Annotated in this window: 57 protein-coding genes and 1 riboswitch (2 of these 58 only partly in view); of the genes, 28 read left to right on the top strand and 29 right to left on the bottom strand. The window is 63.9% G+C overall.

Annotated features, from left to right (window positions below):
- Positions 1–347: the 5' portion of an IMPACT family protein gene (locus AC1DDS_RS05360; protein ID WP_477477937.1), read on the bottom strand. 241 nt of this gene lie to the left of the window's left edge; the window shows 347 of its 588 coding nt (coding positions 1–347); the start codon lies at positions 345–347; the stop codon falls past the left edge of the window.
- 286 nt (positions 348–633) lie between these two features.
- Between AC1DDS_RS05360 and purU the strand changes: the two genes are divergently transcribed.
- Entirely contained in the window at positions 634–1,518 is an 885-nt protein-coding gene (gene purU, locus AC1DDS_RS05365; RefSeq protein ID WP_310413300.1) for a formyltetrahydrofolate deformylase, read from the top strand.
- Between the two features lie 81 nt (positions 1,519–1,599).
- Here the strand turns inward: purU and AC1DDS_RS05370 are convergent, their stop codons facing one another.
- Positions 1,600–2,907 carry an NAD(P)/FAD-dependent oxidoreductase gene (locus AC1DDS_RS05370; protein ID WP_477477938.1) on the bottom strand — a complete coding sequence of 436 codons (1,308 nt, stop codon included), beginning with the start codon at positions 2,905–2,907 and terminating at the stop codon, positions 1,600–1,602.
- Positions 2,907–4,256, bottom strand: coding sequence for a glutamine synthetase family protein (locus tag AC1DDS_RS05375; RefSeq protein WP_477477939.1), 1,350 nt, complete (start codon positions 4,254–4,256; stop codon positions 2,907–2,909). The genes AC1DDS_RS05370 and AC1DDS_RS05375 overlap by 1 nt, the downstream gene beginning before the upstream one ends.
- Positions 4,257–4,399: 143 nt before the next feature.
- Between AC1DDS_RS05375 and AC1DDS_RS05380 the strand changes: the two genes are divergently transcribed.
- The 3 genes from AC1DDS_RS05380 to AC1DDS_RS05390 all read left to right on the top strand — a co-directional run bounded on the left by AC1DDS_RS05380 (position 4,400) and on the right by AC1DDS_RS05390 (position 7,334).
- Positions 4,400–5,098: a GntR family transcriptional regulator gene (locus AC1DDS_RS05380; RefSeq protein WP_477477940.1), complete on the top strand. Its 699-nt coding sequence runs from the start codon at positions 4,400–4,402 to the stop codon at positions 5,096–5,098.
- A gap of 124 nt (positions 5,099–5,222) precedes the next feature.
- Entirely contained in the window at positions 5,223–5,990 is a 768-nt protein-coding gene (locus tag AC1DDS_RS05385) for an SDR family oxidoreductase (protein ID WP_477477941.1), read from the top strand.
- Positions 5,991–6,080: 90 nt separating this feature from the next.
- On the top strand, positions 6,081–7,334 hold the full coding sequence (locus tag AC1DDS_RS05390) for an NAD(P)/FAD-dependent oxidoreductase (protein WP_477477942.1): 1,254 nt from the start codon (positions 6,081–6,083) through the stop codon (positions 7,332–7,334).
- A 57-nt stretch (positions 7,335–7,391) separates the two neighbouring features.
- Here the strand turns inward: AC1DDS_RS05390 and AC1DDS_RS05395 are convergent, their stop codons facing one another.
- On the bottom strand, positions 7,392–7,832 hold the full coding sequence (locus tag AC1DDS_RS05395; RefSeq protein ID WP_477477943.1) for an Lrp/AsnC family transcriptional regulator: 441 nt from the start codon (positions 7,830–7,832) through the stop codon (positions 7,392–7,394).
- Between the two features lie 25 nt (positions 7,833–7,857).
- On the opposite strand from AC1DDS_RS05395, the gene AC1DDS_RS05400 reads away from it, so the two are divergent.
- From AC1DDS_RS05400 to AC1DDS_RS05415, 4 genes are all read left to right on the top strand, one after another.
- Positions 7,858–9,054 carry a saccharopine dehydrogenase family protein gene (locus tag AC1DDS_RS05400; protein WP_477477944.1) on the top strand — a complete coding sequence of 399 codons (1,197 nt, stop codon included), beginning with the start codon at positions 7,858–7,860 and terminating at the stop codon, positions 9,052–9,054.
- Positions 9,055–9,410: 356 nt separating this feature from the next.
- Positions 9,411–9,620 carry a cold-shock protein gene (locus tag AC1DDS_RS05405; protein WP_477477945.1) on the top strand — a complete coding sequence of 70 codons (210 nt, stop codon included), beginning with the start codon at positions 9,411–9,413 and terminating at the stop codon, positions 9,618–9,620.
- Positions 9,621–9,753: 133 nt separating this feature from the next.
- Positions 9,754–9,978 (top strand): hypothetical protein, encoded by a 225-nt coding sequence (locus AC1DDS_RS05410; protein ID WP_477478248.1) that lies wholly within the window; start codon positions 9,754–9,756, stop codon positions 9,976–9,978.
- A gap of 34 nt (positions 9,979–10,012) precedes the next feature.
- Complete coding sequence (locus tag AC1DDS_RS05415) at positions 10,013–10,393, top strand: DUF6481 family protein (RefSeq protein WP_477477946.1); 381 nt, start codon at positions 10,013–10,015, stop codon at positions 10,391–10,393.
- Between the two features lie 199 nt (positions 10,394–10,592).
- Here AC1DDS_RS05415 and AC1DDS_RS05420 read toward each other — a convergent pair whose 3' ends face one another.
- On the bottom strand, positions 10,593–11,816 hold the full coding sequence (locus tag AC1DDS_RS05420; RefSeq protein WP_477477947.1) for an argininosuccinate synthase: 1,224 nt from the start codon (positions 11,814–11,816) through the stop codon (positions 10,593–10,595).
- A gap of 179 nt (positions 11,817–11,995) precedes the next feature.
- Between AC1DDS_RS05420 and AC1DDS_RS05425 the strand changes: the two genes are divergently transcribed.
- Positions 11,996–12,637, top strand: a complete 642-nt coding sequence (locus AC1DDS_RS05425; RefSeq protein ID WP_477477948.1) for a LysE family translocator — start codon at positions 11,996–11,998, stop codon at positions 12,635–12,637.
- Positions 12,638–12,686: 49 nt separating this feature from the next.
- Here the strand turns inward: AC1DDS_RS05425 and AC1DDS_RS05430 are convergent, their stop codons facing one another.
- From AC1DDS_RS05430 to AC1DDS_RS05460, 7 genes are all read right to left on the bottom strand, one after another.
- Positions 12,687–13,481 carry an ABC transporter ATP-binding protein gene (locus tag AC1DDS_RS05430; RefSeq protein WP_310413326.1) on the bottom strand — a complete coding sequence of 265 codons (795 nt, stop codon included), beginning with the start codon at positions 13,479–13,481 and terminating at the stop codon, positions 12,687–12,689.
- Positions 13,481–14,359: an ABC transporter permease gene (locus tag AC1DDS_RS05435; RefSeq protein ID WP_310414301.1), complete on the bottom strand. Its 879-nt coding sequence runs from the start codon at positions 14,357–14,359 to the stop codon at positions 13,481–13,483. Before AC1DDS_RS05435 ends, AC1DDS_RS05430 begins: the two co-directional genes overlap by 1 nt.
- 125 nt (positions 14,360–14,484) lie before the next feature.
- A complete protein-coding gene (locus AC1DDS_RS05440) occupies positions 14,485–15,438 on the bottom strand; it encodes an ABC transporter substrate-binding protein (protein WP_477477949.1) in 954 nt (317 codons plus the stop codon).
- 143 nt (positions 15,439–15,581) lie between these two features.
- Positions 15,582–16,820: a dual-specificity RNA methyltransferase RlmN gene (gene rlmN / locus AC1DDS_RS05445; protein ID WP_477477950.1), complete on the bottom strand. Its 1,239-nt coding sequence runs from the start codon at positions 16,818–16,820 to the stop codon at positions 15,582–15,584.
- 255 nt (positions 16,821–17,075) lie between these two features.
- A complete protein-coding gene (locus AC1DDS_RS05450) occupies positions 17,076–17,579 on the bottom strand; it encodes an invasion associated locus B family protein (RefSeq protein WP_477477951.1) in 504 nt (167 codons plus the stop codon).
- Between the two features lie 322 nt (positions 17,580–17,901).
- On the bottom strand, positions 17,902–18,285 hold the full coding sequence (locus AC1DDS_RS05455) for a YkvA family protein (protein WP_477477952.1): 384 nt from the start codon (positions 18,283–18,285) through the stop codon (positions 17,902–17,904).
- 79 nt (positions 18,286–18,364) lie between these two features.
- On the bottom strand, positions 18,365–18,664 hold the full coding sequence (locus AC1DDS_RS05460; RefSeq protein WP_477477953.1) for a 4a-hydroxytetrahydrobiopterin dehydratase: 300 nt from the start codon (positions 18,662–18,664) through the stop codon (positions 18,365–18,367).
- A 71-nt stretch (positions 18,665–18,735) separates the two neighbouring features.
- Between AC1DDS_RS05460 and AC1DDS_RS05465 the strand changes: the two genes are divergently transcribed.
- Positions 18,736–19,242, top strand: a complete 507-nt coding sequence (locus AC1DDS_RS05465; RefSeq protein ID WP_477477954.1) for a low molecular weight protein-tyrosine-phosphatase — start codon at positions 18,736–18,738, stop codon at positions 19,240–19,242.
- Here the strand turns inward: AC1DDS_RS05465 and thpR are convergent.
- Together thpR and AC1DDS_RS05475 are read right to left on the bottom strand one after the other, a co-directional pair.
- Positions 19,161–19,742, bottom strand: coding sequence for an RNA 2',3'-cyclic phosphodiesterase (gene thpR / locus AC1DDS_RS05470; RefSeq protein ID WP_310413349.1), 582 nt, complete (start codon positions 19,740–19,742; stop codon positions 19,161–19,163). The two genes, AC1DDS_RS05465 and thpR, sit on opposite strands and share 82 nt — an antisense overlap.
- 87 nt (positions 19,743–19,829) lie before the next feature.
- Complete coding sequence (locus AC1DDS_RS05475; protein ID WP_477477955.1) at positions 19,830–20,474, bottom strand: arylesterase; 645 nt, start codon at positions 20,472–20,474, stop codon at positions 19,830–19,832.
- 146 nt (positions 20,475–20,620) lie between these two features.
- Here AC1DDS_RS05475 and AC1DDS_RS05480 point away from each other — a divergent pair, with 146 nt between their 5' ends.
- The 5 genes from AC1DDS_RS05480 to AC1DDS_RS05500 all read left to right on the top strand — a co-directional run bounded on the left by AC1DDS_RS05480 (position 20,621) and on the right by AC1DDS_RS05500 (position 27,124).
- A complete protein-coding gene (locus tag AC1DDS_RS05480; protein WP_477477956.1) occupies positions 20,621–21,337 on the top strand; it encodes an ABC transporter ATP-binding protein in 717 nt (238 codons plus the stop codon).
- Positions 21,334–23,892: an ABC transporter permease gene (locus AC1DDS_RS05485; RefSeq protein WP_477477957.1), complete on the top strand. Its 2,559-nt coding sequence runs from the start codon at positions 21,334–21,336 to the stop codon at positions 23,890–23,892. Before AC1DDS_RS05480 ends, AC1DDS_RS05485 begins: the two co-directional genes overlap by 4 nt.
- 260 nt (positions 23,893–24,152) lie before the next feature.
- The gene (locus AC1DDS_RS05490) at positions 24,153–24,896 is read left to right on the top strand and encodes a Bax inhibitor-1/YccA family protein (RefSeq protein ID WP_477477958.1); all 744 of its coding nucleotides are present in this window, start codon (positions 24,153–24,155) and stop codon (positions 24,894–24,896) included.
- Positions 24,897–25,042: 146 nt separating this feature from the next.
- Positions 25,043–25,861, top strand: a complete 819-nt coding sequence (locus AC1DDS_RS05495; RefSeq protein WP_477477959.1) for a DeoR/GlpR family DNA-binding transcription regulator — start codon at positions 25,043–25,045, stop codon at positions 25,859–25,861.
- 66 nt (positions 25,862–25,927) lie between these two features.
- Positions 25,928–27,124, top strand: a complete 1,197-nt coding sequence (locus AC1DDS_RS05500) for an MFS transporter (RefSeq protein WP_477477960.1) — start codon at positions 25,928–25,930, stop codon at positions 27,122–27,124.
- 29 nt (positions 27,125–27,153) lie between these two features.
- On the opposite strand, the gene AC1DDS_RS05505 is transcribed toward AC1DDS_RS05500, so the two are convergent.
- A complete protein-coding gene (locus AC1DDS_RS05505; protein WP_477477961.1) occupies positions 27,154–29,430 on the bottom strand; it encodes a xanthine dehydrogenase family protein molybdopterin-binding subunit in 2,277 nt (758 codons plus the stop codon).
- A gap of 2 nt (positions 29,431–29,432) precedes the next feature.
- Positions 29,433–29,891 (bottom strand): (2Fe-2S)-binding protein, encoded by a 459-nt coding sequence (locus AC1DDS_RS05510; protein ID WP_310413373.1) that lies wholly within the window; start codon positions 29,889–29,891, stop codon positions 29,433–29,435.
- A 319-nt stretch (positions 29,892–30,210) separates the two neighbouring features.
- Here AC1DDS_RS05510 and ispG point away from each other — a divergent pair, with 319 nt between their 5' ends.
- Entirely contained in the window at positions 30,211–31,464 is a 1,254-nt protein-coding gene (gene ispG / locus AC1DDS_RS05515) for a flavodoxin-dependent (E)-4-hydroxy-3-methylbut-2-enyl-diphosphate synthase (protein ID WP_477477962.1), read from the top strand.
- Here ispG and AC1DDS_RS05520 read toward each other — a convergent pair whose 3' ends face one another.
- The 3 genes from AC1DDS_RS05520 to AC1DDS_RS05530 all read right to left on the bottom strand — a co-directional run bounded on the left by AC1DDS_RS05520 (position 31,465) and on the right by AC1DDS_RS05530 (position 34,217).
- A complete protein-coding gene (locus tag AC1DDS_RS05520) occupies positions 31,465–32,109 on the bottom strand; it encodes a LysE family translocator (protein WP_477477963.1) in 645 nt (214 codons plus the stop codon).
- A 131-nt stretch (positions 32,110–32,240) separates the two neighbouring features.
- The gene (gene hisC, locus AC1DDS_RS05525) at positions 32,241–33,296 is read right to left on the bottom strand and encodes a histidinol-phosphate transaminase (RefSeq protein WP_477477964.1); all 1,056 of its coding nucleotides are present in this window, start codon (positions 33,294–33,296) and stop codon (positions 32,241–32,243) included.
- 3 nt (positions 33,297–33,299) lie between these two features.
- The gene (locus AC1DDS_RS05530; RefSeq protein WP_477477965.1) at positions 33,300–34,217 is read right to left on the bottom strand and encodes a polyprenyl synthetase family protein; all 918 of its coding nucleotides are present in this window, start codon (positions 34,215–34,217) and stop codon (positions 33,300–33,302) included.
- 240 nt (positions 34,218–34,457) lie between these two features.
- Here AC1DDS_RS05530 and mtgA point away from each other — a divergent pair, with 240 nt between their 5' ends.
- From mtgA to rpmF, 3 genes are all read left to right on the top strand, one after another.
- The gene (gene mtgA, locus AC1DDS_RS05535) at positions 34,458–35,144 is read left to right on the top strand and encodes a monofunctional biosynthetic peptidoglycan transglycosylase (RefSeq protein ID WP_477477966.1); all 687 of its coding nucleotides are present in this window, start codon (positions 34,458–34,460) and stop codon (positions 35,142–35,144) included.
- Between the two features lie 93 nt (positions 35,145–35,237).
- Complete coding sequence (locus AC1DDS_RS05540; RefSeq protein WP_477477967.1) at positions 35,238–35,885, top strand: glutathione S-transferase family protein; 648 nt, start codon at positions 35,238–35,240, stop codon at positions 35,883–35,885.
- 200 nt (positions 35,886–36,085) lie between these two features.
- Positions 36,086–36,271 carry a 50S ribosomal protein L32 gene (gene rpmF / locus AC1DDS_RS05545; protein WP_097137963.1) on the top strand — a complete coding sequence of 62 codons (186 nt, stop codon included), beginning with the start codon at positions 36,086–36,088 and terminating at the stop codon, positions 36,269–36,271.
- Positions 36,272–36,391: 120 nt separating this feature from the next.
- Here rpmF and phaR read toward each other — a convergent pair whose 3' ends face one another.
- Positions 36,392–36,970 carry a polyhydroxyalkanoate synthesis repressor PhaR gene (gene phaR, locus AC1DDS_RS05550; protein WP_477477968.1) on the bottom strand — a complete coding sequence of 193 codons (579 nt, stop codon included), beginning with the start codon at positions 36,968–36,970 and terminating at the stop codon, positions 36,392–36,394.
- A gap of 339 nt (positions 36,971–37,309) precedes the next feature.
- On the opposite strand from phaR, the gene AC1DDS_RS05555 reads away from it, so the two are divergent.
- The 7 genes from AC1DDS_RS05555 to AC1DDS_RS05585 all read left to right on the top strand — a co-directional run bounded on the left by AC1DDS_RS05555 (position 37,310) and on the right by AC1DDS_RS05585 (position 44,074).
- Complete coding sequence (locus tag AC1DDS_RS05555; RefSeq protein ID WP_477477969.1) at positions 37,310–38,491, top strand: acetyl-CoA C-acetyltransferase; 1,182 nt, start codon at positions 37,310–37,312, stop codon at positions 38,489–38,491.
- Between the two features lie 104 nt (positions 38,492–38,595).
- Positions 38,596–39,321: an acetoacetyl-CoA reductase gene (phbB, locus tag AC1DDS_RS05560; protein ID WP_477477970.1), complete on the top strand. Its 726-nt coding sequence runs from the start codon at positions 38,596–38,598 to the stop codon at positions 39,319–39,321.
- A 126-nt stretch (positions 39,322–39,447) separates the two neighbouring features.
- The gene (locus AC1DDS_RS05565) at positions 39,448–40,287 is read left to right on the top strand and encodes an AAA family ATPase (protein ID WP_477477971.1); all 840 of its coding nucleotides are present in this window, start codon (positions 39,448–39,450) and stop codon (positions 40,285–40,287) included.
- Between the two features lie 48 nt (positions 40,288–40,335).
- Positions 40,336–40,413, top strand: a riboswitch (SAM riboswitch).
- A gap of 57 nt (positions 40,414–40,470) precedes the next feature.
- Positions 40,471–41,394, top strand: coding sequence for a homoserine O-acetyltransferase MetA (metA, locus tag AC1DDS_RS05570; RefSeq protein ID WP_477477972.1), 924 nt, complete (start codon positions 40,471–40,473; stop codon positions 41,392–41,394).
- A gap of 4 nt (positions 41,395–41,398) precedes the next feature.
- Positions 41,399–41,848 (top strand): GNAT family N-acetyltransferase, encoded by a 450-nt coding sequence (locus tag AC1DDS_RS05575; RefSeq protein ID WP_310413411.1) that lies wholly within the window; start codon positions 41,399–41,401, stop codon positions 41,846–41,848.
- Positions 41,849–41,853: 5 nt separating this feature from the next.
- Entirely contained in the window at positions 41,854–43,041 is a 1,188-nt protein-coding gene (locus AC1DDS_RS05580; protein ID WP_477477973.1) for a vWA domain-containing protein, read from the top strand.
- A gap of 148 nt (positions 43,042–43,189) precedes the next feature.
- On the top strand, positions 43,190–44,074 hold the full coding sequence (locus tag AC1DDS_RS05585; RefSeq protein WP_477477974.1) for an NAD(P)-dependent oxidoreductase: 885 nt from the start codon (positions 43,190–43,192) through the stop codon (positions 44,072–44,074).
- A gap of 29 nt (positions 44,075–44,103) precedes the next feature.
- Here AC1DDS_RS05585 and AC1DDS_RS05590 read toward each other — a convergent pair whose 3' ends face one another.
- On the bottom strand, positions 44,104–44,826 hold the full coding sequence (locus AC1DDS_RS05590; protein WP_477477975.1) for a GntR family transcriptional regulator: 723 nt from the start codon (positions 44,824–44,826) through the stop codon (positions 44,104–44,106).
- A gap of 209 nt (positions 44,827–45,035) precedes the next feature.
- On the opposite strand from AC1DDS_RS05590, the gene AC1DDS_RS05595 reads away from it, so the two are divergent.
- Positions 45,036–46,067 (top strand): trans-3-hydroxy-L-proline dehydratase, encoded by a 1,032-nt coding sequence (locus AC1DDS_RS05595; protein WP_477477976.1) that lies wholly within the window; start codon positions 45,036–45,038, stop codon positions 46,065–46,067.
- 176 nt (positions 46,068–46,243) lie between these two features.
- On the opposite strand, the gene lhpI is transcribed toward AC1DDS_RS05595, so the two are convergent.
- The 7 genes from lhpI to AC1DDS_RS05630 all read right to left on the bottom strand — a co-directional run bounded on the left by lhpI (position 46,244) and on the right by AC1DDS_RS05630 (position 53,887).
- Positions 46,244–47,935 carry a cis-3-hydroxy-L-proline dehydratase gene (lhpI, locus tag AC1DDS_RS05600; RefSeq protein WP_477477977.1) on the bottom strand — a complete coding sequence of 564 codons (1,692 nt, stop codon included), beginning with the start codon at positions 47,933–47,935 and terminating at the stop codon, positions 46,244–46,246.
- 15 nt (positions 47,936–47,950) lie between these two features.
- Positions 47,951–49,201: an NAD(P)/FAD-dependent oxidoreductase gene (locus tag AC1DDS_RS05605; protein WP_477477978.1), complete on the bottom strand. Its 1,251-nt coding sequence runs from the start codon at positions 49,199–49,201 to the stop codon at positions 47,951–47,953.
- A 7-nt stretch (positions 49,202–49,208) separates the two neighbouring features.
- Entirely contained in the window at positions 49,209–49,931 is a 723-nt protein-coding gene (locus tag AC1DDS_RS05610; RefSeq protein ID WP_477477979.1) for an amino acid ABC transporter ATP-binding protein, read from the bottom strand.
- Positions 49,924–50,577, bottom strand: a complete 654-nt coding sequence (locus AC1DDS_RS05615; RefSeq protein WP_477477980.1) for an amino acid ABC transporter permease — start codon at positions 50,575–50,577, stop codon at positions 49,924–49,926. Before AC1DDS_RS05615 ends, AC1DDS_RS05610 begins: the two co-directional genes overlap by 8 nt.
- A 13-nt stretch (positions 50,578–50,590) precedes the next feature.
- Positions 50,591–51,256 (bottom strand): amino acid ABC transporter permease, encoded by a 666-nt coding sequence (locus tag AC1DDS_RS05620; protein ID WP_477477981.1) that lies wholly within the window; start codon positions 51,254–51,256, stop codon positions 50,591–50,593.
- 71 nt (positions 51,257–51,327) lie between these two features.
- Positions 51,328–52,137, bottom strand: coding sequence for an ABC transporter substrate-binding protein (locus tag AC1DDS_RS05625; RefSeq protein WP_477477982.1), 810 nt, complete (start codon positions 52,135–52,137; stop codon positions 51,328–51,330).
- A 232-nt stretch (positions 52,138–52,369) separates the two neighbouring features.
- Positions 52,370–53,887, bottom strand: a complete 1,518-nt coding sequence (locus AC1DDS_RS05630; RefSeq protein WP_477477983.1) for an aldehyde dehydrogenase (NADP(+)) — start codon at positions 53,885–53,887, stop codon at positions 52,370–52,372.
- A gap of 192 nt (positions 53,888–54,079) precedes the next feature.
- On the opposite strand from AC1DDS_RS05630, the gene AC1DDS_RS05635 reads away from it, so the two are divergent.
- The gene (locus AC1DDS_RS05635) at positions 54,080–55,117 is read left to right on the top strand and encodes an Ldh family oxidoreductase (protein ID WP_477477984.1); all 1,038 of its coding nucleotides are present in this window, start codon (positions 54,080–54,082) and stop codon (positions 55,115–55,117) included.
- Positions 55,118–55,280: 163 nt separating this feature from the next.
- On the opposite strand, the gene AC1DDS_RS05640 is transcribed toward AC1DDS_RS05635, so the two are convergent.
- Positions 55,281–55,485, bottom strand: the end of a protein-coding gene (locus AC1DDS_RS05640; protein WP_477477985.1) for a dihydrodipicolinate synthase family protein. The gene runs 758 nt beyond the window's last position; 205 of the gene's 963 nt are visible here — the last part of the coding sequence; its start codon lies beyond the right edge, outside the window; it ends in the stop codon at positions 55,281–55,283.

Consider the following 55,485-nt stretch of genomic DNA (forward strand, 5'->3'; position numbering starts at 1 on the left):
CGCAGGCACATCGCGGCCGTTCCGCCATAGGCACGGATCAGGCCGCCGCTGCCGAGCAGGATGCCGCCGAACCAGCGGGTGACGACGACTGCGACCCCGTCCAGCTGTTGCCCGTCGATCGCCTGCAGGATCGGTTTTCCGCCCGTCCCGCTCGGCTCGCCGTCGTCGCTGAAGCGATAGACCTGGCCGAGGCGCCAGGCGAAGCAATTGTGGTTTGCGCCGGGGTCGGAGTGGGCGGCGAGGAAGTCCTTTGCGCCCTGCTCGCTCTCGATCGGGCCTGCAACGGCGATGAAGCGGCTTTTCTTGATGTCCTGCTCGAAAGTGCCGGTCGTGTGCAAAGTGAACATGGCTCAACCTTCGCTCGGAGCATGACGGCAGAGGATTGGGCAATGCGGAGTGCGGAGGATCGACATGCGGCCTTGTCGCAGAAGAACGGTCATCTCGCCAGCCCCTGCCTCTATCCTGCCATTGAATGTCGCGAACCGTTGCGTCTGCTTTCGCATCGCAGCTTAGCTTTCACTCATATAAGACCCTGCAGACGGGCCTTGCAAAATCGGCGGACGGTTGAGATATGAGCCCTCCGCCGAAACCGCCGGCGCAAATTGCGGCGCATCGACAGCGAGAGTGGAACCGATGAAGAGCTATGTACTGACTGTTTCGTGCCAATCGACCCGCGGCATCGTCGCCGCGATCACTACCTACCTCGCCGAGAAGGGCTGCTACATCGTCGACAGCTCGCAGTTCGACGATATCGAGACCGGACTGTTCTTCATGCGCCTGACCTTCATCAGCCAGGAGGGCGCCACGGAAGGCGAGATCCGCGAAGGATTCCAGCCGGTGGCCAAGGCCTTCGGCATGACCTGGGAGGTCCACGATTCGCAGGAGCGCATGAAGGTGCTCTTGATGGTATCGCGCTTCGGCCACTGCCTGAACGACCTGCTCTACCGCTGGAAGATCGGTGCGCTGCCGATCGACATCGTCGGCGTCGTCTCGAACCATTTCGACTACCAGAAGGTCGTTGTGAACCACGACATCCCCTTCCATCACATCAAGGTGACGAAGGAGAACAAGCCGCAGGCCGAAGCCCGGCTGATGGAGGTCGTCGAGCAGTCCGAGGCCGACCTGATCGTGCTCGCCCGCTACATGCAGGTGCTCTCTGACGAGGTCTGCAAGAAGATGTCGGGCCGGATCATCAACATCCACCATTCGTTCCTGCCCTCCTTCAAGGGTGCCAACCCCTACAAGCAGGCCTTCGAGCGCGGCGTGAAGCTGATCGGCGCGACCGCCCACTACGTCACCGAGGATCTGGACGAGGGCCCGATCATCGAACAGGACGTGGCGCGCATCACCCATGCGCAGAGCGCCGAGGACTATGTCTCGATCGGTCGCGACGTGGAGAGCCAGGTACTGGCGCGTGCCGTTCACGCACACATCCATCACCGCGTCTTCATGAACGGCAACCGCACCATCGTCTTCCCGGCAAGCCCGGGCTCCTACAAGTCCGAACGCATGGGCTGAGCGGCGGATATCGATCCCTCAACGAAAGAGGCCGGCGGAGATTTCCGCCGGCCTCTTTCGTTATCAATCCCGTTTTGGACCTCAGAGCCCAAAGGCGTCCTTGAACTGGTACCACCAGGAGCCGATCGTCGAATATTGCGCGCGGAACATGCGCCCGCCCGGGAACGGAATCCACGGCAGCTTCTCGAACTGGCTGAACCGGCTGGCGTCGCCGTGGACAGCCTCGCTCAGGATCTTGCCGAACAGGTGCGAGCCGGTGACGCCGTGACCGCTGTAGCCATGGGCGAAATAGGTGTTCCTGCCGATCTTGCCCATCTGCGGCACGCGCGAGAAGGAGAGCGCGAAATTGCCGCTCCAGGCATAGTCGATCTTCACACCCTTCAGCGACGGGAACACTTTTTCCATGTTGGGGCGGATCTTCGCCCGCACGTCGGCCGGGTCGGTGCCGCCATAGACGGTGCCGCCGCCGAAGATCATCCGCTTGTCGGCCGAAAGCCGGAAATAGTCGAGGATGTAGCGCACGTCCTCGACGCACATGTCGGACGGGATCAGCGCGTCGGCGCGATCGCCGAGCGGCTCGGTCGCGACCATCTGGGTGGAGACCGGCATGACGCGGGAGACAAGCTTCGGCACGACATGGCCGAGATAGGCGTTGCCGCAGAGGACCGCGATATTGGCGATCACGCGGCCCTTGGCCGTGTGGATGACCGGCTTTTCCGCCTCGTGCTCGACCTTCGTCACCGGCGACTGCTCGTAGACGACGCCGCCGAGCGATTCGAGCGCCTTCGCCTCGCCGAGCACAAGGTTGAGCGGGTGCATGTGGCCGCCGGTGGTGTCCAGCATGCCGCCGACATAGGCGTCGGTGTTGACGAGCTTGCGGATCGCTTCCTTGTCGAGCAACTGATGGTCGTCCATACCGTAGCTCTTCCATAGCGCCTTCTTGTGCTCCAGTTCGCGCATGTGGGCGGCGGTGTAGGCGGCATAGATGTTGCCGTCCTTCAGGTCGCACTCGATGCCGTACTGGCTGACGATGCGGCGGATGATCTTGCCGCCCTCCTGCACGAGGCTGCCGACGAAGGCACCGGCGGCGTCACCGTAGCGGCGCTTGATCGTGTCGAGGCTGGCGTTGAGGCCGTTGACGACCTGGCCGCCGTTGCGGCCGGAGGCACCCCAGCCGACGCCGGCGCCTTCGACGACGACGACCTTGTAGCCCTTTTCGGCGAGGTGGATCGCGGTCGACAGGCCGGAATAGCCGGCGCCGAGCACCGCCACGTCCGCCCGCACCTCGCCCTCGAGAATCTTCGGCGCACGGATGATGTTGCGGGAGGCGGCGTAGTAGCTGTCGGGGTAGGCGCCGTCGCCGGCGTAGGATTGTGTGTTAATGGCCATCAGACGATTTCCAGATAAGCACTGAATTCGAAGTCGGTCACTTGCTCGGCGAAGCCGGCGATCTCCTGCCGCTTGCAGGCGATCAGCATCGAGCGGAAGTCGGGATCGAAGATCTCCGAGACGATCGAGCCGTTTTCGAAGGCGCTCACCGCCGAGCCCCATTCGCTGGGGATGCGTGGCGCCCGCGTCTGATAGGCGCTGCCCACGATCGGTGCCGGCGGCTCCCACTTGTTGCGGATTCCCATCAGCGCCGCGCCGAGAATACCGGCCATGACGAGATAGGGATTGGCATCGGCACCGGCGACGCGGTGCTCGATACGCCGCGCCGCAGGGTTGCCGCCGGGGATGCGGATCGCCGTGGTGCGGTTCTCGTAGCCCCAGGTGATCGACGTCGGCGCATGGGTGTCCGGCCGAAGTCGCCGGTAGGAATTGTAGTGCGGCGCGAACAGTAGCGTCGTTTCCGCCATTCCGCGCGTCAGTCCGGCGACCGCGTGGCGCAGGACGTCGGAGCCCTGCTCGGTACCGTCGTCGAAGACGTTCTTGCCGCCCTCGTCAATCAGGCTGAAATGCATATGCATACCGCTGCCCGAGCGCATGCCGTAGGGCTTGGCCATGAAGGTGGCGGCAAAGCCGTGCTTGCGGGCGATGCCCTTGATGATGCGCTTGAAGAACAGCGCGTCGTCGGCCGCCTTCAACGGATCGTCCGAATGCACCAGATTGATCTCGAACTGACCGATACCGTTCTCGGCGACGGCCGAGTCAGCCGGCACGTTCTGGCGCTCACATTCCGCATAGACGTCGGAGAAGAACTGGCCGAAGTCGTCGAGCTCGTCGATCGACAGGATCGCGTCGGAATCGAGGCGCTTGCCCGTGTAAGGCGAGATCGGCGGCTCGGCATGGTCCGGCTCTGAATCGATCAGATAGAATTCCATCTCCGAGGCGACGACGGGCCGCAGGCCCAGTTCATGGTACTGGCGCACGATATGGGCGAGCGCCTGGCGCGGATCGGCGAGGAACGGCTCGCCGTTTTCCTTGAACAGCCACAACGGAACGACGGCGCTCGGCTTCAGCGTCCAGCTGACCGGCAGCGCGCCGCGGCCCGTCGCGCTGCAGATGCCGTCCTGGTCGCCGCTGGTGAACACCTGCGACGAGCCGACGATGTCCTCGCCCCAGACGTCGACGCCGACAATCGATAGCGGCATGCGGATGCCGCCCTCCAGTACCTTCTTTGCCTGGCTGACCGGTACGCGTTTGCCGCGCAGAATGCCGTTCAGGTCGCACACGACCGCCTGGATGCTCTCTACCGACTCCGCGTTGATGAGCCAGTCGTTCCCCTCAGATTCATTCATGATTTTTCCATATCACATATTGATTTTTGTGATCACATTTCTAATATATGCACACTTTCTTGTTGTCGGTCAAGCTGGTAAGACCGGAACAAGAAGGGCGCGACCGAAACCGGTCGTGTCCTTTTGCTGGTCAGGAGGGGACGTTGGGCGCTTTGAAGCTGCAGCCGCTGGTGCGGCCGGACGGAATGACCACGCATGAATACGCACATCGGCGGCTGCGCCAGGCGATCATGGTCGGCTCCATCCGCCCGGGTGAGGCCCTGACCATTCGGGGAATCGCGGAAGCGATGGAGAGCAGCCCGACGCCGGTTCGCGAAGCGTTGCGGCGCCTGTCTTCGGAAGGGGCGCTGAAGGTGCTCGACAATCGGCGGATCATGGTGCCGAAGATGACCGCCGACCGCTTCGGTGAGTTGATCGCCCTGCGCACCGTACTCGAGCAACACGCCGCCCGACGCGCCGTCGACCACATCACCGAAAAGCAGATCGATCGGCTGGTGGAGATCGACAAGGCGCAGGACGAGGCGATCGCGCGCAAGGACAGCGCCACCGCGCTCCTGCTGCTGAACCAGGAATTCCATCGCACGCTCTACACCGCCAATCCGGACCAGATCATCATGCCGATGGTGGAGAGCGTCTGGCTGCAACTGGGGCCGTTCCTCGGCATCGCCATGGAATATGTGGAGCAGCTCTATTTCGTCGACCGCCATCAGGAGGCGATCGCAGCACTGCGCAAGCGCGACGGGGATGCCGTTGCTGCCGCCATCGGTGCGGACATCCGCGAGGGCATCGGTGGGTTCGAGCGCGCGGCGATCGAGAACCTGCTGCGGCTCGCAGGGCAGTAGCTCCGCTCGAAACTCAGCTGATGACGCCACGCGCGTTTCGGTTTGGCTGACATTGCGCATCCTGACATGATCCCTTTGGCCGTTGCGAACAGGTCGCCGGCCTGCAGCGAAAGGATCGATGGCCATGTCCTATCCATTGTTCGATCTCACCGGCCGAAGAGCCCTGGTCACCGGCTCTGGGCAGGGAATAGGTTTTGCCATCGCAGAGGGACTTGCCGCACACGGCGCAAGCGTTCTGCTCAACGGCCGTTCGGCAGAAAAGCTCGGCGGCGCAGTCAAGGTTTTGCGCGACAAAGGCTATTCGGCGCAGGCCGCACCCTTCGATGTCACCGACGGGGCGGCCGCGGCGCAGATGGTCACGGTGATCGAGACGGAGACCGGCCCGATCGACATCCTCGTCAACAATGCCGGCATGCAGTTTCGCGCACCGCTCGAGACGTTCCCGGTCGAAAAGTGGGACGAGCTGTTACGCACCAACGTCTCCAGCGTCTTCCACGTCTCCCGTGCCGTCGCTCGCCACATGATCGCGCGCGGCCGCGGCAAGATCATCAACATCGCCTCGGCGCAGAGCGAACTGGCCCGACCGGGTATCGCGCCCTATACGGCCACCAAGGGCGCCGTGCGCAACCTCACCCGCGGCATGTGCGCCGACTGGGCGCGACACGGCCTGCAGATCAACGCGATCGCGCCCGGCTACTTCAGGACGCCGCTGAACCAGGCGCTGGTCGAGGATCCGGAGTTCAGCGCGTGGCTGGAGAAGCGGACGCCGGCGGGGCGCTGGGGCGAAGTCGGCGAACTCATCGGGGCCGCGGTCTTCCTCGCGTCCGACGCCTCCTCCTTCATCAACGGACACACGCTCTATGTCGACGGCGGTATCACCACTTCGCTCTGAAGGAAAAAATCCGGCGGCGGGCGCCTTGCGTGCACCCCCAGCCGGGTGCATTGATCGATGCAACGAAAGCGGGATCCTGAGGCATAGCACATGAAAACGGATGTCATCGTTCTGGGGGCGGGCGTCGTCGGCATTTCGACGGCGATCCATCTGGCACGGCGCGGAAAATCGGTCGTTCTGGTCGACCGGCGCGGGCCGGGGGAGGAGACGTCCTACGGCAATGCCGGGTTGATCCAGCGCGAGGGCGTCTATCCTTACGGCTTCCCGCATGATTTCGGTGCGCTGTTCCGCTACGCGCTGAACAACACGATCGATGCGCACTACCACCTTTCGGCGCTACCGAGCCTCGTGCCGTTTCTGGCCCGATACTGGTGGCATTCCGGCTTCCGGCAGCACCAGAGCATTGCCCATATGTACGCACCGCTGATCGAGCATTCGATCAGCGAGCACGCCGACCTGATCGACGCCTCCGGCGCCGGCGACCTGATCCGCAAGGACGGCTGGATGAAAGTGTTCCGCACCGAGAAGGCGCGCGATGCCGCCTACGCCGAGGCCGAACTGTGGTCTGCCAATTTCGGGGTCAACCATCAGAAGCTGTCGGCCACCGAGATGAAACAGGTGGAGCCCGACATCCGCGCCGATTTGACCGGCGGACTGCGCTGGACGGATCCCTGGTCGATCCTCGATCCGGGCGGACTGCTGAAGGCCTACCTAAAATATTTCCAGTCGCTCGGCGGCACCCTGGCTGCCGGCGACGCCGCGACGATCGAACATGTGCTGGAGGGCGAGGGCTGGCGGGTCGCCACGCCGGAAGGGCCGCTCGAAGCTCGCGATGTCGTCGTGGCGCTGGGGCCATGGGCCGACACCGTGACGCGGAAGCTTGGCTACCACTTCCCGCTTGCCGTCAAGCGCGGCTACCACATGCACTACGGTGCCGCTGACGGCGCGAAGCTGAACAACTGGGTGCTTGATGCCGAGCGCGGCTATTTCCTCGCGCCGATGAACCGCGGCATCCGGTTGACGACCGGCGCCGAATTCGCCAAGCGGGACGCCCGCAAGACGCCGGTCCAGCTTCGCCGCGCCGAAAAGGTCGCGCGCGAGTTCTTCCCGCTCGCCGAGCGCCGCGACGACGAGCCGTGGATGGGGGCGCGGCCCTGCACGCCGGACATGATGCCGATCATCGGCAAGGCTCCGCGTCATGCCGGCCTGTGGTTTGCCTTTGGCCATGCCCACCACGGCATGACGCTCGGACCGATCACCGGCCGTGCGCTGGCGGAAAAGATGCTGGGCGAGCGCACCCTCATCAATATCGGCCCCTTCAGGCCCGAGCGCTTTCTGGCATAGGCCGACGCCAGCGAAGCGAGCCCCGGACTTTTTGCGGATGCCCCTTGATGGCGTGCGCTAACGACTGATCCGCGTCGACAGGATGATCGAGGAAAGCGTGCGCTCCACGCCATCGATCGCGCCGATGCGGTCGATCAGGTGATCGAGTTCGGCAATCGAAGCCGCCGCGACGATGGCAATGAGGTCGAACGTGCCGGAAACGGAGTGCAGCGCGCGCACCTCCGTGATGGCATGCAACTCGGTCGTGATCCGGGTCAGCGTCTTCGGAGCAATGGTGATCAGCACATGCGCCTTCACCATGCCGCCCTCGTATTCGTCCGACAGGCGCACGCCGTAGCCGGTGATCACCCCTTCCCGTTCCAGCCGCTCGATTTTCGCCTGCACGGTCGTGCGCGACAAGCCGAGCCTTCGCGCGATCGTCGCGGTTTGCTCACGGGCGTTTTCGCTGAGGATGGCGAGGAGCTCGCGATCCTTCCCGCCCAATGTCGAAATGCTCATTCTTGCCGTCATTTTGCCGATACAGATGGTGCAATATGCCAAATCCGAAGCTGTAAATCGACAAAAATCGGCGGCAAAATCAGTGGGTCAGTTTTATCGCCTTACAGGGGACACATCCATGAAAGAAATCGTCGTCATCGGCGCAGGCAAGATCGGCTCCACCATTGCGCGGCTGCTCGCGCATAGCGGGGACTACAAGGTCACCGTTGCCGACCGTTCCGCCGAACAGCTCGCGGCCATCGAAGAGCACAAGGCCGTGGTCACCGCCGTCGTCGACATCGCCGACGGCAAGGCGCTCGTCGAGCTCCTGAAGGGCAAGTTCGCCGTCCTCAGTGCAGCCCCCTACCACCTGACCGTCGCGATCGCCGAAGCTGCGGCTGCCGCCAGCATCCACTATCTCGACCTGACCGAAGACGTCGAATCCACCCGCGCCGTCAAGCGCATCGCCGCCAAGGCCGAGACCGCCTTCATTCCGCAGTGCGGCCTGGCGCCGGGCTTCATCTCCATCTGCGCCAACGATCTCGCCAGCCGCTTCGACACGCTGGAGAGCGTGCGCATGCGCGTCGGCGCCCTGCCGCAGTACCCGTCGAATGCGCTCAACTACAACCTCACCTGGAGCACCGACGGCGTCATCAACGAATACATCGAGCCCTGCGAGGCGATCGTTGAAGGCTCGCTGATCGAAGTTCCCGCTCTCGAAGAGCGCGAGGAGTTCTCGCTCGACGGCGTTACCTACGAAGCCTTCAACACCTCCGGCGGCCTCGGTACGCTGTGCGAGACGCTGGAAGGCAAGGTTCGCACGCTGAACTACAAGACGATCCGCTATCCCGGCCACGCCGCGATCATGAAGGCGCTCTTGAACGACCTCGGCCTGCGCCACCGCCGCGAAGTGCTGAAGGACATCTTCGAGAACGCGCTGCCGACCACGACCCAGGACGTCGTCATCATCTTCGTGACCGTCTCGGGCCGCAAGGACGGTCGCCTGATCCAGGAAACCTACGCCAACAAGGTCTACAGCGCCGTCATCGCCGGCCACATGCACTCGGCGATCCAGATCACCACCGCTGGTTCGATCTGCGCCGTGCTCGACATGCTGGCCGACGGCTCGCTGCGCGCCAAGGGCTTCGTGAAGCAGGAAGAGATCGCCCTCGACTCCTTCCTCGCCAACCGCTTCGGCCACTACTATGCCCAGGACCAGCACAGCCACCGCGCTGCGAGCTGAGCTTTCGGCCCGACACAACCGCCCAGCTCCCAAGTATAGTGGGGCGCTGCCGTGTTTCTTTCCCCCACGCAAAAGAAATTTTGCGTGGGTTTTTTGATAATTATTCTGCTGACTTTTGAATGTTTTTGCTTTTTTCGCGAGTTCAAGGAATCGACATAAATCGCAACTCAGAAAGCAAAGGTTGACATTAGGCAGCATAGCCACTATCTACAGCCAATCGATATTTGCTTGCTGAGCTTTGGTTACAGCGCATTTGGCAACCGCGCCCTGAACGAACCTTTCCTCAAAAATCGCTATATCACTATCCGCAGCGCAACCTCGCGGCGGTCGTTCAATATGCTATGAAAGGATTCATCATGACCACTGGCACAGTTAAATGGTTCAACTCCACCAAGGGCTTCGGCTTCATCCAGCCCGACAATGGCGGCCCGGACGCATTCGTCCACATCTCCGCCGTCGAGCGCGCCGGTATGCGCGAGATCGTCGAAGGCCAGAAGATCGGCTACGACCTGGAGCGCGACAGCAAGTCGGGCAAAATGTCTGCCTGCAACCTCCAGGCTGCCTAAATCGGTATCGGCTCTCCCTTGACCACGGATGTACTGGCACTGTCGAGAGCGTGATCCGAACCAAGGTCAGGCAATTTGCCTGACCTTTTTTATTACCGCTCGGCTGGCCGGGCCCGCGAGAGTCAGGACGACAATGACACAAACGCAAAGCAAATCGCGCCAACAGGCCGAGGTTGCCTTTTCCAAGGCTCAATCGCAATTCTTCGCGCGAGACCGGGCCGTGGAGGAGCAGGAGGCGATCGTCCGAGCCCGCGAGGAAAAGACCTTGCGCCTGCGGGAAGCCCGCCTGGCAAAGGAATTGGATGATCGGGCAACGGCCACCGCCGCCCTCGCATTGAAGCGTGCCAAAAAGGCCTGACCGTCAGACCGCAACACCTCAACGGGATACAGCATTGAGAAACACCAGAGACAATGAACTCGTCGATCGGCGCAGCGCCGCTGCCAACGCAAAGGCTGCTCTTCTTCAAGCCTACCGTGCCGCAAAGACAGCTGCAGAACCAACCCAGCAAGCCCGTCAGGCAGAGCGTCAGGCGATCGCCGCCGCCAGGGAAGAACGGCGCGCTGATCGGGAACGGGTAAAGACCGAGGAGCGGGAGCGCATGCAGGCCGAGGCCGCAGAGCGCGAGGCCGCGATCACGGCTGCTGCGAGAGCTGAGGTCGAAGCGCGCGAGACGGCTGACAGAGACCGGATTGCTCGCGTCATAGAGGACGAGGCCGCTCGCAAGGCCGAACGCGATCGGCGTTACGCCAATCGCAAAGCCAGACAAACGTAGCGGTCACGACTACGCGCAAGGACCAGCACAGACACCGCGCGGCGAGTTTGATTGCATGGTCCGATAGACCGTTTGTATACGCCCCGGCTCGTCCGGGGCGTTTTCGTTTGGGTGAGAGCGCCCTGACTGCTTAACAAAAAATAAGCCCCACCGGAGTTTTCTCGGCGGGGCTCATTTTGTCGGATCGATCGGGTGCCGTTCAGCCCTTGCGGTTGCGGGCGGCCAGCGTGCGCAGGCGCAGCGCGTTCAACTTGATGAAGCCGGCGGCGTCCTTCTGGTCGTAGGCGCCCTGGTCGTCCTCGAAGGTGACGAGCTTGTCGGAATAGAGCGACTTGTCGCTCTCCCGGCCGATGACCATGACGTTGCCCTTGTAGAGCTTCAGCGTCACTTCGCCCTCGACATGCTCCTGGCTCTTGTCGATCAGGGCCTGCAGCATCTCGCGCTCCGGCGAGAACCAGAAGCCGTAGTAGATCAGCTCGGCATAGCGCGGCATCAGTTCGTCCTTGAGGTGCGCGGCACCGCGGTCGAGCGTGATCGATTCGATGGCGCGGTGGGCGGCCAGCAGGATCGTGCCGCCGGGCGTCTCGTAGACGCCGCGGCTCTTCATGCCGACGAAACGGTTTTCGACGAGGTCGAGACGGCCGATGCCGTTGTCGCGGCCGTAATTGTTCAGGGTGGCGAGCAGCGTTGCCGGCGACATGCGCACGCCGTTGATCGAGACGGCGTCACCGCGCTCGAAGCCGACCTTGATGGTGGTCGCCTTATCCGGCGCGGTTTCCGGCGAAATGGTGCGCATGTGCACGTATTCGGGCGCCTCGACGGCCGGATCCTCGAGCACCTTGCCTTCCGAGGACGAGTGCAGCAGGTTGGCGTCGACCGAGAACGGCGCCTCGCCCTTCTTGTCCTTGGCAACCGGGATCTGGTGCTGCTCGGCGAATTCGAGCAGGTGCGTGCGGCTCTTGAACGACCAGTCGCGCCATGGTGCGATGATCTTGATATCGGGGTTCAGGGCGTAGGCCGACAGCTCGAAGCGGACTTGGTCGTTGCCCTTGCCGGTGGCCCCGTGGGCGATCGCGTCCGCGCCGGTCTTCTTGGCGATCTCGATCAGGTGCTTGGAGATCAGCGGACGGGCGATCGAGGTGCCGAGCAGGTAGACGCCCTCGTAGACGGCGTTGGCGCGGAACATCGGGAAGACGAAGTCGCGAACGAACTCCTCGCGCACGTCCTCGATGAAGATCTCCTTGATGCCGAGCATCTCGGCCTTCTTGCGCGCCGGCTCCAGCTCCTCGCCCTGGCCGAGGTCGGCGGTAAAGGTGACGACTTCGGCGCCGAGTTCGGTCTGCAGCCACTTCAGGATGATCGAGGTGTCGAGACCGCCCGAATAGGCGAGAACGACCTTCTTGACTTGCTTTGGAGATGCCATGGTTCTCTGTCCGTCTGGTGAGGAAGGGGCGGCCGTGCCGCGCGACGATTTTCGGCGGCACTTTTAGCCAGAAACCGCGCGGATACAAGCGTTCGGATTACCGCGCATCGCAATTTGGCTTCCAAAGTGCCGGGGTCCGGAGTATCAGAACCGAGCACACCCACACAGGACGAGACGCGATGGATTTCCTGCCCTCCCTGCCGACGATTGCCGCCTTTGCCGTGGCGACGCTGCTGCTCGCTGCGACGCCCGGCCCCGACATGACGCTGACGATCAGCCGGGCGCTATCGCAGGGGAAATCCGCCGCGCTCTGGGTCGTGCTCGGCACGGCCTGTGGCATCGTCGTGCATACGCTGCTGGTCGCCTTCGGCATTGCGGCGCTGATCACCGCCTCGCCGACCGCGTTCATGATCCTCAAGACCGGCGGCGCCGCCTATCTGCTGTGGCTCGCGATCCAGGCGATCCGCCATGGCTCCAGCCTGACCGTCAATGCGGTCGACAGCCCGAAGATGTCGACCCTTGCGAACGTCTCCAGCGGCTTCTGGGTCAATCTCCTGAACCCCAAGGTCATCATCTTCTTCATGACCTTCCTGCCGCAGTTCGTCTCCGCGAGCGATCCGAGCGTGACCGGAAAGCTGGTCTTCCTCGGCTTCTTCTTCATTCTGCTCGGCATGCCGGTGAATGCGCTCATCGTGCTTGCCGCCGACGGGCTGTCGAACTGGTTGCAGAACAACAGGAAGGTGCTGCGCGGCCTCGACTATTCGATCGCCGGCGTCTTCTCGCTCTTCGCGGTGAAGATCTTCATGACGACGGCGCGCTGAGCGCAAAGCCGGATCGACCCATGGTCCGGCCCGCGCGGGCCGGACGACGTCAGCCGATCAGCAGCGAGTCGTCGTCGAGCGTCTGGCCGCGCATCTTGCGGAACATGGCGATCAGGTCCTCTACTTGCAGCGTCTTTCGGCTGTCGCCGGTGACGTCGAGGACGATCTCGCCGCCGTGCAGCATCACCGTGCGGTGACCGTAGTCGAGCGCCTGGCGCATCGAATGGGTGACCATCAGCGTCGTCAGCTTGCGGTCCGAGACGATCTTCTGCGTCAGGTTCATGATGAACTCCGCCATGCCCGGATCGAGCGCCGCCGTATGCTCGTCGAGCAGCAGCACGTCGGACCCGGCAAGCGTCGCCATGACCAGCGAGACCGCCTGGCGCTGGCCGCCGGACAGCAGATCCATGCGGTCGCGCATCCGGTTCTCGAGCCCGAGGTTCAGCTCGGCGATCCGCTCGCGGAACAAGGCGCGCCGTCCGGAGCCGAGCGCCGGCGCAAGGCCGCGCCGCTCGCCGCGGCGGGCCGCCAGCGCCAGGTTTTCCTCGATCGAGAGCGCGCCGCAGCTGCCGGCAAGCGGATCCTGGAACACGCGCGCCACCCGGCCCGCCCGCGCAGCAGTGCCCTGTCGGGTGACGTCGGTCGTACCGATCATCACCCGGCCCTCGGTGGCGATGACGTCGCCGGCGAGAACGCCGAGCAGCGTCGATTTGCCGGCGCCGTTCGATCCGATGACGGTGACGAACTGACCTTCCTCGATCGTAAGGCTGACGCCGTTCAGCGCCTGCTTCTGCAGCGGCGTACCTTTGCCGAAGACGACCTTGATATCGGAAACGGAAATCATCAGGCGACTCCTCCACGACGCAGCCGCGGCAGCACAAGCGCCACGGTGACGAGCACGGCCGTCACGAGATTGAGGTCGGATGCTTGGAGACCAAGCACGTCCGACGATAGCGCAAGCTGGATGGCGATGCGGTAGAGGATCGAGCCGAGCACGCAGCCGATCAGCGCGATCAGGATGCCGCGTGCGCCGAACAGCGTCTCGCCGATGATGACGGCGGCAAGGCCGACGACGATCGTGCCGACACCGGAGGTCACGTCGGCGAAACCATTGGTCTGCGCAAACAGCGCGCCACCAAGGGCAACCAGCGCGTTGGAAAGCGCGATGCCGAGATAGATCTGCCGGCTGGTATCGACGCCCTGCGCGCGGGCCATGCGGGCATTGGCGCCGGTCGCGCGCATCGACAGGCCGGCATCGCTTTCGAGAAAGCGCCACACCAGGAACAGCGCAACGACCACCAGCACGCCGATGAACAGCGGACGAACATAGAAATCGCGCAGCCCCAGCCCGAAGAACGGGCTGAGCATAGTGTCGGCATTGATCAGTGCGACGTTCGGCTTGCCCATGACCCGCAGGTTGACCGAGAACAGCGCGATCATCGTCAGGATCGAAGCCAACAGGTTGAGAATGCGGAAGCGAACGTTCAGCATCGCCGTGACCAGGCCAGCACCGGCGCCGGCCACCATGGCGACCGCTGCGGCCAGCCAAGGGTTCAGACCGGCGATGATCAGCACAGCCGTGACGGCAGCGCCGAGCGGAAACGACCCGTCCACGGTCAGGTCCGGAAAGTCCAGCACGCGGAAGGCAAGGTAAACGCCGATCGCGACGAAGGCATAGACCAGCCCCAGTTCGACGGCACCCCAGAAGGCAATCAGGCTCACGGCTCTCGGCTTTCTCTTCTCGCCCGTTCCGCGGTCTTCGCGGGAAGGGCTGTTCTAACAGATCAACCGCTGCCGGGCGATCCGGCAGCGGTTGATTCCGATTTCAATTTTCCGGCGAACCGGGATTATTCGATCACGCGGGTCGCGCGGCCGACAACGGCTTCCGGCAGGGTCACGCCCATCTTCGCGGCTGCGCCCTTGTTGACAACGAGGTCGGTGCCGGCGGCAACCCTAACCGGGATGTCACCCGGGTTTTCGCCCTTGAGGATGCGTACGACGACTTCACCCGTCTGCCGGCCGACGTCCTTGTAATTGAAGCCGAGGGCCGCGACAGCACCGCGAGAGACGGAGTCCGTGTCGGCGGTGAACAGCGGGAGCTTGGCTTCCTCGGCAACGGCGACGGCGCCTTCCAGTGCGGAGATGATCGTGTTGTCGGTCGGAATGTAGATCGCATCGGCGCGGCCAACGAGCGCGCGGGCGGCGCCCTGCACTTCGGCCGACTTCGTAGCGGCGGATTCGACAACCGTCAGACCGGCCTTTTCGGCTTCGGCCTTCAGTACGGCGAGCAGCGAAACGGAGTTCGCCTCGCCGGCGTTGTAGAGATAGCCGATGGTCTTGGCCTCAGGGAGGATTTCCTTGATCAGCGCCAGGTGTTCTGCGACCGGCGACATGTCGGAAAGGCCAGTGACGTTGCCGCCGGGCTTATCCATGTCCTTGACGAGTTGCGCGCCGAGCGGGTCGGACACGGCCGTAAAGACGACCGGGATGTCCTTCGTCGCGGAAACGACGGCCTGCGCCGAGGGCGTGGAGATCGGCACGATGACGTTCGGGCTTTCGCCGGCGAACTGGCGGGCGATCTGAGCTGCCGTCGCGGGGTTGCCCTGCGCCGACTCATAAAGGAACTTCAGGTTCTCGCCTTCCTTGTAGCCGGCGGCTTCCAACGCCTCCTTGACGCCGTCACGGGCGGCATCGAGTGCCGGATGTTCAACGATGGCGGTCACGGCAACGGTGACCTCGTCGGCCCGGGCGGGCATCGAAATTGCAAGGGTCGCCGCAAAGGCCAGCAAGAGTGAGCGCATAATTAACCTCCCAGAATGAATTGCGGCCAGCTTCTAGGCAAAACGGCCGCGCAAATCAATTCTCGAATTCCGGTTGATCGACCACATTTTCTGATGAGAGGGCACAATCGGAGCCGATAGGAAGGCCGCCTCCCCGGGGCCGCTCAATCATCCTCGCCGTGACCGGCGATCATCATCGCCTCGTAGGCCAGGCGGTCGACTTTGCGCATCCGCTCCGATTCCGACTTGAGCTGGCCGCAGGCGGCTAGGATGTCGCGGCCACGCGGTGTGCGGATCGGCGAGGCGTAGCCCGCCTGATTGATGAAATCGGCGAACTTCTCGATCTGCTCCCAGTCCGAACACTGATAGTTCGTGCCCGGCCAGGGGTTGAACGGGATCAGGTTGATCTTCGCCGGGATGCCCCTCAGCAGCTTCACCAGCAGCTTGGCGTCCTCGAGTGAGTCGTTGACGTCCTTCAGCATCACGTATTCGAAGGTGATGCGGCGCGCGTTCGACAGGCTCGGATAGGCGCGGCAGGCGTCGAGCAGGTCCTTCAGCGGATACTTCTTGTTGATCGGCACCAGCATGTCGCGCAGCTCGTCGCGAACGGCGTGCAGCGAAATCGCCAGCATCACGCCGATCTCCTCGCCGGTCCGGTAGATTTCCGGCACGACGCCGGAGGTCGAGAGCGTCACACGGCGCTTCGACAGCGAGAGGCCGTCGCCGTCGGTGGCGATCAGCAGCGCCTGCTTGACGTTCTCGAAATTGTAGAGCGGCTCGCCCATGCCCATCATGACGATGTTGGAGACCTTGCGGCCTTCCGCCGGCACAATGGCGCCGGCCGGCGTATCACGGTCGGGGAAGTCGCCAAGCCGGTCGCGGGCGAGCAGGAGCTGGGCCAGAATTTCCTCCGCCGTCAGGTTGCGCACCAGCTTCTGCGTGCCCGTGTGACAGAAGGAGCAGGTGAGCGTGCAGCCGACCTGGCTGGAGATGCAGAGCGTGCCGCGGCCCTCTTCGGGGATATAGACCGTCTCGACCTCGACCGGACGGCCGGCGCCGCGCGGCGGGAACCGCAGCAGCCACTTGCGCGTGCCGTCGTTCGACACCTGCTCTTCGACGATCTCGGGTCGGGCGATGGTGAAGTGTTCCTTCAGCATCTCGCGCATGTCCTTCGACACGTTCAGCATGTGGTCGAAATCGGAAACACCGCGCACGTACAACCAGTGCCAGAGCTGGCTGACGCGCATCTTGACTTGCCGCTCCGCCACGCCCTTCTCGGCGAGAGCCTTGCCCATGTCCTCACGCGAGAGGCCGATCAGCGACGGTTTTTCGGCCAGTGGCGCCTTGCGCACAGGCTTTTCGGTCGCGGGCTCCGCCCCGTTCAGGAAATCCAAGGTGGCCATCACTGCAATCCCATTGCGGCACAGAGCCTGCGCGGCCATCGGCCCGCGGATTTGCCGTCCATCGAACATGAAGTCTTCGGAACCCGGCGGCGCAACTGCCTGCGCGCGGCTCCTCACGTTACCGGCGCCTTTAGCATCCTTCGGCCGCAGAGTCACGCGCGGCGGAAAGCGGGGACGGCAATCAAGCGTCCGAGACCCAAAACGCAAAAGGCCGGTCGATCGACCGGCCTTGCGCTTCTCAGCTTCTTCAGCGGACTATTTGCAGCTTTCAATCTGCTTCAGCGCGGCCGAGATGCCCGACAGCGAGTAGGAATAGGTGGTGCCGGTGCCGCGCCGCGAGGTGGCCTTGACCGCCATGTCCTTGCCGGACTTCATGGCGGCGACCAAAGCCGGCTCCTCGGCGGCATTCTCGACCCAGGCCGAATTGCCCTTGGTGAACATGACGAAGGTGCGGCCGTCGATGACGACATTCACCTTGGAGTTTTCCTGCAGCGGATAGCCCATCATCGCCTGCGGCTCGTAGGAGATGTTCTGGCCCGGGCGCTGCGACACCAGGAAGAAGATGTCGCCGTGATCAACGCCGGCCGGCGCCTTCTCCTTCGGCACGGACAGAACGTAGCAGACCTTGCCGCCGCTCGCCTGATAGGAGTACGCACCCCAGGCATTGAACTGCTGGATCCGGGTGGGCGATTGCGCTGATGCTACGCCGGCCGTTGCCAGAATGAGGGTAAGTGCGGTTGCGATTTTCCTTACGAACATGATTCCCTGCCGGTTGTCTTGCTGTCTTCGCCCAGACGGACGTGACGGCTCGCATGATCACGATTTGATTTAATTTGACTTAATTCTGGTTACCAAATCGTCAACAAACGCTCATTTCATCGAACCGGCGGTTACTATGAAACGTGCTGCAATGCAAACAACCTGCAGCCTTTCATGACTCAATCGCCAGGATGCCGATGTAGAGGCCCATCCCATCGAAATGAGTTAGTCGACAAAAATTCGGGCAAGAATTTGACGCAAACCGAGAACGCCGCAGGTGCCCTGTTGCGGGCTTCAGGCGCGCGCAAAATCGAAAAGTCGATCAACCAGCCTCCGGCAAACCGTCCGCCAGGGCGCGATCGGCCGACACGTAGTGGTCTTCACGGATATGTCCGCGAATGGCGGCGAAGGCGGCCGTCAGGACGGCGATGTCGTCGGAGAACCCGATGCCGACGAGAATGTCGGGAATCCCGTCGATGGGCAGAACGAAATAGGCGAGCGCCGCCAGCAGGATGCCGCGCACGCGCGTCGGCGTCCTGCGGTCAAGCGCGCAGAAGTAGGCGGCAACGAGGTCGCGGCTGAAGGGAACCTGTCGGAACGCCCGCTTCAGGACCGGCCAGAAGCGGTTGCGGACGCGCTGCTGCTGTCTTTCCTGCTCGTCCTCCTCGCCGGGCAGAAGGATTTCGCCAATCTTCACATCATCCATTCCGACACACTCCCTGCGCGACGGTCAGTTTCAACGCGTGGACAAATATGGGAACCCGCATTCCCTGCAACAAGACACTTCATCGCTCGCGCGCCGCCTTCTCCATTGCCTCGGCCAACCGGAAATCGAGGGCCGTCACGCCGCCGGACGAGTGCGTCGTCAGCCGCACGTCCACCCGATTGTAGACGTTGAACCATTCGGGATGGTGGTTGAGCCGCTCCGCCGCCTGAGCCGATTCCGACATGAAGGCGAAGGCATCGCCGAAACCCTTGAATTTGAACGATTTGGCGATCGCCAGTCCATCGTCCTCAAGCGTCCAGCCCTCGAGCATGGCGAGACTGGAGGTGATCGCTTCCTTGCCGAGTTTCTCCTGCTTCATCGACGCGTCCTCCGTTGCAGGGCTTTGTCTTAGCAGATAGTTTGCCGTGCTTCACCGTCAAGGAGGTCTGCGTGGCCCCGCTTTACATCCTGTTCGTCTGCCTCGGCAACATCTGCCGATCACCGCTCGCGGAAGGAATCCTGCGCCATCTGGCGTCGGAGCAAGGCCGCGATCAGGATTTCGTGATCGATTCGGCCGGAACCGGCGGCTGGCACGTTGGCCACGCCCCGGACGATCGCGCGATCGCGGTTGCGGCTGATCACGGCATCGATATTTCGCGATTGAAGGCGCGCAAGGTGTCGTCCGCGGACTTCGACCGCTTCGACCTCATCCTGGCGCTCGACCGCAGCAATCTGCGCGACCTGACAGGCGTTGCGCCACCGACCTGCCGGGCAAGGATCGAACTGTTTTCGACACGAGCCTTCGGCACCGCGGAAGACGTCCCCGACCCCTATTACGGCGACAGCACCGATTTTGAGGCCGTCTTTCGTCTGCTTTATCGCGGATGCACATCCATCGCTGCGGCCTCGAATGAGGGACCGGCTTCAAACAACGGAAACACTTCCTCTGTGACGTAGGGACCCCCGCCGACCGATTCCTTCGAGGACATCAACACGAAGCGATTGACGGTGAAGGGTGAGGAGACGAAGTTCGCGCGGCCGGAGAGGTAGAAGACCACGTCTTCCAGCCGGGCATTGCGAAGCCGGGCGAGGGTGACGTGCGGGGTGAACTTACGCGGATCCGCCGGCAGGCCGAGGCGTTGGCAGATGCGCTCGATTTCCGCTTGCAGCGCATACATTTCCGGTGCGGGCGAAACCCCCGCATAGATCGAATGCGGTTTCTTAGAGCCGAATGAGCCGACCCCGGCCAGCGAAAGCTGGAATTCAGGCCGCTCGATCCGGTCGAGCTTGTCGACCACCTCATCGGCGGTGCGACCATCGACATCGCCGATGAACCGCAGCGTGATGTGAAAATTCTCGACGTCGATCCAGCGCGCTCCCTGGAGACCGCCGCGGAGCAGAGACAGGCTCATTGCGGCATTGCGCGGCACTTCGAGGGCAACGAATAGTCTCGGCATGGCGAGCTCCCCGAATCTGTGGTCGTACCTGAAGCGAATCATGCATTGCCTCGAGGTGCAACCCAAATTTCGCAGCCGCAAAAAGCCTCAGTCGGTTACCCCCAGGCTTTTCACGAAGGTTTCGACCGTCGGCAGCATCTTGTCGACCATCACCGCGACACCCCTAGCATTCGGATGCATGCCGTCGTCGAGTTGATGATCGGCATGCGTGGCAACGCCATCCAGGAAGAACGGATAGAGGGGGACGTCATGCTTCCCGGCGACCTGCGCGTAGATGCCGTTGAAGCGCTTGCCATAGTCCTCGCCCATGTTCGGCGGCGCCAGCATGCCGACCAGAAGCACGCCGATGCCCCGCTTCTTCAGGCTGGAAACCATTTTTTCCAGGTTCTGTTCCGTCTCCTCAGGCGGAATTCCGCGAAGCGCGTCGTTGGCGCCCAGTTCGAGGATGACACCCTTCGTTCCGTCCGGCACCGACCAGTCGACGCGGGCCAGACCACCGGACGTCGTGTCGCCGGAAATGCCGGCGTTGGCGATCGAGACGTTCAATCCCTTGGCCCTGAGTGCCTTTTCGAGCTGCGCCGGGAAGGCGTCCTCGATCGGAAGCTGGTATCCTGCCATCAGGCTGTCGCCGAAGCCGACGATCTGGACAGGCTCGGCCGCGGCAGGCCGCACGATGGACGTGGCGGCAAGCACCAGCGCGATGAAAATTCCGTGAGCGGCTTTAAACGGCATATCGGTGATCCTAAGTTGCTGACGCAGCCCCGCAAACGGGACGGTGACAGGCGGGGCATGCGTATATTGCGGGCGCAACGAACTCGGCTTTGCTGCAGTTTTGTCGTGCCGATCCTGCGATGCTTCAAGATATAGGATAGATTTCCGTGGGCGAAACCATCATCGATCTCAAACAGGCGGACCTCACCCTCGGGCAGGATGCGGCCTCCGTCCACGTCCTGAAGCAGGTCGACCTTTCCATCGGCCGCGGCGAATCGGTGGGCATCGTCGGTCCTTCGGGATCGGGAAAGTCGACGCTTTTGATGGTTCTGGCCGGCCTCGAGAAACTGGATCGGGGCGAAATCCATATCGATGGAGCAGCCCTCCATGGCATGACGGAGGATCAGGTCGCCGACTTTCGCGGCCGCAACATCGGCATCGTTTTCCAGTCGTTCCACCTGATCCCCAACATGACGGCGCTCGAAAACGTCGCCGTCCCTCTGGAGCTTGCCAATGTCCGCGACGCGTTTTCCATTGCCCGACGCGAACTGGAGGCCGTCGGGCTCGGCGAGCGCCTGTCGCATTATCCAGGCCAGCTTTCCGGCGGCGAGCAGCAGCGCGTCGCCATCGCCCGCGCACTGGCGCCGCAACCGCGCCTGCTGATCGCCGACGAACCGACCGGGAACCTCGATGCCGACACCGGGCGGCAGATCTCCGACCTCCTCTTCGCCGAGCAGGCCCGCCGCGGCATGACCCTCGTTCTGGTGACCCATGATGCGGCGCTTGCCGCGCGCTGCCAGCGGCAGGTGCGCATGCGCTCCGGCGAGATCGTCACCGATGCGGGGCCCGCCGTCGCCACCAAAACGAAGCGGGTGCCCGCATGACCGCTGCAGCAAGCACGACAGCCTGGCTTTCGCTTGCCGCTCGGTTTGCCGTGCGCGAGATGCGCGGTGGCCTGCGTGGGTTCTATATCTTCCTCGCGTGCATCGCGCTCGGCACCGCCGCCATCGCCGGCGTCAATTCCGTCTCCCGCGCCATCAGTTCAGCCATCGATGCCCAGGGTCAGTCGCTGCTTGCCGCCGATGTGCGCTTCCAATTGAGGAACCGGGTGGCCACGACCGAGGAGCGCGCCTATTTCGACAAGCTTGGCACCGTCTCCGTCTCCTCGGACCTGCGCTCCATGGCCCGAATGCCCGACGGCTCCGACCAGGCACTTGTGGAGCTCAAGGCCGTCGACGGCACCTACCCGCTTTACGGCACGGTCCAAACGTCGCCGCAGCGTTCGCTTGCGGAATTGCTCGCCAAGCAGGATGAGAGCTATGGCGCCCTGGCGGCACCGCTCCTGCTTGAGCGACTCGGCATTCGCGTCGGCGACGAATTGCGGCTCGGCACCGCCCGCATCAAGATCACGGCGACGCTCGATCGCGAACCCGACGCCCTTTCGGAGGGGTTCGGTCTGGCGCCGCGACTGATGATATCGACCGAAGCTCTGGCGGCGACGGGTCTGATCCAGACCGGCAGCCTCGTCGAGCACGCCTACAAGATCCGCCTTCCCGACCCCGCCGCAAACAAGCTGTCATCGATCCGCAAGCAGTCGGAAAGAGCGTTCCCGTCCGCCGGGTGGTCGGTACGCACGAGCAACAACGCCGCGCCGGCGCTCTCCAACAACATCACCCGCTTTTCGCAGTTTCTGACGCTGGTCGGCCTCACGGCGCTAATCGTCGGCGGCGTGGGTGTTGCCAACGCGGTGCGCGCTTACATCGATTCCAAGCGCGGCGTCATCGCGACGTTCAAATGCCTCGGCGCCCCGGCCAGGCTGATCTCGACCATCTACCTGATCCAGATCACCCTGATTGCCGTCATTGGGATTGCGATCGGTCTCATGCTCGGTGCGCTCATACCGATCGTAGCGATGCGTTTCCTCGAGGGCGTCTTGCCGGTCCCATCCGAGGTCGCCGTCTATCCGGTCGCTCTGCTGCTGGCGGCCGGCTTCGGACTGATCACGGCCCTTGCCTTCGCGATCCTGCCGCTCGGCCATGCCCGCGAGGTTCCGGCGACGGCCCTCTTTCGTGAACAGGGGTTTGAGCGGCGGCGGCTGCCGGCCTGGCCCTACATCCTCAGCGCCGGGCTTTTCCTTGCGGCGCTTGCGGGGCTGGCCGTTCTGACGGCCTACGACCGCACCATCGCGCTGGTCTTCCTCGGTTCGATCGCCTTTGCCTTCATCGTGCTGCGCCTCGTCGCATTCCTCATCACGGCACTCGCCCGCCGCGCGCCGCGCGTCAATTCGCCGGCGCTCCGGCTGGCGATCGGCAACATCCATCGGCCTGGCGCGCTGACGCCGTCCGTCGTGCTGTCGCTTGGACTTGGACTGGCTCTGCTCGTGACGCTGACGCTGATCGACGGCAATCTGCGGCGCGAACTGACCGGGAGCCTGCCGGATCGGGCGCCGAACTTCTTCTTCATCGATATCCAGCGGGCGGATCTGGAAGGATTTCGCGCGCTGCTGCAGAAAAACATGCCGGACGGCAAGATCATCGAAGTGCCGATGCTGCGCGGCCGGATCGTCGCCTTCAATGGCGAGGACATCTCGCGCCGCAACGTGCCGCCGGCCGGTCGCTGGGTGCTGCAGGGCGACCGCGGCATCACCTACGCGAAGAACGTGCCGGAAAACTCGACGCTTGCTGAGGGTGAATGGTGGCCGGCCGACTATTCCGGCGAACCGCTGGTGTCCTTTTCGGCCGAGGAAGCCGGCGAACTCGGCCTGAAGATCGGCGACACCGTGACGGTCAATGTGCTCGGCCGCAACGTCACCGCCCGCATCGCCAATTTTCGCAACGTCGAATGGGAATCGCTGTCGATCAACTTCGTGATGGTGTTTTCGCCGAACACCTTCGCCGGCGCGCCGCACGCCTGGCTGGCGACGATGATCGATCCAAAGGCAACGGCCGAACAGGAGGCCACCACGCTCCGCGCCCTCACCAATGCCTATCCGACGATCACCAGCGTACGGGTGAAGGACGCGCTGGAAATCGTCAGCGAACTGATGAACCAGCTCGCGGCGGCCATTCGCGCGGCTGCCGCCGTTGCCCTCATCGCCTCGGTCCTCGTGCTCGCCGGGGCGCTGGCGGCCGGCAACCGCGCCCGCACACACGACGCCGTCGTGCTGAAGACGCTTGGTGCCACGCGCCGCACGCTGATCCGGGCCTTTGGCTACGAATACATGATGCTGGGCTTGGCGACGGCCGTTTTCGCCCTCTTCTCTGGCGGGGTCGCCGCCTGGTTCGTCGTCAGCCGGATCATGACGCTGCCCTCCCACTTCCTGCCGGATGTCGCCATCATGACGGTCGTCATCGCGCTGCTCATGACTGTCGGCATCGGGTTGGCTGGCACCTGGCGCGTGCTGGGACAGAAGGCGGCCCCGGTTCTAAGGGAGCTTTGACCGGCGCAAGCGTGCTTTTGTTGCTGCAGCACGTCGGGTCCAACCTCTCGCGAAGTTGATCGATGATTCAACGTTGGGTCTTGTACTCGGCGGGATTCGTTATCATATTTGCCGCTAGGCATGCTGAGCTCCGCAGCGGCGCCTGGGTTGTTGGGCCAAAACCGGCGAAAAGCTGGAGGGTCCGCAAGACACTTCGGTCCTTCGGGACTGGATGCGATACCCGACACCGAAGAAACCTACGGGGCTTTTGAGAGGAAAAAATGGCTGATTTCCGCAACTACCAGACTCGAGCGACGACCGGCACGCAGGCCGGCGCCGTCATCGACGAAGGTCTTCGCGCCTATATGCTGAAGGTCTACAACCTGATGGCATTGGGGCTGGCGATCACCGGCGTCGTGGCGTTCTTCGCCTCGCAGGCGGCGTTCTCGGGCGGACAACTCACCGCGTTTGGTCAGGCAATCTACGTCAGCCCGCTGAAGTGGGTGGTCATGCTTGCGCCGCTCGGGCTGGTGTTCTTCCTGAGCTTCCGCATCCACACGATGAGCGTTTCCGCCGCGCAGATGACCTTCTGGGTCTATGCCGCGCTGATGGGCCTGTCGCTGTCGTCGATCTTCCTGATCTACACCGGCGCCAGCATCGCGCAGACGTTCTTTGTCTCGGCTGCGGCCTTTGGCGCACTGTCGCTCTACGGCTACACGACGAAGCGTGACCTGTCCGCCATGGGTTCGTTCATGGTCATGGGCCTGTTCGGCCTGATCATCGCCTCGCTGGTGAACCTCTTCCTGCAATCCTCGGCGCTCGACTTCGCGATCTCCGCGATCGGCGTGCTGGTCTTTGCCGGCCTGACCGCCTGGGATACGCAGAAGATCAAGGAAATGTACTTTGAATCCGACGAGGTTGGTGTTGCCGGTCGCAAGGCGATCATGGGCGCGCTGACGCTGTACCTGGACTTTATCAACCTGTTCCTGTTCCTGCTGCGTTTCCTCGGAAACCGCAACGACTGAGGACGGACAAGCCCCTCGCAAGGATCAAGACAAGCCCCGCCTCGGCGGGGCTTTTTTGATGCCGCTACCGCGCCGACGCGACCGTTCGCTTGCACCGCTGCCGATTTATGCGTATTTATGCATGATGATGCACGATCGAGGCCTCCATGGCGAATAGTGAACTGCTTCTCGGCGAACGGCAAACACTCATCCAGGATCGGCTTGCCGCTCATGGCCGGGTCATCGCGGCCGACCTGGCGGACGAACTCGGCGTGTCAGAGGACACCATCCGCCGCGACCTGCGCGAGATGGCTTCCGCCGGGCTGTGCCGGCGGGTCTACGGGGGTGCCCTTCAACTCAGCACCTCGCCGTCATTCAGCGAACGCGTCGGTGTCGACGTTGACCGCAAGGAGGCGTTGGCCCGGACGAGCGTCACGCTGATCGCATCAGGCGCCACGATCTTCCTCGATGCCGGCAGCACGAACCTGGCGATTGCCAGAAACCTGCCTGCGGAGAAGAACCTGACCGTCGTCACCAATGCGCCGGCGATCGCGGCGGCCCTGATCGATCGGTCTGGCATCGAGGTCATTCAGATCGGCGGGCCGATCGACAGAAAGACCGGGGCTGCGACGGGCGCGAAAGCGCTGCGCGACGCCGAGGCCCTTCACCCCGACCTGTACATCCTCGGCGTTTGCGGCCTGCATCCGGATGCGGGCATCACGGCCTTCAGCTTCGAGGAGGCGGAGTTCAAGCGCTTCGTTGCCATGAACAGCCGCACGGTTCTGACCGCCGTGACGAACGACAAGCTTTCGCTGGCGGCCCCTTATGCGGTCGTTCCGCTCACACGCCTGAACCACGCCGTCCTCGAGGCGGATGCCGACGAGACCGACCTTCAGGAACTCGCGGCACTCGGCGTTCGCATCACGCGTGCCGAGCGGCCGGCATCCCGCTCACCCGGCCGGATGAAAATCACGATACCATCCTGAGAGCAACGCTTGTCAGGCACTTCGACCCGCACCGCAAACGGTGCGACGTACAGACAGGACCCGCAAATGAGTTCGCAAGACAGCACGACGGCGACCGGCGCCAGAGTTAGGTCGTCCTATTATCCGTCGTCCCGAATCGCCGTATCGGGCCTGTTCCTGCTGAACGGCATCTTTGTGGGCGCCTGGGCTCCAAAGATCCCGGAATTCGCAAGCCGCCTGTCGTTGAGCGAATCCCAGCTGGGCCTGATGATCGTCTGTTTCGGCATCGGCTCGCTCGTGCTCATGCCGATCGCCGGCATCCTGATCGCCCACTTCGGCACCTCCCGCGCGCTCCGGGGGGCGACCCTGGTCTTTCTGCCGACTTTGCTTTTGCTGTCGCTCGCCCCAAACATCTGGTCGGCCGCGGGCGCGATTTTCCTCTTCGGCGGCCTGACCGGCGCCATGGACATTGCGATGAATGCCAACGCCGTCGAAGTGGAGAAATCCATGCGGCGGGCGATCATGTCGTCCTGTCACGCGTTCTGGAGTCTCGGCGCCTTTTTGGGGGCGACCACCGGCGGTTTCCTGATCGAGACGATCGGCGTGCTTGGCCACGCCGCACTGTTGACCGTGCTCGCAGCACTCGGCCTTGCCTTCCTCTGGCGTCTGGTTCTGTCCGACAAGCCGCATCCGGCGGAAACGCGTCAGAAGGTCCGGCTGCCGCTCTCGCCGCTGCCATGGATGATCGGCGTCATGGCGCTGTTCACGATGATCCCGGAAGGGTCGATCCTCGACTGGGGCGCCCTCTACATGCGCAACGAGCTCGGCGCTTCGCTTGCCCTCTCCGGGTTCGCCTTCGGCGCCTTCTCCGCCACCATGGCGGTCATGCGTTTCGCCGGCGACCATATCCGCGATCGCTTTGGCGCCGTGAAAACGCTGCGGGTTTCCACCGTGCTTGCCATCATCGGCATGGGGCTCGCCGGCCTTGCGCCGAATGCCTATTTGGCGATGGTCGGTTTTGCCATCTGCGGCGTCGGCATCTCCAACATGGTGCCGATCGCGTTCTCCGCGGCCGGCAATCTTCCGGGCCTCGCACAGGGCGTTGCACTGTCCGTCACGACCGTGATGGGCTACTCCGGAGCCCTTTTCGCCCCGTCCTCGATCGGCTTCATCGCCGAACACACGGGCTTCGCCTGGGTCTTCTCCGTACTGCCGGTGCTGCTGTTGGTGGTGTTGCTGCTCTCCAAGCATGCCGTTCATGCCGACGTGCGGGAGAAGCATTGAGCACCTCGCTCGTGCCCGATCGGCGACGGTTACAGGAACTCCACTTCCTTCAACAGCGGCATCGTGCGGACCCGCTTGCCGGTGAGCGCATGGACCGCGTTGGCGAGGGCCGGGATCGAGGGCGGCGTGCCGGGTTCGCCGGCACCGCCCATCCGGTGCGCCGTTTCCAACAGTCCCACCTCGATCGCGGGGCATTGTGACATGCGCATCGGGCCGTAGTCGTGAAAATTCGATTGTTGCGCGGCCCCGTCGGCAAAGGTGATCGCCTCGCCGATCGCCGACGAGAGGCCGTAGACGATGCCCGACATCATCTGCGCCGTGAAGATGCCGGGGTCGATCACCTGCCCCGGATCGGCCGCGCACCAGACCTTCTCGATGCGGATCTTGCCGCCGACGTCTTCGACCTGCACGACCTCCGCCACCCAGGTGCCGAAGGAGAGCGTGAAGGCGAAGCCTTTCGCCTTGCCGGCCGGCAGCTTCTCGCCCCAGCGCGACATCGCGCCCACCTTGTCGATGACGTTCACCGCAGTCGGATGGTCGGCCATCAGCCTGCGGCGCATCTCCAGCGGATCGAGCTTTCCGGCGACGGCGATCTCGTCCATGAAGCTTTCGTGGAAGAAGCCGTTGAAGGAGTTGCCGACCGAGCGCCAGAAGCCGACCGGGATTGAAATCGGCGCCTTGATGCCGCCGACCCGGTAGTTGGCGATCGCATAGGGCTGGTTGGCGGACCCGTCGGTGATCGTCTTGTCGGGCCCCATCGACGGCAGGCTCGGGAAATAGCGTGGCAGGACGCTGCCCATGATCGAGGGGGCGGCAATGCGCATGTCCACGGCAACGGGCAAACCGTCATCACCGAGCCGGGCGCGGAACCGGCCGGCCGCGGTGGGACGATACATGTCCTGGCCGATATCCTCCTCACGCGTCCAGATGACCTGCACCGGTCGCCCGTCCGCCGCCTTGGCGACGATCGCGGCATAGATCGCATAGTCGACGTCGGCACGCCGTCCGAAGCCGCCGCCGAGATAGGTGGTGTGGACGAAGCAGTTTTCCGTCTCGATGCCGACCGCGGCCGCGGCCAGCTGGCGCACCAGCGTCGGCGCCTGGTTCGGCGCCCAGATGTCGAGCCGGCCGTCCTTCAACTGCGCGGTGGCATTCATCGGCTCCATCGTCGCGTGCGCCAGATAGGGCACGCTGTAGTCAGCCTCGACGATCCGTTCGCGCGGCGCATCGGCAAAGGCCGTCTCGACATCGCCGTCGTTGCGGCCGTAGCTGATATCGCTGCCCCTCAACGCATCCTCCAAAACCTTGCGGATATCGGCATCGTTCGGCGGATAGCTGCCCTTGCCCCATTCGGCCTTGACCGCATCGGCCGCCTGGAACGCCCGCCAGGTGTTGTCGGCTATCACCGCAAAACCGTTGGCGATACCCGTCTCGACCTTGGTGACCTTGACGACACCCGGCATTTTTTCGGCTTCCGCCGCGTCGAACCCGACGATCGCGCCGCCGCGATAGGGATTCATCCGCAGCGTCGCGAAAAGCATGTCCGGCAAGCGCACGTCGATGCCGAAGATCGGTGCGCCGGTCACCTTGGCGTGCATGTCGACGCGCTTCTGCGGCTTGCCGAGGATCTTCCACTCGGCCCTTTCGCGCAGGCGAATCTCAGCCGGTGGCGCAAAGGCGGCCGCCTCCTGCGCCAGTTCGCCATAGGTGAAGGTCTTGCCGGAGGCCGGATCCGTAATCACGCCGTCCGCCGTCCATAGCGAACCGGCTTCCACGCCGAGCCGCTTGGCCGCGGCGAGCTTCAGCACCTCGCGCGCCGCGGCTCCCGCCTGGCGCATCCTGTAGTAACCGTCAACGACGGAGGTCGATCCGCCGGTGGCCTGGACGCCGAGGAGCTTGCCGAGCACGCCCATGCCGGCGCGCATCGTCTCGGCCATGGTCGACTCGTCGAAGTGCGGGAAGGGCACGCCCTCCTCCAACATCGTCGTGTTGACATAGGCGTGGCCAGCCGGTCCGTGCTCGACGATCACCTGATCAAGGCGAACGTCGAGTTCTTCCGCGACGAGGGCCGCCAGCGTCGTTGCAACCCCCTGCCCCATCTCGGCCCGCGGCGCGATCAGCGTGATCGTGTTGTCGGCTGCGATCTTCACATAGGGATTGAACGTCGTCTCGCCCTCGGCCAACTCGTCGTCGAGCGGATTCGGATAGGGCTTGCGATAGAAGTAGTAGCCAACGGCGAGGCCGCCGGCGACAAGGGCGGTTCCGACGAGGAAGGTGCGCCGCGCTATTTTTCCAGTGGTACCCATCGTCACGCTCCCGTCGTCGTATTCGCCGCACGCTTGATTGCCGCACGGATGCGCGGGTAGGTGCCGCAACGACAGAGATTGCCGGACATCGCGTTGTCGATGTCTTCGTCGGTCGGATTGGGGTTGGCCTCGAGCAGGGCGACCGCGCTCATGATCTGCCCGGCCTGGCAATAGCCGCATTGGGCGACCTGCTCGTCGATCCAGGCCTGCTGCACCGGATGCAGCCGACCGTCCGGCGTCAGCCCTTCGATCGTCGTCACCACGCCCGCAACGTCGCCGACCGGCACCGAACAGGAGCGCATCGGCTCGCCGTCGATGAACACCGTGCAGGCCCCGCACTGGGCCATACCGCAGCCGAATTTCGGCCCGCGAATGTCGAGTTCGTCGCGCAGCACCCAGAGGAGCGGCATTTCCGGCTCCACGTTCAACTCGTGTTCCGCGCCGTTCACGATCAGCTTCATCGCCGTCTCCTCAAGGATGATCTTGCGGCGCGGGCTGGCGTAGTGCAGTCCACCGCGTCGCGGTCGCCGATCCCGGTTGATATACCGTCGCATCAGGCTTGAACAGGAAATGATAGCCGAAGCCTCCCGCTGCGACCTCACCCCATGCCGTGACTTTGCCGCGCCAACGTGAGCGAAATCGCCGCTACGCCGTCAAGGAAGAGCGCGACTGTTGACAAGCCACATTTCCTGTTCCACCTGAGAGGCGAAAAGTCCCGGTAGTCCTGTCACAATCTACCGGTAAGACGCCGCCTGCAGATCGGGCCAGCACGAGGCTACCATGTCCTTCTCCTTCGATTTCGAACCCAAGCCGCGCCGCCAGTCCGTCGGCGTCGATGTTGGCGGCGTGATGGTCGGCGGCGGGGCGCCGGTAATCGTGCAGTCGATGACCAACACGGACACGGCCGATATCGATGCGACCGTGGCGCAGGTCGCTGCCCTGTTCCGCGCCGGCTCCGAGATCGTGCGCATCACCGTCGATCGCGACGAGAGCGCCGCCGCCGTGCCGAAGATCCGCGAACGTCTGCTGCGGCTCGGCATGGACGTGCCGCTCGTCGGCGACTTCCACTACATCGGCCACAAGCTGCTCGCCGACCACCCCGCCTGCGCCGAGGCGCTGGCCAAGTATCGCATCAATCCCGGCAATGTCGGCTTCAAGGACAAGAAGGACCGGCAGTTCGGCGCGATCGTCGAAACGGCGATCCGCCACGACAAGCCGGTGCGCATCGGCGTCAACTGGGGTTCGCTCGACCAGGAACTCCTGACCCGGCTGATGGACGAGAACCAGGAAAAGGGCTTTCCCCTCACCGCCCAGGAGGTGATGCGCGAGGCGATCTGCGCGTCGGCGCTGCTGTCTGCCGAGCTTGCCGAAGAGATCGGTCTGCCGCGCGACAAGATCATCCTCTCGGCCAAGGTCAGCAACGTGCAGGACCTGATCGCCGTCTATGCCATGCTGTCAGCCCGCTCCGACCATGCGCTGCATCTCGGCCTCACCGAGGCCGGCATGGGCACCAAGGGCATCGTCGCCTCGTCTGCATCGCTCGGTATCCTGCTGCAGCAGGGCATCGGCGACACGATCCGCATCTCGCTGACGCCCGAGCCCGGCGGCGACCGCACCCGCGAGGTGCAGGTTGCCCAGGAGCTTCTGCAGGTCATGGGCTTCCGCCAGTTCGTCCCCGTCGTCGCCGCCTGCCCTGGCTGCGGCCGCACCACCTCGACCGTGTTCCAGGAACTCGCCCAGAAGATCCAGGACGACATCCGCAAGAACATGCCGGTCTGGCGCGAAAAATATCCCGGCGTGGAAGCGATGAAGGTCGCCGTCATGGGGTGCATCGTCAACGGCCCGGGCGAGAGCAAGCATGCCGATATCGGCATCTCGCTGCCCGGCACCGGCGAACTGCCGGCCGCCCCCGTCTATATCGACGGCAAGAAGGCGATGACGCTGCGCGGCGCCAACATCGCCGGCGAGTTCGAGGCGCTCGTCGCCGACTATATCGAGAAGCGTTTTGGGGCGGGCCAGGCGGCAGCGGAATAGTCAGATCCGCGCCGTCAGCAGCTTGAAGCCGGCAAAGGCGAAGAAACCGGCCATCAGTCCCTCGATCATCCGCCGCGACCTCAGATAGGCGCGATGCACGGGCGTGAGCGAGAAGACCAGCGCAAAGCCGATGAATGTGGTCAGGCCCAGCGCCATGCAGCCGGCGATGAAAACGGCCATCGTGCCTGCCGGGGCGCCGGGCGGCATTCCGAGCGACGTCAGCATTATCCAGGAGAAGATCGCCTTCGGATTGGTGAGGTGGATGCCGAGGCCCTTCATATACTGCCGGCGGGGCGAGAGGCGTGGCAACGCCTGCTGCCGGGACTCGTACGCTGCACCATTGCGCATGGCCGAGCGGAGGGCATGCCAGGCGAGCCACAGCAAATAGCATCCGCCCGCAATCTTGAGCACGATGATCGCCTGCCCGTAGGTGCGGATGAGCGCCGAAAGGCCTGAGGAGGTCAGCATCGCCCAGATGTACGAGCCGGTCAGCACGCCGAGCGCCAGGGACAGGCCGGCCTTGCGTCCCTGGCTGATGGACGTACCGATGATGGCGAGGATCGCCGGTCCCGGCGAGGCGGTCGCGATCAGATAGGCGGTCCAGCCGACGGCCAGCTGCGGCAAGTATGGCAGGATTTCTTTCATACAGCCTCTACTGGATCTGGCGGCGTCGAAGCAGTCCTACCACGGGGTCTCGGCCCGCGGAAGACGCGTCGGCAGACAGGATTTGCAAGCGCTCGATCCGATATCTGCCGCATCCACGCGCCGTGCCAGCCTCAGACGATCTCCTCGAGCGCCGTAATCAGCCGGTCGCATTCCTCCGGCGTGCCGATGGTGATGCGCAAAAAATCCGAGATGCGCGGCTTGGCGAAGTGGCGCACGAGGACAGCGCGCTCGCGCAGGCCCTTGGCAATATCAGCACCGCTGTGGCCGGGATGGCGGGCGAAGACGAAGTTCGCCTGCGACGGAAGCACCTCGAAGCCGCGCTGGCGCAGCGCCCCCGTCACCCGTTCGCGCGAATCCATCACCTTCTTGCGCGTCTCGTCGAACCAGGCGACGTCCTCGATCGCCGCCGTCGCGCCGGCCTGTGCGACGCGATCGAGCGGATAGGAATTGAAGCTGTCCTTGACGCGCTCCAGCGCATCGATCAGCGGCCGCTGGCCGATCGCATAGCCGACCCGCAGGCCGGCGAGCGAGCGCGACTTCGACAGCGTGTGCACGACGAGCAGGTTCTCGTACTTGCGCGTCAGCGGGATGGCGCTCTCGCCGCCGAAATCAATATAGGCCTCGTCGATCACCACCGGCTGGTCCGGATGCTCGGCGACGATCGTCTCGATCGCCGAAAGCGGCAGGCCAATGCCGGTCGGCGCATTCGGGTTCGGCAGGATGATCGCGCCGCAATCGCGCCGGTAGTCGGCGACTTCGATCGTATAATCGTCCTTCAGCGGCACCTCGACGGCCTCGATGCCGAACAGGCCGCAATAGGTCGGGTAGAAGCTGTAGGTGATGTCGGGGTAGAGCAGGGGCTTGTCGTGCTTCAGCAGCGCTGCAAAGGCGTGTGCCAGCACCTCGTCCGAGCCGTTGCCGACGAACACCTCGTCCGGCGCGACGCCATAGGTCTTCGCGATCGCTTCCCGCAAGGCCAGCGCGGACGGATCGGGATAGAGCTTCAGGCTGTCCGCCACCGCCGCCTGCATTGCCGCGATCGCCCTGGGCGAGGGGCCGTAGGGGTTTTCGTTGGTGTTCAGCTTGACGAGATCGGCAATGCGCGGCTGCTCGCCGGCGACATAGGGCTTCAGCGTCGCAACGACGGGTGACCAGTACTTGCTCATCAATCAGCTCCTGCGATTGGCAATGAAGCGGGCGGCCTCGACCAGGATGTTGGCCCGGGCGCCGAACGGCGCAAGCAGGGCCTCTGCCTCGCCCACCAGTTCGTTGAGCCGGTTCTCGGCCCACACCTGTCCCTTGAGCGAGACCAGCGTGCCCTTGCCGCGCGCGGCGTCCTTGCCGGTCGCCTTGCCCATCGTCGCGGCGTCTGCCGTCAGGTCGAGCAGGTCGTCGGCGAGCTGGAAGGCAAGGCCGACCGTCTCGCCGTAGCGCTTGAGCAGGTCGCGCGTGGCACTATCGGCATCGGCGATAATCGCGCCCGCCTCGCAGGCGAAACGGATCAGGGCACCGGTCTTCATCGCCTGCAGGGTGACGATCCCGGCTTCATCCGGTGCAACCTTCTCCGCCGCGAGATCCAGAGCCTGCCCGCCGGCCATGCCGCCGATGCCGGCTGCGCGTGCGAGCGAAAGGACGAGCTCGATCTTGAGCCTGTCGGCGAGCACCGTCTCCGGCGCAGCCAAAATATCGAAGGCGAGCGTCAGCAGGCTGTCGCCGGCAAGAATGGCCGAGGCTTCGTCAAAGGCAACATGCACGGTCGGCTGGCCGCGGCGCAGGTTGTCATCATCCATCGCCGGCAGGTCGTCATGCACCAGCGAGTAGCAGTGCACGCATTCGAGCGCCGCCCCGACCCTGAGGGCGGCGGAGGTAAAGCCATCGCCCAGGAGTGCTGCGGACTCGATGACGAGGAAGGGCCGCAGCCGCTTGCCTCCGTTGAGCACGCCATGCCGTATCGCCGCCATCAGCCGTTCAGGACGCGCCGTCTCCCCGTCGCGCGGGCCCGGCGAAAGCAGGCCCGCGAGCGTGGCTTCGACAGTCTCGGCATGCGATTTCATGCGTTGCTGGAAAAGGGCGGAATGGCTGGTCATGGTGGCTCTTTGGCATGGGGCGCAACGATAGGCAACGGCGAAGGTTTGGATAGCGGCGTCAAACGCGGGCAAAGTTCGCTACAACCACTGGCAAACCGGCCGCTGCGACGTTATGAAAAGCCGGAACGGCGAGAGGACGGATACCGGCCTTTGGAGATTGCACCGGAAACCCGCGTTGAGGCGCAACTGGATGCCAGGCAGCTGGACGCCACAGACCCCGGCCCTGGCAAGGACAGAGGCTTGATCCGGCGACTGCGTGGCAGCTGGCGGAGGATCGTGCTCGTGGCGGTCGCGCTGCTGGCCCTGCCCTATCTCCTGATTCCAGTCTATGCTCTCGGTTTCGTCCATCCAGTCTCCACGCTGATGCTGCGGGACCTCGTCACACTGCAGGGCTACGACCGCCGATGGGTTGATTTCGACGACATCGCCCCGGTCCTCGTGCAGTCGGTGATGATGTCGGAGGACGGCCAGTTCTGTGCCCATGACGGCGTCGACTGGAACCAGATGCGCGGCGTCGTCAACGACGCGCTGCAGGGCGAGGCGACCCGCGGGGCGAGCACGATCCCGATGCAGACGGTCAAGAACCTCTATCTCTGGAACGGACGCTCCTTCCTGCGCAAGGGGCTGGAACTGCCGCTCGCCGTTGCTTCCGACGTCGTCTGGAGCAAGCGCCGGCTGATGGAGATCTACCTCAACATCGCCGAATGGGGACCGGGCATCTATGGCATCGAGGCGGCCGCCCAGCACCACTTCAACGTGCCCGCCAAGAAGCTGTCGCGGCGCCAGGCGGCGTTGCTTGCGGTCTCACTGCCCAATCCGATCGACCGCAAGGCCGGCAAGCCGGGCCGCGGCCTGAAGCGGCTCGCGAGCCTGATCGAGCGCCGCGCCAGCCGCTCGGGCGAATACATCAGATGCCTTTATGATTGAGTTCATGCCTTTTCATTGGTGCTGAACGGCCGGGAATTCTAGGATCAAGCAATTCTAGAGTCAGGACCATTCCGGAAACGCAGGGAGCCTCGCATGCCCGACCTCGTGCTCTATATCGGCAACAAGAACTATTCGTCCTGGTCCTTCCGCCCCTGGATCGCGATGGAAGCCGCCGGCATTCCCTTTTCCGATCGGGTGATCCCGTTCGATTTCGCCGCCGGCAATCCCGCCTTCAAGGAACTCTCCCCGACCGGCCGCGTGCCCGTGCTGCACCACGGCAAGGTGCGGGTGTGGGAGTCTCTGGCGATTATCGAGTATGTCGCCGAGCTCCACCCCGACGCCGGCATCTGGCCAACGGATCGCGAGGCGCGCGCGGAAGCCCGGTCTGTCTCGATGGAAATGCTCGCCGGCTTCCGGGCGCTTCGCGGCGCCTGCCCGATGAACATCCGCCGGCCGCAGCGCGCGATCGATCTGCCGGACGGCGTCCTCGACGACGTCGCGCGGATCGAAGCGATCTGGCGTGATGCGCTGCAGCGCTGGGGCGGCCCGTTCCTGTTCGGCGCCTTTTCCGCCGCCGACGCGATGTATGCGCCCGTCGTCAACCGTTTCCATGCCTACAAGTTGACTGCCGACCACGGTTCGCTGGCCTATATGGATCGCGTCATGGCCCATCCGGCCTGGAAGAAGTGGGAAGCGGCCGCGTTGGCTGAGCCCTGGACCGTTCCGGAGGACGAGGCCTGAGCTGACCATCTGGTGCTGGCACTCCTGTCAACACTGCATGGAAGCAACCAGCGGCAGGTCACGCGAAAAAATCCTTGCGGGGACTGGTCAAGCAGGTTTTTGCCATGTATAAGCCCGGCAAATTTCCGAGATAGATGCATGTCTTTTTCGGCCATTTTGAGTGGCCTGGGACGTGTTTGCCCGTTCAGTGGAGTAGTGAAATGGCTGTACCGAAAAGAAAAACGAGCCCGTCCAAGCGCGGCATGCGCCGCTCCGCCGACGCTCTGAAGGCTCCGAGCTACATCGAAGACAAGAACTCCGGCGAACTGCGCCGCCCGCACCACATCGACCTGAAGACAGGCATGTATCGCGGTCGCCAGGTGCTGACGCCGAAGGAAAGCGCATAATCGCTTCCAATCTTCGACAATGAAATTGGGCCGGCATCGTCCGGCCCTTTTCTTTTGCACATATCCAAGCCGACCGCGCTTTCCCTCGTCGTCCGGGTTCGCACATACCTTCGAACGGCGTCAGCCCAGGTTGTCGAGCTTCGACTGCAGCGCCCGCAGTTGCTCCTTCAGCTCGTCGATGTCCTTGGCCTCGGCCTTCTTCGTTTCCTTCTGCGGCGGCGCGTTCATGAAGGGCGAAAACATCTGCATCGCCTTCTGGAACATCTCGGTGTTGCGGCGCACCTGCTCTTCCACCAGTTGCATCGGCACTTGCAGGTTCTTGCCGAACGGCGTGTCGCCGAGGGCCTTGTTCATCTGCTCGCGCATCTGCGACTGCTGCTCGGTGAACGCCTGCATCGAATGCTCGAGGTAGCTCGGAACCACCATCTGCATCTGATCGCCGTAGAAGCCGATGAGCTGGCGCAGGAACGAGATCGGCAGCAGCGTGTTGCCGGTCTTCGATTCCTGCTCGAAGATGATCTGGGTCAACACCGAGTGCGTGATGTCATCGCCGGATTTCGCGTCCTGGACAACGAAGTTCTCCCCCTTCTTCACCATCACCGCGAGATCGTCGAGCGTCACATAGGTGCTCGTGCCCGTGTTGTAGAGCCGCCTGTTCGCATACTTCTTGATCGTGATCTGACCGTCATTCTTGGCCATCTGGGTCTCCTCATCCCCGCATTTCCAATCGCTTGCTGGTCGCTGCGAGTATCCGCAAAAATAATGGTATGACAATCCAATTGTGCGTTGCAGTGAAAAAAATGCTGCGCAACATTTTTTAGCGCGCCCGCACTGCGAGCGCAGCATGGCTGCAGCATGGACGGCGCCCGCGACAACCCGTTTGACTCTCCATCGAAGCTTTGCCAGTTTTGCCGTTGAGGTGGTTGCTCTGCAGGGTCGTCGACTGGCAAGCAACCGGAAGGATTTCCCGCGCCGGGAACCGCCGCAAGCTGCGGCGCACCTGCGGTCGTGGGTCGAAAGAGTGAGGAAAAGACCCCCATGAGCACTTCGTCCATCGTCATCGCCAGCGCGGCTCGCACCGCCGTCGGCTCCTTCAATGGTGCCTTCGCCAACACGCCCGCCCATGAACTCGGCGCCACAGTGATCGCGGCCGTTCTCGAGCGTGCCGGCGTATCCGCAAGCGAGGTGGACGAGGTCATCCTCGGCCAGGTGCTGGCCGCCGGTGAAGGCCAAAACCCGGCCCGCCAGGCGGCGATGAAGGCCGGGGTACCCCAGGAAAAAACCGCTTGGGGCATGAATCAGCTCTGCGGCTCTGGCCTGCGAGCCGTTGCCCTCGGCATGCAACAGATCGCAACCGGTGACGCCAACATCATCGTCGCCGGCGGCATGGAGTCGATGTCGATGGCGCCGCACTGCGCATACCTGCGCGGCGGCGTGAAGATGGGCGACTTCAAGATGATCGACACGATGATCAAGGATGGCCTGACCGACGCCTTCTACGGCTACCACATGGGCATCACGGCGGAGAACGTCGCCCGGCAGTGGCAACTGTCCCGCGAGGAACAGGACGCCTTCGCCGTCGCTTCGCAAAACAAGGCCGAAGCTGCGCAGAAGGCTGGCCGCTTCAAGGACGAAATCGTCCCCTTCACCGTTAAGACCCGCAAGGGCGACATCGTCGTCGATAGCGACGAGTATATCCGCCACGGCGCAACGATGGACGCCATGACCAAACTGAAGCCGGCCTTCGACAAGGACGGCACCGTGACCGCCGCCAACGCTTCCGGCATCAACGATGGTGCGGCGGCGGCGCTGCTGATGAGCGAGGCCGAGGCTTCCCGTCGCGGCATCCAGCCGCTGGCCCGCATCGTCTCCTGGGCAACCGCCGGCGTCGACCCGAAGATCATGGGCACCGGCCCGATCCCGGCTTCCCGCAGGGCGCTGGAAAGGGCCGGCTGGAAGATCGGTGACCTCGGTCTCGTCGAGGCCAACGAGGCGTTTGCCGCCCAGGCCTGCGCCGTCAACAAGGACCTCGGCTGGGATCCCTCGATCGTCAACGTCAACGGCGGCGCCATCGCCATCGGCCACCCGATCGGCGCCTCCGGCGCGCGCGTCCTCAATACGCTACTGTTCGAGATGCAGCGCCGCGGCGTTTCCAAGGGCTTGGCGACGCTCTGCATCGGCGGCGGCATGGGTGTCGCCATGTGCGTGGAACGGATGTAAACACCAGCCTACATTGGCCGGCACCGCCGCGCATCGCATTCAAGGGTGGCGCTTTACGCGCCACTCCAAAACCCAACGAAAACACGTCTGAGGGGAGTGCACACATGAGCAGGGTAGCATTGGTCACTGGCGGCACGCGCGGCATCGGCGCGGCTATTTCAACGGCCCTAAAAAAGGCCGGTTACAAGGTTGCAGCCACCTACGCCGGCAACGATGAGGCCGCAAACGCCTTCAAGGCTGAAACTGGGATTTCCGTCTACAAGTGGGACGTCTCGAGCTACGAGGCCTGCGCGGAGGGGATCGCCGGGGTCGAGGCCGATCTCGGCCCGATCGAGGTGCTCGTCAACAATGCCGGCATCACCCGCGATGCGATGTTCCACAAGATGACGCCGCAGCAATGGAGCGAGGTCATCAACACCAACCTCACCGGCCTGTTCAACATGACCCATCCGGTCTGGACGGGAATGCGCGACCGCAGTTTCGGCCGGATCATCAACATCTCCTCCATCAACGGCCAGAAGGGCCAGATGGGTCAGGTGAACTATTCGGCCGCCAAGGCGGGCGATCTCGGTTTCAGCAAAGCGCTGGCCCAGGAGGGCGCCGCCAAGGGGATCACCGTCAACGCCATCTGCCCGGGCTACATCGGCACGGAGATGGTCCGCGCCGTGCCGGAAAAAGTCCTGAACGAGCGCATCATCCCGCAGATCCCCGTCGGGCGACTGGGCGAACCCGAGGAGATCGCTCGATGCGTCCTCTTCCTCGCTTCCGATGATGCGGGCTTCATCACCGGTTCGACGATCTCGGCCAACGGCGGGCAGTTCGTGGTCTGAGCCACGGATCGCTGTGCTATAGCTGCTCGCCGTCTGCCGATGGCGAGCAGCGTTCCGCCATCTACCCTTTACGGACCTGCCGCCATCCCTTAGATGGCTCTGCAGTACAGCAGTAGGGGCCGAGGCATGCAGTTTACCGGAACAGCCGACTACGTCGCCGACAAGGATCTGATGGTTGCCGTCAATGCGGCGATCCGGTTGGAGCGGCCACTGCTCGTCAAGGGTGAGCCTGGCACCGGCAAGACCGAACTCGCCCGCCAGGTTGCGACGGCCCTCGGCCTCGACCTCATCGAATGGAACGTGAAATCGACGACGAAGGCCCAGCAGGGCCTCTACGAATATGACGTCGTCTCGCGCCTTCGCGACAGCCAGCTCGGCGACGCGCGCATCAACGACGTGCGCAACTATATCCGCAAGGGCAAGCTCTGGCAGGCCTTCGAGGCGCCAAGGAAAACCGTTCTGCTGATCGACGAGATCGACAAGGCCGACATCGAGTTTCCCAACGACCTGCTGCAGGAACTCGACCGCATGGAATTCCATGTCTACGAGACGAGCGAGACCGTTGCCGCGGCGAACCGCCCGATCGTCATCATCACCTCAAACAACGAGAAGGAACTGCCGGACGCCTTCCTGCGCCGCTGCTTCTTCCACTACATCCGCTTCCCCGACCAGGACACGCTTTCCCGCATCGTCGAAGTTCACTATCCCGGCATCCGCAAGGCGCTGCTTTCGGCCGCACTTTCCACCTTCTTCGATATCCGCGAAACGCCCGGACTGAAGAAAAGGCCTTCCACGTCCGAAGCCCTCGACTGGATCCGGCTGCTGGTGGCCGACGAGGTGGAGCCTGCCGACCTGCGCACCGATCCGAAAACGATGCTGCCTAAGCTCTACGGAGCCCTGCTCAAGAATGAGCAGGATGTGCACCTGTTCGAACGCCTGGCCTTCATGGCGCGGCGCGACGGTTAGCCATTCCGGCATCGCCGATTGATTCCGACGCGGCCTGGCGCTATTTAGGATACGTCCCGTGGTGATTTGGCCGGCCGGCTTGCAGCCACGTAAAACAAGTCGCTAAAGGGCCGTGAGGAGAGACCTTCCCGGACCGGTTGCGATTTTGTCGCCGCCGGTTTTTTTGTTTGATCGAGTGAACCCATGCCCATCAAGATTCCCGATACACTGCCTGCTTTCGAGACCCTCGTTCACGAGGGCGTGCGGGTGATGACCGAGACGGTGGCTGTCCGCCAGGACATCCGTCCCTTGCAGATCGGACTCCTGAACCTCATGCCGAACAAGATCAAGACCGAGATCCAGATGGCGCGGCTGGTCGGCGCATCGCCGCTGCAGGTGGAGCTGTCGCTGGTGCGCATCGGCGGCCACAGGGCGAAGAACACGTCGGAAGAACATCTCCTCGCCTTCTATGACACGTGGGAGGATATCAAGCACCGCAAGTTCGACGGCTTCATCATCACCGGTGCGCCGATCGAGACGCTCGACTACGAGGATGTCACCTACTGGGACGAGATGAAGCAGATCTTCGACTGGACCGAGACGAACGTCCATTCGACGCTGAATGTCTGCTGGGGGGCGATGGCGGCGATCTATCACTTTCACGGCGTGCCGAAGTTTACGCTCGACGAAAAGGCATTCGGTGTCTTCCGCCACCACAATCGCAATCCCTCCTCCGTCTTCCTCAACGGATTTTCGGACGATTTCCAGATCCCCGTCTCGCGCTGGACCGAGGTGCGCTCCGAAGACATCCGCCAGCGACCGGGCCTCGAGGTCCTGATGGAATCGGACGAGACGGGCGTCTGTTACGTGCAGGAAAAGGCCGGCAAACGGCTCTACGTCTTCAATCACGTCGAGTACGATTCGACCTCGCTTGCCGACGAGTATTTCCGTGATGTGAACGCCGGCGTACCGATCAAGATGCCGAGGAACTATTTCCCGCACAACGACCCGGCGATCGCCCCCTTGAACCGCTGGCGCAGCCATGCGCATCTGCTGTTCGGCAACTGGATCAACGAGATGTACCAGACAACACCGTATGATCTGGAGAAGATTGGCAAGGAAGGATAAGCGGATGACCGGCCTCGTGATCAGACCTGTTGCAGCTGACGACGAGGCCGCGTGGCGCCGTTTGTGGACTGCCTACCTCGCCTTCTACGAGACCGTGCTGCCGGAAGAAATCTACCGATCGACCTTCGCACGGCTGACCGGTGGTGGCGCCAACGAGTTCGCCGGCCTGCTGGCCGTCCTCGACGGCAAGCCTGTCGGCCTCGCCCACTATCTCTTCCATCGCTCGTGCTGGACGACCAACAATGTCTGCTACCTGCAGGATCTCTACGCCGATCCGGAAGTGCGCGGCACCGGCATCGGCAAGGCGCTGATCGAGGCGGTCTATGCGAAGGCTGCCGATGCGGGCACGCCGGAAGTCTACTGGATGACGCAGGAGTTCAACGCGACCGCGCGCCGTCTCTATGACCGCATCGCCGACAAGACGCCGTTCATCATCTACCAGAAGAATCTCTGACCGCCATGTTCATCCCCTTCTTCCTCGCGCTGAGGACCGCGAAGGTTCCCGTCACCCTACGGGAGTTCCTGTCGTTGCTGGAAGGTATGGAAGCAGGCATTGCCGACTTCGACGTCGAAGCCTTCTACTATCTTGCGCGCAGCGTGCTGGTGAAGGACGAACGCTTCATCGACCGGTTCGACCGGGTCTTTGCCGAGACCTTCAAGGGGCTCGAAGCCGTGTCGGGCGCGGCACCTAATGGAATCGACGCGAGAATTCCCGAAGCGTGGCTGCAGAAGCTCGCCGAGCGATACCTCACGGATGAGGAGAAACGCCTGATCGAGAGCCTCGGCGGCTTCGACAAACTCATGGAGACCCTGCGCCAGCGCCTAGCCGAGCAGAAGGGACGCCACCAGGGCGGCTCGAAGTGGATCGGCACTGCCGGCACCTCTCCTTTCGGCGCGTTCGGCTACAATCCGGAAGGCGTTCGCATCGGCCAGGACGCCTCCCGGCACCGCCGGGCCGTCAAGGTCTGGGACCGGCGCGAATTCAAGGATTACGACGACAGCGTTGAACTCGGCACCCGCAACATCAAGGTCGCGCTGAAACGGCTGCGGCGCTGGGTGCGCGAGGGCGCCGTGGACGAACTCGACCTGCCCGGCACGATCCACTCCACCGCCCAGCACGGCTACATCGACGTCGTCACCCGGCCCGAGCGGCGCAATGCGGTGAAGCTGCTGATGTTCTTCGACGCCGGCGGCTCGATGGACTCGCATGTCCGCACCGTCGAGGAGCTCTTCTCGGCGGCACGTGCCGAGTTCCGGCACCTGGAGCATTTCTACTTTCACAACTGCGTCTACGAAGGCGTCTGGAAAGACAACCGCCGCCGGCGCACCGACGTCACGCCGACGCTCGAGCTGATCCGCACCTATGGCAGCGACTATCGCGTGATCTTCGTCGGCGATGCGGCGATGAGCCCGTATGAGATCACCCATCCGGGCGGCTCCGTCGAGCACTGGAACAAGGAGGCCGGCGCGGTCTGGCTAACCCGCATCGCCGAGCATTTCCCCCGGGCGATCTGGCTCAATCCGGTGCACCAGGAACACTGGCGCTACACCCAGTCGACCGACCTGATCGGCCGCCTGATGCACGGCCGCATGTTTCCGATGACCCTTGCCGGGCTGCAATCGGCGACAAAGGAACTGTCGCGCTGACCGCCGCAAGCAGTTTCGCCAGCTCACAATGAAGTCGTAACCTGCTGCCGCAGCGCGACGGCCTCGTCGAGGGGCGCATCAATCCTACGCTTCAGCCACGCAGGCTGCTATGCTGGCGGTGTACCCCGGACGGCAAAGGAAGACGACCATGACGCAGGCAGTGGGCTTCATCGGACTTGGGTTCATGGGTCAAGGCATGGCCGCAAACATTCTGGCCAAAGGCTATCCGCTGGTCGGCATGGCGCATCGCAATCGTGCGCCGCTCGAGGCCCTGATCGCCAAGGGAGCAACCGAGGCGAAGTCGCCGCGCGAGATGGCGGAACGCTGCGACGTCATCGTTCTTTGCGTGACCGGATCGCCCGAAGTGCTGGCCGTCGTCGAGGGGGACGACGGCATTGCCGCTGCCGGCCGCCCTCTCACCATCATCGATTGCTCCACCTCGGACCCGTCCGTGACCACTTCGCTTGCAGCAAGGCTCGCAGTGAAGGGGACCACGCTCATCGACGCGCCGCTTGGCCGCACGCCGGCCGATGCCGCCGCCGGCACGCTCGACGTGATGGTCGGTGGGACCGATGCCGACGTTGCCCGGGTCCGTCCGATCCTCGACTGTTTCGCCGGCCGCGTCATCCATACCGGACCGACGGGCACCGGCCACACGATGAAACTTCTGAACAATTTCCTGTCGATGGGCTATGCCGCGCTCTATTCGGAAGCCCTCATGCTTGGCCGCAAGGCGGGGCTGACGCCGGAAACCTTCGACAGCGTCATCCGTGGCGGCCGGATGGATTGCGGTTTCTACCAGACCTTCTTCCGCTGGGTTCTGGAGCGCGATCCGAACGCCCACAAGTTTGCGATCCGCAACGGTTTCAAGGACATGAGCTATCTGGCCGCCTTCGCCAACGCCGAGGGCGTTGCCAACCCGGTCGGAGCGGCCGTGCGCAATTCATTCGCCCTCGCCGTCAACGCCGGCCGCGGCGACGACTATGTGCCGATGCTGTCGGATATCGTCGGTGCGGCGAACGGCCTGAAGTAGTTGAAGCTGGGGCACCGGGATATCTCCGGTCAGGCCCTCTCCCCGCGCAGAAAGATGACGAGCGAGCGCCCGGCATCCAGCACGTGGTCGCGCGTCAGGCGGGAGGCGAGTTCGGCGTCCCCCGCAGCGCATGCCTCGAGGATCGCCTCATGCTCGCGCTTGGCCCGCTGCACGCCGTCGGTCAAGGTGAGCTGTGCCCGCAGATACCGATCGATGCGATCAAGCGAGCCACGGACAATCTGCAGATAGTAAGGCCGGCCGGCGGCCTCGTAGAGGCTGTAGTGAAACAGGCGGTTGGTCTCGCCCCATTTGCCGGGGTCGGGCTCCCGTCCGAACTCCTCGCAATAGGCCCGAGCGATGTCGAGCATCCGCCGATCCATGTTGGGCACGGCCAGACGCATGACCTCTGCCTCGAGCATGGCACGGAATTCGAAGATCTCCTCGATCTCCTCGATCGACAGGCCGGCGACCACCGCGCCCTTGTAGCGTTGCGTCGTGATCAGGCCCTGTTGTTCGAGCCGGGACAGTGCCTCGCGCACGGGAATGCGGCTGGTATTGAACATCTGCGCGATCTGGTCCTGCCGGAGATTCTCGCCTTCGCCGAGATCGCCCTCAACGATGGCCTTGCGCAGCGCCTCATAGACGATATCGGCCGCGGACGCGGCTTGCCTGACATCGACGGCATCGAGCTTCATGTGTCCAAATCCCGGTTTGCGAACGGGCAGCGTCTGCGGCTGCCGCTGTTCGGTCATAGGTCCAATCCGGCACGCGGGCAACAGAGCGCAGGCGGCCGGAGGTTTTGCTTCTTTTCATATTGTATATTGGATCCAATATTTCTATGACTGATTTCCGCTGGCCCGACAGATCAATCGGCCGAGCCGGCACGAATCTCAAAAGCGTCACCGATCTCATGAAAGATGCATGTGAGGTTGGGGCGCGCCGCAATGAGGGAGTATGAGGTATGCGCAGTAGCAAGGTCATCCACATCGTTTCCTGTCACGCCGAAGGCGAAGTCGGCGACGTCATCGTCGGCGGTGTCGCGCCGCCGCCCGGCAAGACCGTGTGGGAGCAGCGCCGGTTCATCGCGGAGGACCAGGGCCTGCGCAACTTCGTGCTGAACGAGCCGCGCGGCGGCGTCTTCCGCCACATCAATCTGCTGGTGCCGCCGAAGGACCCGCGGGCGACGATGGGCTTCATCATCATGGAGCCGGAGGACACACCGCCGATGTCCGGTTCGAACTCGATCTGCGTTTCGACGGTGTTGCTCGATAGCGGCATCGTGCCAATGGTCGAGCCGGAAACGCGCATGGTGCTGGAAGCGCCAGGCGGATTGGTGGACGTGGTTGCCACCTGCCGCAATGGCAAGGCGGAGCGGATCGCGGTCACCAACGTACCGTCCTTTGCCGACAAGCTCGATGCAAAGCTTGAGGTGGAAGGTCTTGGCACGCTGACGGTCGACACGGCCTATGGCGGCGACAGTTTCGTGATTACCGATGCCCGCGCGCTTGGTTTCTCCGTAACGCCGGACGAAGCCCGCGAGTTGGCCGAGACCGGCATCCGCATCACCAAGGCCGCCAACGAGCAACTCGGCTTCACCCATCCGGAAAACCCGGAGTGGAACCACATCTCCTTCTGCCAGCTGACGCTGCCTGTGGAAGAACGCGATGGCGCACTGCATGGCCGCAACACGGTCGTCATCCAGCCGGCAAAGCTCGACCGTTCGCCGACCGGCACCGGCTGCTCGGCGCGGATGGCCGTGCTGCATGCCCGCGGCCAGATCAAGCTCGGCCAGGGCTTCTCGGGCTATTCGATCATTGATTCGCGCTTTGACTGCCGCATCGTCGGCGAGACCACCGTCGGCGGCCGCCCGGCGATCGTGCCGGAAATCTCCGGCCGGGCCTGGATCACCGGCACCAGCCAGGTGATGCTCGATCCGGACGATCCGTGGCCGACCGGCTACCGCCTCGCCGACACTTGGCCGCGCAAGCAATAATCCACTTTGTGCGGCGCCGCGCAGCTAAGGCGCGGCGCCGTCGCAGCGGTCGCGAGGCGATCTCTCGAGCAGCCCCAGGGCCGCGAAACGGGACACGTGAGAAGCAAGAACGAAAGCGCGTCTGGCGGATCTGAAACACCGTGACGCGCTTTATGCGTCGTTGGACCAGGTTGGCGTCAGGCCAGCCATTCCGGCAGCCTGACGGGGACCTTGCCGGACTGGGCGGCCACCACACAGTCAGCAAGGCTGCCAAACCGCACCGCGCGGCCGGAAAGGCCGGGGCCATAATGGGCGTATTTGCCGGAATTGGTCATCACCGCTTTGGTGCGCGTCGGAAACACCGGTTCGGAGATCGAGCACCAGCAGAGATCGGGCAACACCTGCACGCCGCTGTCCTGCAGTCGGGCGAAGGTGCCGTCGCGCTTCGCATCGGCGATGACCTGGTTTCCGGCCGTGACGATCACCGCGACGCTCGCGTGGCATCTTTTGCCGGCAAGCACATCGGCCAGCGCGCGGCATTCCTCCAGCGAAGCATGCGGGCTGCCAATGGCGACAAGCTCAACCTCTTCCGGCCCATCGTTCAAAATCGACCAGGCGGCCGCCATGTCGGAACGACTGATGGTCACGCGATCGGCATTGTCGGCCGCCGCACCCTCGGCCTCCGGCGTCACGCCCTCGACATGCAGCATCGGCGCGGCGGAGGTGGTGCCGAAGGCGGCGCAAAGTGCCTTGAGGTCGTCGCGCGACGGCTGCGCCGAAGCAAGCCCGCGCAACAGCGGGATCCGGTCCGGGGCAGCCCGGCCAGCGAGATAGCCGATCAGCGGCCAGAATGCATCGTCCACGCCCTCCGGCAACTCCACGTCGATGACGCGCTGCGCCTTGCGGTGCTCGTCGAGATAGACGCCCGAAAGAGGCGCCCGCCCGGTCAGCGCGATGCAGAGATCGAGGAAATCGGGGTGCTTCGCCGTGCGCGCGCCGAGCACGGTATTGGCGAAGATCACCGCATTGGATTCGGCCCAGGCGATCGATTCGCCCGCTTGCGGTGCGCTATCGAGCAGATAGGGCGAACAGGTAAAGGTCGGCCGGCACCCCATGCGGACATAGGCATCGGCAAGGCGCGCCGCCGGGTCGCCGAACGCATGCGGCACCCCCTGCGCCTGCCAGTTGGCGCGATCGACGGAAATGGCATTCATCGTCGTCGGCACACGGACTTGCGCGCCCATGTCGGCCATCTTCTCGGCAAAGGTCAGGTTCGCGGGACTGGCGTAGATGCAGCCGTCAATATGGCCCTGGGTTACGTCCACGAGACTGCGTGCGCCCTGCTGCGCGGCCATGGCGCAGATGATGCGCATCGCCTGCTGGACCGCAACGCCCTGCTTCCCTTCAAGCATCGCGCGATCGGCGTCGGTCAGATCCAGGGCCGCGGTGGCCGGCGGGCTGACCGGAATCGTCAGGCTTTCGGCCTCGATCGCGGTATCGCTGATCCGCGCCGTCGATGCGCGCGACAGCGCCGCAAAAGCGTCCGCCGATAGACGCAGGACCGGCAGCGGCTTGCCGAACATTTCCGATGCGATCAGTGCGCCGAGGGTTAACACGTCCTCAGCCTCGGAAAACACCAGCGCGGCCGGCGCCCGTCCGGTGAGCACGAGGTCGAGCAGCACGCCCGATCCGGTACAGGAGCCACGGCTCGACGGCATCACCAGGATGCCGCCGGTCAGACACTGGCCATGCAGAGGATGGTGAACGTCGATGACGGAGCCGGTCGCCGGGTCAACCCCACCCCAGAAGCTCAATGCTTCCGCTGATACCACGACGGGGCCTTCGGCCACGCCGCCAAGGATGCTTTGGGCGGGCGTCTGCGAGTTCATTCGGGGGTCCCTCTCTCAGAAACGTTGAGGCGAGAAAGAAGCAAGGTCGATGGCGGGGGCCTGATCGGTCAACAGGTCGGCGACAATCCGCGCCGTGCCCGCCGATTGGGTCAGGCCAAGATGGCCGTGCCCGAAGGCGTAGATGACGCGCGGCGTGGCCCGGCTGCGGCCGATCGCCGGCAGGCTGTCGGGCATCGAGGGGCGGAAGCCCATCCATTGCTCGCCGCCCTGCGGCTTCAGGCCCGGCAGAAACGCCTGCGCCTTCTTGAGCATCGCCTCTGACCGGCGGTAGTTCGGCGGCAGTTTCAGCCCCCCGAGTTCCACCGCACCACCAACACGGATACCCGTCGACAGGCGCGTGACGACGAAGCCGTGGCCGCCGAAGGTGACCTGCGTACGCAGGTCGAAGGCGTCGGCGGGAAGCGTTGTGTTGTAGCCGCGTTCGGTTTCCAGCGGGATGCTCTCGCCGAGAGTCTTGGCGATCTTGTGCGAGAATGCACCCGCCGACAGCACCACCTTCGCTGCCCGACGCGTGACGCCGTCGTCCGTCTGGATTTCGACCCCGTCCGCGACCGGCTGCAGGGCCGTGACGCCTGCCCGCTCGATCACGCCGCCCATTGCGCGGAAATGATCGGCAAGTGCGAGCGTGAAGAGCTTCGGATCGGCAATCGAGTACCAGCCCGGCGTGAAGGTCCCATGGGTGAAGCGCGGAGCGAGCCCGGGCTGGATGTCCGCCACGCCGGCAGCATCTAGGTGATGGAACTCGATCCCGTGCTCTGCGCGTGCCTTCCAGCCGGGAAACGAGGCCTTGAGCTCCCCCTCGCTCTCATAGACCTGGAGGTTGCCGTCCTTGCGCAGCATCGGCAGGGTGCCGGTCTGCTGCAGGAAGGGTTCCAGTTCCGCCTTCGACAGATCCATCAGCGCCGTTTGCGCCCTGGTCGAAGCCGCCACGCGTGCCGGGGCGCAGGCGCGCCAAAAGCGGAACATCCAAGGCGCGATCTGCAGCGCATAGGAAGGTGGCACCGTCAGCGGCCCGAGCGGGTCGAGCAGCCACTTCGGCGCCTTCATCAGGATGCCCGGCGAGGCGAGCGGCAGGATATCGGTGAAGGCGAAGGCTCCGGCATTGCCCGCCGAGGCGCCGGCCGCGGGGCCTTCGCGATCCAGGACGACGACCGACAGCCCCCGCGCCTGCGCGGCGATTGCCGCGGAAAGGCCAACGACACCCGCGCCGATGACGATCACATCGGCCTGACCCTGCTCTTTCATCGTGCCCTCAATGCGTCGCAGCCAGGAACTTCTTCGTCTCAGCGTGCTGCGGCGCGTCGAACAGCTGCTCCGGCGGAGCAATCTCGGCCATGATGCCCTGATGGAAGAAGGCGACGCGGTCGGAAACCTCGCGCGCGAACTTCATCTCGTGGGTGACGCAGATCATCGTCATACCTTCGGATGCGAGCATCCGCAGCGTATCGAGAACCTCGCCGACCAGCATCGGGTCGAGCGCCGAGGTCACTTCGTCGAACAGCATGTATTCCGGCGACATCGCCAGCGCCCGGGCAATCGCCATGCGCTGCTGCTGGCCGCCCGACATGCGGTTCGGATAGACCGACAGCTTTTCGGCGAGACCGACATGGGTCAGCTGCCGGACGGCGACGGCCTCAGCATCGGCCTTCGACAGACCGAGAACCTTGCGCGGCGCGAGCATGACATTTTCCAGCACGGTCAGGTGCGGGAAGGCGTTCCACTGCTGGAACACGATGCCCACCTTCTGGCGCAGCTTGTTGAGGTCGGTGCCCTTGGCATGAACGTCGGTGCCGTCGATGACGATCCGGCCGGCATCGATCGGCTCCAGGCCGTTGATGCAGGTGAGCAGCGTCGACTTGCCGGAACCGGAGCCGCCGATGACGGTCAGCACTTCGCCCTTGTTGACGGTCAGGTCGATTCCCTTCAGAACCTCCAGTTCGCCGAAGGATTTGCGGACGTTTTCAATCTCAATCATTGGGAGACCACCGTTTCTCGAGATACCCGCCGAGCCGGGCGATGGGGAAGCTGATGATGAAGTAGATGGCGCCGCAGATCAGCAGGATGAACAGCGGCTCCTGCAGGCGGGTGACGAGGATCTGCGAGGCGCGCAGCAGCTCGATCAGGCCGAGCCAGAGCACGAGTGCGGAGTCCTTCATCACGCTGAGCGCCAGGCCGATCCAGGCCGGCAGCGAGACGCGGGTGGCGAGCGGCGCCACGATGTAGCGCATGTCCTGCCACCAGGTCATGCCGAGCGAGCGGGCCGCCCGGCGGGTGGTCACCGGCACCGACGACATGCCGCCGCGGACGATCTCGGTGCAGTAGGCGGCCGTATAGAGCGACAGCACCACGCAGGAGGTCGTGAACGGAGGCCAGCCGAGCTTGGCGATCGACTGGAAGGCATTGCCGAGCACGAGCTGGATCAGCAGCGGCACGGATCGGAACACGTCGAGCACGAAGGTCAACGGTGCGGACCAGTAGGGCCCGAACTGGAAGCGGATCACCCCGCATAGGACCCCGAGCACCGTGCCGGCGGCGACCGAGATGGCGGTGACCGCGAGCGTCATCCCCGCGCCCTGCGCGAGGAAGACCAGGTCACCCCAGGTGAGGGCAGTATCAAACATCACTCACCTCTCCTTAGTAGCGGAACATGCGCGAGGCAAACGCCCGGGCGCCCAGCGTGACGGCCTTGGCGATGACGTAGTAGATCACCGCGGCCAAAGCGAAGAACTCGAAGGTGCGGAACGTACGGGCGTTCAGGTCCTGCGTGACGCCGGCGAGATCGGTGTTCATGCCGACGGTGACGCCAAGCGAGGTCATCAGGATCGCCCAGACCATCTGGTTGGTGACCGGCAGGAAGGCGATGCGCAGCATCTGCGGCATGACGATCAGCCGAAACGCCTGCAGCGAGCTCATGCCGAGCGACCGGCCCGCGCGCGTCTGGGTGTCGGGGATTGCCTTGAGCGCGCCGCGGAAGTTTTCCGCCAGGTAGCCGGCATTGTTGAAGGCGATACCGACCAGGAGCGACGTGAAGGGGCTCAGGTGGATGCCGAAATTGCCAAGCCCGAAATGGGCCATGTAGATCTGGAACAGTGCGGGCGTGTTGCGCGCGACCTCGACCCAGGCGGTGGCGAAACCGCTGAGGATGCGATTGCCCGACCGACGGAACAGCGTCAGAGCCATGGCGATCACCAGGCCGATGGCCATGGAGAGCAGCGCAATCTGCAGCGTCACCAGGGCGCCGTCGAGCATCTGCGGCAGCGCCTTGAACGCCTGCTTCCATTGAAAGGTGTAGCTGAACATTACCGTCTCACCTCTTGGAAAGGAGCAGCGGCGCGAGGGACTGTCCCCCGCGCCGCCAGCGAACGGTCAGCTTAGCGATAGACGCCGTTTACCGTCAGGTTGGCCGGCTCGCCCTCGCCAACCCACTTCTTGTAAAGCTCGGCGTAGCGGCCGCTGCGAACCTGCTGGTTGATGAACAGGTTCAGGTAGTTGATGAAGCCGTACTCTTCGCGGTTGGTGAAGAGGGCCACGTAGTCCGGTACCATCGGCGCCTTGTCTACGATCTTGATGCCCGGGAACTTGCCGGACTTCACGTTGGCATTCGCCACTTCGGTGGTCGAGACGGTGGCATCCAGCTGGCCCTGGCTCAGTGCGAGGAAGACGTCGGCCTGGGTCTGGTAGGGACGGAACTCGCCCTCGCCCCAAGCCTTGACCTGTCCTTCCAGCCAGATCGCTTCATAGGTGCCGGCGGTGGCGCCGACGACCTTGCCCTTCATGCCTTCCCAAGTGGTGAAGTCAGCCTTCTCGCTGGCAACGACCGAGTTCTCGAAGGCGTAGTACGGGATGGTCATGCCGACGGTCTTGGCGCGATCCAGCGTGTCGGAGGTCGAGGCGACGCCGACGTCGACGCGGCCGGACATCAGCGCAGGAATGCGCTCGGGGAACGGCGTCTCGACGATTTCGGCGGTCACGCCCAGCGACTTGGCAAGGTCGTTGCAGTAGTCGACGTCGAAGCCGATCGGGTTGTTGCTCTCGTCGCGCGAGCCCATCGGCGGGAAGTCGAGCACCACGGCGCAACGCAGCGTGCCCGAGGAAATGACATCGTCCAGCTTGTCGGCCTTGGCCGCGGAGACCATGCAGGTTGCGGCCACGAGGCCAGCCATCACGGTTGAAAGTTTCATACGTCTCTCCCTTCATAGGCAATTACGGGTGCCAGAAAGGCGCCATAATCATAATGGCGCCTTAAAAATCAACATAAAAAATACTTGTTGTATACATTTTGAATGCAGGTGGTTGATATTCCAACCACTTTCCTTGCACCGGAAAAGCGCCATGGAACGCCAAATGCATTCCATGGACACCGTCATTCATCCATCGCGGCAGAGCCGGAGGGTTACTAGGCCTTATTGGCCGTCAGGCCAAGAGGTCTTCAGGCAAAATTTCAGCCGGCATGTTCTGGTAGGCAACCGGGCGGAGGAAACGGCGGATCGACATGGTGCCAACGCTGGTCGCTCCGAAGTTGGTGCTGGCCGGATAAGGGCCGCCATGGACCATGGAGTCCACCACTTCGACGCCCGTCGGAAAGCCATTGACCAGCACGCGGCCGGCCTTGTGCTCGAGCACGGGCCGCAAACGGCGGGCCGCGTCCACATCCGCGTCATCCATGTGCAAGGTCGCCGTCAGTTGTCCCTCGAAGGAGCCGGCAAGGCGAAGCATCTCGTCGAGCGAGTTCACCCGCACGATAAGGCCGAGCGGACCGAAGACTTCCTGGCCCAGACCATGATCGGCGAGGAAGTCAGACCCCTTCGTCTCGAACAGGTTGGGAGACGCCTGGCGTCCCTCGGAGCGCGTCACCAGCGTCGCCTGCACCGAATTGCTCGCCAGAAGCCGCTCCTGTCCCTCGCGGTAGGCCGAGGCGATGCCGTCGGTCAACATGGTCTGCGGAGCCACCTGCGCAAGTGCGGCCTTCGTCGCGTCGACGAAACGGTCGGCATCTGGGCCATCGATCACCACGGCAATGCCGGGGTTGGTGCAGAACTGGCCAGCCCCCATGGACAGCGAAGCCGACCAACCCTGTCCGAGCGATTCAGCACGCGCGGCAACGGCATGCGGCAAAACGAACATGGGATTGACGCTGCCCAGTTCGCCGAAGAAGGGGATCGGCTCGGGCCGTGCGGCACACAGGTCGAACAGCGCACGACCACCGGCGAGGCTGCCGGTAAAGCCCACAGCCTTGATCTTCGGATGCTGCACTAGTGCGTGACCCACGTCGCGCTTGCCGCCCTGGATCAGCGAGAAGACCCCCTTCGGCATGCCTGCCTTTTCGATTGCCGCAAGGACCGCTTCGGCGACGATCTCGCCGGTGCCGGGATGGGCCGAATGTCCCTTGACCACGACGGGGCAGCCGGCCGCGAGAGCCGCCGCCGTGTCGCCGCCGGCCGTCGAGAAGGCGAGCGGGAAATTGGAGGCACCAAAGACGGCCACCGGCCCGATCGGGCGCTGCACCATCAGGATCTCCGGCCGCGGTGCCGGCTGCCGGTCGGGCTGCGCCGGTGCGCGCCGGCGATCGAGGTAGTCGCCCTTGCGAATATGCTCGGCGAAAAGCTTCAACTGGCCGACGGTGCGGCCGCGTTCACCCTGCAGTCGCGCCTCTGGCAGGCCGGTTTCCTGGGTGCCGATTTCGGTGATCGCCTCGGCGCGGGCCTCGATTTCCTCGGCAATGGCATCGAGGAACGCAGCGCGCGCTTCCCGCGAGGTGGCGGCGTAGCTCCAGAAAGCCTGTTCGGCAGCCTGGCAGGCGCGGTCGACCAGTTCAACGGTTCCGGCAGAGAAGCGATGTGCTGGACCATGCGCCGGAGCGGAGGTAAAGGTCTGTTCACCGGCGACCCATTCGCCAGCGATCAGGTGTTTGCCGTTGGGGGTATAAGGCATGTCTTGGGATCCTTCGTGTCTTGTGCCTCGGCCACGGGATGGGGGACTAACCGGCACGCTGGCCCGGCACTTGCATCTTTCACCCCATCATGCATACAACATGTCCACATGATTGCAACGCTTGTCTCGGCAGTGCCGCGCACTTCCGATCAAGCGACAGCCACACCGCATGACGCACGAAAGGAAGCTGTAATGAGCCAAGACACCATCCTCACAATCGAGGCCCTGACCAAGCGCGTCGAAGAGATCTTCCGCAAGGGCGGGCTCAACGAGGTTCAGGCGGGTGCGGTCGCCCGGGTGATCGTCGCCGGGGAACGCGATGCCTGCAAGTCGCACGGCATCTACAGGATCGAGGGCGCCCTGCGCACGGTCAAGGCAGGCAAGGTCAAGCCGGATGCGGTGCCGGAACTGACGGTGACGGAAGGCTCGGCCATCGTCAAGGTGGACGCGAAGGGCGGCTTTGCCAATCCGGCGGTCGAGCTCGGCGTGCCGGCCCTGGCAGAGCGCGCCCGCGCCTGCGGCCTGGCGGCTCTCGTCATCAACGACTGCACGCATTTCTCGGCTCTCTGGCCCGAGGTCGAGGCGGTAACGGCCCAGGGCCTTGCCGGGCTCGTCATGTGCCCGAGCTATGCGACCGTCGCGCCGACCGGCGGCAACAAGCCGCTGCTCGGGACCAATCCGTTCGCATTCGGCTGGCCGCGTCCGGGCAAGTCGCCCTACGTCTTCGACTTTGCCACCTCGGTGGCCGCGCGCGGTGAGATCGAGTTGCACCGGCGGGCGGGCAAGCAGCTTCCCGACGGCTGGGCGATCGACGCGGACGGCAAGCCGACGACCGATCCGGAAGCGGCGCTCGCCGGCGCCATGCTGCCGTTCGGCGGCCACAAGGGCTCGGCCATCGGCACGATGGTCGAACTGCTTGCCGGCATCATGATCGGCGACCTGACCAGCCCGGAAGTGCTGGACTACCTCGGCACGACGACGCTGTCCCCCTTCCACGGCGAACTGATCCTCGCCTTCTCGCCGGAAGCTTTTGCCGCAGGCCGTGCCGGCGATCCATTCGCCCGCGCCGAGGTGCTGTTCGAGGCGATCGTCGGCCAGGGTGCCCGCTTGCCCTCGCAGCGCCGCTATGTCGCGCGCGCGAAATCGCAGGCCGAGGGCATTACCCTGACTGGCGCCGAGGTGGAGCAGCTCGACCGCCTCCTGGCGCTCGGGCTTGACGCCATTGCCTAAGTAGCCGGCGCAGGTTTTGCGCTGTCGCCACAATTGACCCCGGTCTAGGCATCGTCCAGGCCGGGGTTTTTTGTCCCTCCGCGGTCGCCTTCTCCGTGTCCTCCAGAACGAAAAAAGGCCCTCCCGAGGGAGAGCCTTCTTGCAAAGGATAGGTGGCCTCGGTTCAGGCCTTGTACTTCTGCACGGCGCCCGGGAGCTTGCTCCACTCGGCGTACCAGGTGTCGAACAGCTTGAGCTGGGCTTCGACATAGCCGCGCTGGCTCTCGGAGAGCGCGTCGGTCGCATTGAAGTGCAGCGTGTATTCCTTGTCGCCCTTCAGCACCATCATGTGCTTGAAGTAGAGGACCAGGTCCGGACCTTCGTCGAAG

The organism is Mycoplana sp. 10N416 (genome assembly GCF_056394765.1).

Coding starts and splice junctions, on each gene's coding strand:
- AC1DDS_RS05385 (WP_477477941.1), top strand. CDS start 5,223: ATGTCCTATCCATTGTTCGATCTCACCGGCCGAAGAGCCCTGGTCACC.
- AC1DDS_RS05420 (WP_477477947.1), bottom strand. CDS start 11,816: ATGGCATCTCCAAAGCAAGTCAAGAAGGTCGTTCTCGCCTATTCGGGC.
- ispG (WP_477477962.1), top strand. CDS start 30,211: ATGTCCTTCTCCTTCGATTTCGAACCCAAGCCGCGCCGCCAGTCCGTC.
- AC1DDS_RS05400 (WP_477477944.1), top strand. CDS start 7,858: ATGGTGCAATATGCCAAATCCGAAGCTGTAAATCGACAAAAATCGGCG.
- purU (WP_310413300.1), top strand. CDS start 634: ATGAAGAGCTATGTACTGACTGTTTCGTGCCAATCGACCCGCGGCATC.
- AC1DDS_RS05430 (WP_310413326.1), bottom strand. CDS start 13,481: ATGATTTCCGTTTCCGATATCAAGGTCGTCTTCGGCAAAGGTACGCCG.
- AC1DDS_RS05590 (WP_477477975.1), bottom strand. CDS start 44,826: ATGACCGAACAGCGGCAGCCGCAGACGCTGCCCGTTCGCAAACCGGGA.
- AC1DDS_RS05530 (WP_477477965.1), bottom strand. CDS start 34,217: ATGACCAGCCATTCCGCCCTTTTCCAGCAACGCATGAAATCGCATGCC.
- AC1DDS_RS05405 (WP_477477945.1), top strand. CDS start 9,411: ATGACCACTGGCACAGTTAAATGGTTCAACTCCACCAAGGGCTTCGGC.
- metA (WP_477477972.1), top strand. CDS start 40,471: ATGCCCATCAAGATTCCCGATACACTGCCTGCTTTCGAGACCCTCGTT.
- AC1DDS_RS05625 (WP_477477982.1), bottom strand. CDS start 52,137: ATGAAACTTTCAACCGTGATGGCTGGCCTCGTGGCCGCAACCTGCATG.
- AC1DDS_RS05520 (WP_477477963.1), bottom strand. CDS start 32,109: ATGAAAGAAATCCTGCCATACTTGCCGCAGCTGGCCGTCGGCTGGACC.
- AC1DDS_RS05540 (WP_477477967.1), top strand. CDS start 35,238: ATGCCCGACCTCGTGCTCTATATCGGCAACAAGAACTATTCGTCCTGG.
- AC1DDS_RS05495 (WP_477477959.1), top strand. CDS start 25,043: ATGGCGAATAGTGAACTGCTTCTCGGCGAACGGCAAACACTCATCCAG.
- AC1DDS_RS05580 (WP_477477973.1), top strand. CDS start 41,854: ATGTTCATCCCCTTCTTCCTCGCGCTGAGGACCGCGAAGGTTCCCGTC.
- AC1DDS_RS05490 (WP_477477958.1), top strand. CDS start 24,153: ATGGCTGATTTCCGCAACTACCAGACTCGAGCGACGACCGGCACGCAG.
- AC1DDS_RS05390 (WP_477477942.1), top strand. CDS start 6,081: ATGAAAACGGATGTCATCGTTCTGGGGGCGGGCGTCGTCGGCATTTCG.
- AC1DDS_RS05565 (WP_477477971.1), top strand. CDS start 39,448: ATGCAGTTTACCGGAACAGCCGACTACGTCGCCGACAAGGATCTGATG.
- AC1DDS_RS05370 (WP_477477938.1), bottom strand. CDS start 2,907: ATGGCCATTAACACACAATCCTACGCCGGCGACGGCGCCTACCCCGAC.
- AC1DDS_RS05595 (WP_477477976.1), top strand. CDS start 45,036: ATGCGCAGTAGCAAGGTCATCCACATCGTTTCCTGTCACGCCGAAGGC.
- AC1DDS_RS05440 (WP_477477949.1), bottom strand. CDS start 15,438: ATGCGCTCACTCTTGCTGGCCTTTGCGGCGACCCTTGCAATTTCGATG.
- AC1DDS_RS05630 (WP_477477983.1), bottom strand. CDS start 53,887: ATGCCTTATACCCCCAACGGCAAACACCTGATCGCTGGCGAATGGGTC.
- AC1DDS_RS05610 (WP_477477979.1), bottom strand. CDS start 49,931: ATGATTGAGATTGAAAACGTCCGCAAATCCTTCGGCGAACTGGAGGTT.
- rlmN (WP_477477950.1), bottom strand. CDS start 16,820: ATGGCCACCTTGGATTTCCTGAACGGGGCGGAGCCCGCGACCGAAAAG.
- AC1DDS_RS05510 (WP_310413373.1), bottom strand. CDS start 29,891: ATGAAGCTGATCGTGAACGGCGCGGAACACGAGTTGAACGTGGAGCCG.
- AC1DDS_RS05375 (WP_477477939.1), bottom strand. CDS start 4,256: ATGAATGAATCTGAGGGGAACGACTGGCTCATCAACGCGGAGTCGGTA.
- AC1DDS_RS05555 (WP_477477969.1), top strand. CDS start 37,310: ATGAGCACTTCGTCCATCGTCATCGCCAGCGCGGCTCGCACCGCCGTC.
- hisC (WP_477477964.1), bottom strand. CDS start 33,296: ATGAGCAAGTACTGGTCACCCGTCGTTGCGACGCTGAAGCCCTATGTC.
- AC1DDS_RS05635 (WP_477477984.1), top strand. CDS start 54,080: ATGAGCCAAGACACCATCCTCACAATCGAGGCCCTGACCAAGCGCGTC.
- AC1DDS_RS05615 (WP_477477980.1), bottom strand. CDS start 50,577: ATGTTTGATACTGCCCTCACCTGGGGTGACCTGGTCTTCCTCGCGCAG.
- AC1DDS_RS05500 (WP_477477960.1), top strand. CDS start 25,928: ATGAGTTCGCAAGACAGCACGACGGCGACCGGCGCCAGAGTTAGGTCG.
- AC1DDS_RS05460 (WP_477477953.1), bottom strand. CDS start 18,664: ATGAAGCAGGAGAAACTCGGCAAGGAAGCGATCACCTCCAGTCTCGCC.
- AC1DDS_RS05425 (WP_477477948.1), top strand. CDS start 11,996: ATGGATTTCCTGCCCTCCCTGCCGACGATTGCCGCCTTTGCCGTGGCG.
- AC1DDS_RS05575 (WP_310413411.1), top strand. CDS start 41,399: ATGACCGGCCTCGTGATCAGACCTGTTGCAGCTGACGACGAGGCCGCG.
- AC1DDS_RS05485 (WP_477477957.1), top strand. CDS start 21,334: ATGACCGCTGCAGCAAGCACGACAGCCTGGCTTTCGCTTGCCGCTCGG.
- AC1DDS_RS05455 (WP_477477952.1), bottom strand. CDS start 18,285: ATGGATGATGTGAAGATTGGCGAAATCCTTCTGCCCGGCGAGGAGGAC.
- AC1DDS_RS05585 (WP_477477974.1), top strand. CDS start 43,190: ATGACGCAGGCAGTGGGCTTCATCGGACTTGGGTTCATGGGTCAAGGC.
- AC1DDS_RS05450 (WP_477477951.1), bottom strand. CDS start 17,579: ATGTTCGTAAGGAAAATCGCAACCGCACTTACCCTCATTCTGGCAACG.
- lhpI (WP_477477977.1), bottom strand. CDS start 47,935: ATGAACTCGCAGACGCCCGCCCAAAGCATCCTTGGCGGCGTGGCCGAA.
- AC1DDS_RS05475 (WP_477477955.1), bottom strand. CDS start 20,474: ATGCCGTTTAAAGCCGCTCACGGAATTTTCATCGCGCTGGTGCTTGCC.
- phaR (WP_477477968.1), bottom strand. CDS start 36,970: ATGGCCAAGAATGACGGTCAGATCACGATCAAGAAGTATGCGAACAGG.
- AC1DDS_RS05395 (WP_477477943.1), bottom strand. CDS start 7,832: ATGAGCATTTCGACATTGGGCGGGAAGGATCGCGAGCTCCTCGCCATC.
- AC1DDS_RS05410 (WP_477478248.1), top strand. CDS start 9,754: ATGACACAAACGCAAAGCAAATCGCGCCAACAGGCCGAGGTTGCCTTT.
- rpmF (WP_097137963.1), top strand. CDS start 36,086: ATGGCTGTACCGAAAAGAAAAACGAGCCCGTCCAAGCGCGGCATGCGC.
- thpR (WP_310413349.1), bottom strand. CDS start 19,742: ATGCCGAGACTATTCGTTGCCCTCGAAGTGCCGCGCAATGCCGCAATG.
- AC1DDS_RS05605 (WP_477477978.1), bottom strand. CDS start 49,201: ATGAAAGAGCAGGGTCAGGCCGATGTGATCGTCATCGGCGCGGGTGTC.
- phbB (WP_477477970.1), top strand. CDS start 38,596: ATGAGCAGGGTAGCATTGGTCACTGGCGGCACGCGCGGCATCGGCGCG.
- AC1DDS_RS05505 (WP_477477961.1), bottom strand. CDS start 29,430: ATGGGTACCACTGGAAAAATAGCGCGGCGCACCTTCCTCGTCGGAACC.
- AC1DDS_RS05620 (WP_477477981.1), bottom strand. CDS start 51,256: ATGTTCAGCTACACCTTTCAATGGAAGCAGGCGTTCAAGGCGCTGCCG.